This is a genomic window from Martinezella sp. CNPSo 3890 (assembly GCF_057784455.1).
This window is the reverse complement of sequence record NZ_JBXSOR010000007.1, coordinates 225,137-276,113: the sequence shown is the minus strand read 5'-3', so window position 1 is coordinate 276,113 and position 50,977 is coordinate 225,137. Positions and strand designations below refer to the sequence as shown.

Here is a 50,977-nt window from a genome sequence, read left to right as displayed (position 1 = left end):
ACCCACAACGCCCGCTTCCCGCGGGCTTTTTGCGTTCCAGCAACGCCTCATGCCTCCAAACCAACAGCAAACCCTCGCAACAAGCCAAACAATGCAACACGGAACCAAGGCCTGAAGTCCTCGCAGTACCACCTTCCAATGGCCACAATATCAATGGCGCAGAGGCTACCCGCCGATGGCGATTGCAACCATAGCTCACAAAAAGAGATCGAAGCCTGAATTCTATTGCTCCGGCTGAAGAATGCAGCATTGCTCAGGCACAGGTACAAGCACGACGGCATCTCCGGCAGCCATCGGCTCCGACAAGGCGCCATTGGCGACGATAGCACCGGCCGCTGTTTCGCATTGGTATTGATAGGCACGGCCGAGATAGGTACGTGTTCCCAGAATCGCCGGCAGGCCGCTGCCTTCGCGTCGAACCGAAAGCCCGTCCGCGCGGCAGCCGAGGACAAAACTGTTCGGGATCGGCCCGAAATCGTCTTGCGACAGAGTGATCCTTGCGCCGCCCGCAGCCTCGGCTGTCACCACTGCGCCCGCCCGCCCGACGACTTGCAGCGGCAGCAGGTTTTCGAAGCCGACGAAGCGGGCGACGAAGCTGTTGGCGGGCTTGCGGTAGAGGGTTTCGGGTGTATCGAGCTGCATGATACGGCCGGCATTCATGATGGCGACGCGATCCGAGATTGAGAAGGCTTCCTCCTGATCGTGGGTCACGTAAAGCGAGGTCGTGCCATTGGCGCGCTGCAACTGGCGTATCTCGACGCGCATATCGACCCTGAGTTTAGCATCAAGATTGGATAGCGGTTCATCGAACATCAGAAGCGGCGGCTCGATGACGAGAGCGCGGGCGAGCGCGACGCGCTGCTTTTGGCCGCCGGAGAGTGCGCCGGGCAGGCGATCGCCGAGGCCGGAAAGGCCGACACGCTCCAGCATGGCGGCTGCCTTTTGCCGGCGTTCCTGAGTCGGCGTGCGGCGCTGCTTCAAGCCGAAGGCGACGTTTTCGAGTACCGTCAGATGCGGAAACAGCGCGTAGTTCTGGAACACCAAGCCAATATCTCTGGCATGCGCCGGCAGTGTTGTCAGGTCGCGGTCGCCGAGTTTGATCGTGCCGCTGGTCGGCTGCAGGAAGCCGGCGACCAGCCGCAAGGTTGTCGTCTTGCCGCAGCCGCTGGAGCCGAGCAGCGAGACAAGTTCGCCGGCGGCGACGGACAGCGAAAGATCCTGCAGGACCGCCGTCTTGCCGTAATGGGCGCTGATGGAATTAATGGAGAGCGATACGGTCACGGGCGGCTACTTTGTCAGGAAGGTGAGGCCCAGGGTAGCTTCGACGATCGCCATGACGGCGACGGTGACGAGCATCAGCAGCACGGAAACCGACGCGATGGTCGGATCGAAGAACTGCTCCATATGGGCGAGGATCTGGATCGGAAGGGTGGAGATGCCCGGGCCTGTCAGGAAGACCGAGACCGAGACATCGTTGATCGAGGTGATGAAGGCGAGGATGAAGGCGGCAATGACGCCGGCGCGGATATTCGGCAGCACCACTGTCAGGAAGGTCTTCAGGGGTGGGCAGCCGAGGCTGATCGCCGCTTCCTCGATCGAGAAATCGAAGCTCGCGAGACTGGCGCTGACGACGCGCACCGAATAGGGCAGCACCAGCAGCGCATGACCGATCAAGAGGCTCGGGAAGATCGGCAGCCCAAGCCCGATCGTGATCGATTTCATCAGCGAGAAGCCGAAGACGATTTCTGGAACGAGGATCGGCAGCACGAAAAGTGTCGAAAGCCAGCGCGGCAGTTCGATCCTGTAGCGACTGATGGCGTAGGCGGCGGGAATGCCGATCAGCAGCGACAGTGCAGTTCCGAGGAAGGCGAGCTCCAGGCTGGTGATCGCCGTCGTGCGGAAGGCCTCGATCTGAAAGATATTCGAGAACCAGTGCAACGTCAGGCCCTGCGGCGGGAAGGTGAGATAGGTTGTGTCGCTGAAGGCGGCACCGATGATGATGACGAGCGGCGCCAGCAGGAAGAGGAAGACGAGGGCGGTGAAAGCGATGAGCGCGGGATGGACCGTTCTTGTCATGATCACACCGCCATCGGGTTCAGCCGTCGCGCGAGCCGGCTCATGATCGCGACAATGCCGATCGTGACCACCACCATGATGGCGGCGATCGTCGAGGCGCCGACCCAGTCGAAGGTGACCATGGCGCGCTGATAGAGGAAGGTGCCCATCATCATCTGCTTTTCGCCGCCAAGCAGCTGCGGCGTCGCGTAGGAGGTGAAGCTGCCGGTGAACACTAGCACCGCGCCGACGATCAGGCCTGGCGTGGCAAGCGGCAGGATGACCTGTCGGAAGGTTGCGGCCGGCGTGGCACCGAGCGATGTCGCCGCCTGGATGAGATCCTGCGGTATGCCCTCAAGCACGCCGACGAGCGTCAGGATCATCAAGGGCACGAAGAGATAGACCATCGCGACAATGACAGAGCCCTCCGTGTAGAGCATCGAGAGCGGCTCGCTGATGACGCCGATCGACATGAGGATGGTGTTGAGAATGCCGTTCTTGCCGAGAATGATCAGCCAGGCGAAGGAGCGCACCACCACGCCGGTCAGCAGCGGAAAGACAGCGGCGATGATCATCACGCTTTTGGCGCGGCCTGGCATCTGCGCGATTACATAGGCGGCGATGAAGCCGATAAACAGCGAGATCGCCGTCGTGATCAGCGCCACTTCGATCGTCCTGAAGAGTACCGTGCGGCGAAAGCCGCTGGAAAAGAAAGTGACATAGGGGGAGAAAATCCCCTTGAGGTCGCCGAAGGTCGCCGCAATCGTAATGACGACGGGAACGAGCAGGAAGAGCGCTACGGCCAGAATGGCCGGCGTCGCCAATCCCCATTTCATCAAATGCTTCATCAACTACATTCCGTGAGAACGCCGCAGACTATGCGGCATGCCCTGTTACATGCCGAAAATCTCGTTCCAGCGATCGACCCAGTCCGGTTGCGCCTCGATCAGCTTCTGATAGTCGATGCGGCTGAGCTTGGCGATCATCTCGGCGCCATAGGTCCAGAGCTTGGCTTTCTCAGGTGGCAGCACGACTTTGGTCGAGACCGGCGCATCGACGCCCTGTTCGGCTTCCGCCTGCTGCACGTCCTTCGACAGGATGAAGTTGATGAATTGATGCGCGAGCTCGACGTTTTCCGAGCCCTTCGGAATATTGACCGTGTTGAGGACGGCGATATCGCCCTCCTTCAGATCGGCCCAGGCCATCGTCGGAACGGCCGATCGCAGGGATGACAGAACAAAATCTTGCGTTATCGCCACCTTGGCCTCACCCGTCGAAATCAGGTTCACCAGTTCGGAGCCGGTATTATAGTTCTTGACGACATTCGGCTTCAGCGCCTCGATAGCTTCGAAGGCCTTGTCAGCATCGGCATAGGGATCGGCGCCGGCATGCTTGCCGGCTTGGAGCACCGTCAGCGGCCCCCCCGTTGTGGTGATGCCGGGAAGCGAAACGGCGTCCTTCAGGTCGTCGCGCCAGAGATCGTTCCAGGAGGTGAGCGGCGGGTTCACTTTCGCGGTATCGTAGACGATACCGATGCGGCCGATCGTGTAAGCCGGGCCGTAATTGCCCTGCGGCCCCTTGGCGATATCGTAGAGATCGGCAAGGTTGGGGAGCTTGCTGCGATCGACTTCCTGGAAGAGACCCTGCTGTATGCCGAGCTGCGAATAGCTGTCTGTGAGATAGATCACGTCGACGCCCTTACCGCTGCGCAGCTTCAGCTTGTTGAGACGGTCGGCATTGTTGCCGGTTTCGAAGACGACGTCGCAGCCGCAGATCTTCTTGAAGGGCTCGATGATGTTGGCCTGCATCTTCTCGCCATTATAGCCCCACCAGGAGATAGTCAGCGTCTTTGCCTGGGCGAAGCCCGGCATCGCAGTTGCCGCGGCAAGGAGAACAAATCCCGCGACACGGGCAAGGGTGAGGCCGTTCATTCTCGAAATCCTTTTGGTCAATGAAATCGGGCATATGTTTCAAGCTTGCAGGATACTATTTTTCGAGCACCGGCTTTACAAGCCCAACAAATGGGCAGGGGGGTGGTTTTTGCCTTTGATGGGATGAATATGTTGCGTCACGCTGCGACGTCCGGCCATTGCACATCGTTGAGATCCGCGAACTCCTTTCCCTCGTCGGGAGAAGGAGAGGCTCAGCAATGTCTTCATTTAACATGCGATTATTCTGCCGGTGGGCCGGGCAGCTTTACACGCGGATCGGTCATCTCTACCCTCAATTGACCGAATATCCTGCAGGCATGCTTCTCATGACATCCCCGAACACAAATCTTCCGGACGATCTGCTCATCAATGCGGCGGACGAAGTGCTGATCCGTCAGGATCTGACGCTGACCGCGCTCGGCCGCCGTCCGGCGGATCGCCTGCTGCGTGTCGGCAGGCTTTTGGATGTGCATAGCCGCAGCTGGCTGGACGACCAGGAAATCGTCATCAAAGGCCGGCGGATCGCCTATGTCGGCCCGGCCGGCAGTTATCAGGGTGAGGTGAGCGAGCGTGTGCACGAGCCGCATCTCGCAGCCGTTCCCGGTTTCGGGGAAGCGCATAAGCATATCGAAAGCTCGCATCTGACGCCGGAATGGGAAGCGGCTTTGGTCATGCCGCATGGTGTCACCTGGACTTGCGAGGCGAGCCATGAGTTTTCCAATGTGAACGGCGCCCGCAATCTGGAATTCTGGCTGGAAGCGCGCCGCCGCGGCTCGCCGATGAAGATATTTCCTCTGCCGGGATCGGCCGTGCCGCCGACGGCTTACGAATGGGGCGGCGGTCACTTCGGCTATGACGAGCAGCAGTCGTTTCTGCGTGAAAGCCTGATGGTGGCCGGCCTTGACGAAGTCATGGACTGGCCGTCGGTGAGCAACCCGGAGAATCCGGCTTACGATCGCCTTTGGGGCATGATCCGGGCCACCTTCGAACAGCGCGGCGTGGTCGAGGGTCATGGCGCGGGCCTGCGCGATCTGCCGTCGATCAATGCTTTTGCCGGCGCCGGACTCGCTTCCGATCACGAGGGCTGGTTTCTCGACGAGATCTGGGAGAAGCTGACGCATGGCCTCTTCATCGAGCTCAGGCCGCATTCCCTGCCCGAGGTGATCAAGGGGTTGATCGAGAAAGGATTGTCCGACTGGTCGCAGATCGCCTTCGTCACTGACGATCGTAGCGCCAGCGACACGCTGAAGATCGGCGCGACAGACTATAATGTCCGGCTGGCAATTGAGAATGGGCTGTCGCCGGAAATTGCCATTCAATGCGTGACGATCAATCCCGCCCGGCACATGCGGCTGACGCCATGGGTCGGCTCGATCGCGCCCGGCCGTTTTGCCGATATCGTGCTGCTGGACGATGTGAAGACGCTGTCGATCGCCAGGGTCTGGGCCGATGGCAAGCCGGCAGCCGAAGGCAAGGCCTTCGTCGGCGTTCGTCCGGAGATCGGCTGGCCGGCATGGGCAACGCAGACGGTCCGCATCGACCGGACCGTCATGGCGGAAGATTTTCGCATTGCCGCTCCATCAGCGTCCGACACGGCCACGGCCGCACTGCTGCGGCCGTTTCACTGGGCCGATGATTTCATCACCATGGATCTGCCGGTTCGCGATGGCGCCGTGCAGCGCGATCATGATCGTAACGTCACGAAATTCGCCATTGTCGATCGCTTTTCCGGCGAGGCCAAGGTCGCCCGCATGTTCTGGCTGGGCACGGGGCCGCGCACGCCGGACACTGCGCTCGGCGCCACACTCGGCCATGATAAGCACAATATCTGGGTCGTCGGCTCCTCCGATGAAGCCATGGCCATGGTCGCCAATGCCCTTAAGGATCAGCAGGGTGGCTGGGTGCTGGTTTCGGGCGGAAAAGTCGTCGCCCGTGTCCGCTACGAAGTCGGCGGCCTGATGACGGCGCGCTCGGCCGAGGAGCTGGATGCGGAGATGCAGGCGCTGTATAAGGCCGGGGCCGAGATCGATTGGATGTATGAGCCGACCTTCTCGCCGCGCTGGTGGCCGGGCTTTCCCGAGCGGCTTTCCTTTGCGACGCTCACCTGCGCGCCATGGCGCTGGGTTCTGGTCGCGCCCTCCGAAAGGGCGCCGGAAGGTTTGGTCAATGTCGCGACCGGTGAAACGCATCCGATCGTCTGGTGATGGATATCCGGCTTGCTTATTGTGAATATCCCTCGCCGCGCCTTTGATCGTTGATGAGCTGCCCCACGGGGTGGATTGCGATCGGTGCTTGACGGCCGAAGCCAGCTCCTTAATTATCCGTTTGGTTACTTATGTCGAGCCGCAAACCGCGGATGGGTGGGGCGCACCCATCCGCGCGTTGAGTGGGTGCCAATCGGGCGGAGGAGGCTCTGGTGATCACAGCTGATAGTGACAGGTCGCGGATGGTGTCGGCATTTTCCACACTGGGATGTGCGGAATTCGAATTGAGCGAAGCCCTCGGATTGGCAGCGAACCATGGCATCGACGCCATCGAAATCCGCGCCCTTGGCGGCGCTGTCGATCTGGTTGCCTATTTCACCGAAAGGTTCGGTTCTCCGGCCGGCTTGGCCAAAGTGCTACAGGCCTCTCCCGTTAGCGTCTGTGCCTTCAATACTTCACTGCGTCTTGTCGGCGCGACAGCGCAGGCGAAGGAGGAGTTCCTGCGCTATCTTCCATGGGCGGAGGCCGTCGGCGTTCGTTCGCTCCGGGTTTTCGACGGCGGCGAAACCGCCGACAAGGGCGAGCTGGCCGAGGCGCTGGCGACGCTGCAATGGTGGCGTGAGACTGCGGAGCGTGAAGGCTTTCATGCCGCTATGGTCGTCGAGACACACGATTTTCTTGCGTTGCCGGACGCTATTCCACGCTTCCTTGAAATAGCGCCCGATTGCGCTCTTATCTGGGATACGCATCATACTTGGCGCAAGGGCGGACAAGATCCCGTCGAAACCTGGAAGCAGGTTCGGCGCAACACGCACCATCTCCACATCAAGGACAGCGTTTCCGTGCCGGGGCCGAGACTGCCCTATAGGTACGTGCTCCCCGGTACCGGCGAGTTCCCGATGGCGGCACTGCGGTCAGCGCTCGATGCCGATGGTTATGCCGGCATCATGAGTCTGGAGTGGGAAAGATTGTGGCACCAGGATCTGCCGCCTCTGGATTTAGCCCTGCAGGCGGCGCGGCAAAGTGGCTGGTGGTCCCAGACGGCAAGTGCTGAATAATTGTTGAAGAGCATTAATATTTTGGTTTAGTTGTGCGGGAGAAGCTGCGCGGAGATTGACTTTTGCAGCGCTAGTTAATTAGTGTATTAGCATTTATTAAATAACTATCTCGTAGGCATATCCGTGCTGGGTTGACTATGGTCTTCGGCGCAATATTTCCAGCTCGATGAAGGGGCCTCAATGATTGAGGTTTGAGGGTGTCTGGAAGATGGAAGAGGCGGATTATAGACACCGGAATCCGATGTTTCGGAGCGAGACGCGCCGTTCATCATCCGCTGTTTCCTGTTCCTGGATGTTCCTCGATCGCCGCGTCGCCCCGAAAGGGAAATCCGATGAACGGTAGTGCAAGCCGTGAGGAGGAGGGGCATGGAGCCCTGATCTTGAAGGCGATCGCTGAAGGTGGCCTGGGTTTTGCGGCGCAATGGATTCATGATGCCGGAAATGTCGGCAAGGTATTCTACGCGGAAAGCCTGGCGCGCGTAACGGACTCGGACGGCACCGTGCACACGGCCGGCACCTTCGTCTCGCTGCTCGAGCGGCAGGATCGCTGGTTCGATCTCGATCTGCGCATTCTGGATATGGTGCTGTCCGATCTGACTGCGGATGAGGCGCTGGTTCTCGGTTTCAATCTTTCCGCCACCAGCCTGTCGCGCCGCGATCGGTTCGCCGATGTATTCGGCCGAATCAGCCGCCGCCCGGAGCTTGCTTCGCGCCTCATCATCGAGGTCACCGAAAGCTATCCAGTGGTTGGCGCATCCATCGAGCGCATGAAGATGATCCGTGACCTCGGCTGTCGTATCGCCATTGACGATTTCGGGTCGGGTTTCGCCACGCCGGCATCGCTGTTGCAGGTGCCCGCCGATATCGTCAAGATCGATGCAGCCTTCGTGTGGGATAACAGGCAAGGGCGCGACGGAAGCGACAGCCTCTCCCATCTCGTCGGTTTTGCCGCCTGCTTTGCTCCCTTTGTCGTCGTCGAGGGTATCGAAACCAGCTCCCAACTCGATGTGGCGCGGGAAGCGGGCGCAACGCATGTACAGGGCTTCCTGCTGTCGAAGCCGGTTTCCTTGGCCCAGCTCCGGCGCTACAAGCGGAAAGCCGTCTTGCGGGGGGTGGAATGATTTTCCCGCCGAATATGACCGCAATCTCCAAACCTTATGCATGGCGTATGTCCGCCGGTCTTTCGCCGAAGCCTGCCATCAGGGCCTTGCAGGTGAGGTCATGATGAAGCAGCCGGCTTTCATATCCGCCTATCAGATCTCGGCGGCCCGGGCTGCGAGCGAGCTCAAGACGAAGACATTGCTGCGCGCTTTTGTGAGCCGGCTTCGCATCGTCTTTTCCGGGAGAGGCGAGCTGGTCGCCACATTCGTCGGCGGAACCGAGCCGCATGTCCTTATCTGCGATCAGGCGGCAGAAGCGATTGGCCGCGTCAGCATAGATGCCGAGACCGGGCTCTACGTCCTGTGCGAGCTCGGCGGTCATGCTGATGATGTCGTTATCGTGACCGCAAGCGAAAATCGATTGATCGAGGAGATCACCCTCCATCTTGGCGATGGCCGTTTGCTGCAGGGAGCGGTCGATACCGCCGTCAGCAGCCTCGTTGGCCAGACGATGGAGGATGTCGAGCGCAAGCTTATTCTCCAGACGCTGCAGCATTGCGGCGGAGATCCCACTCATACGGCGTTCATGCTCGGCATGCCGCTCGTCACTCTTTGCAACAAGCTGGCGGTCTACTTCTCGGACTCCGCCGGCGAACTGCCGCAGACCGCTGCGGATATGGGATACGGAGCGAAAAGCTACCGGCTGTGATTGCGCACGCATTTCATGCGGTCGCATTGTACCCCGGTTACCAAACCGGGATCGCGCTCCTGGAACAGGGCGCAAATCGAAACGGCGCGCTGCCCGGCTGCGGGTATCGCGCATGATGCAATTCGAGCGGGGCGGCGCACGAGGAACCAAATGAGATCCGGGAAAAGATCATGGATTCTTTCAGCGAGAGAAAAGACCCCGTACCCCAGAAGACGCCTGCTTTGTTCGATGGCTGCGTGAAGATCGTTTCAGCCTATGTCAGCCATAATGCCATCCCTGTTCACAGCCTCCCCAGGCTTATCAAGGATATTCACGAGGCGCTGCAAACGTTGGATGGGTCGGCTTCGATCGTCGATCGAAGCAACTTGGTGCCGGCGGTGGATTTGAAGAAATCGGTGACAAACGACTACATCGTCTGCCTCGAAGACGGCAAACGCTTCAAGACCCTGAAGCGCCATTTGCGCGTGCATTATGGCATGACGCCCGAGGAATACAGACAGAAATGGGGACTTGCTCCCAACTATCCGATGGTTGCGCAGAATTACGCCAACCGTCGCTCGGAACTTGCCAAGATTTCCGGCCTCGGTGCGAACGGCAACAAGAGGGAAGGCGTCGGCTGAAGCAATCCGCAAACAGGCGCCTCATGCGCTCCTGACGGCTCGGCTTCGATGCTCCGTGGGAATGCAGGCGGATCTCGCGAACGCTTTCGATGCGTTTTGCGATGCCGGCCGCAGTGCCGCGTCTGCCGGCGGAATGCTGCAAATGAAATGACGCCCCGTCAGGGGCGCCATAGTCTTATCGAAAATGTTCGACGCCTTTATCGCGACGATTAGAAGACCTGGCGCAGCACGACGAACAGCACGAAGGCAAGCGCGATCGAAGCTGGCAGCGTCAGGATCCAGGCCATCAGCATGTTGCGAACGGTCGACCATTGCAGGCCGGAACCGTTGGCGGCCATGGTGCCGGCGACGCCGGAGGACAGGACGTGCGTGGTCGAGACCGGCAGGCCGAGATGGTCGGCAGCACCGATCGTCAGCATGGCGACGACTTCGGCGGCAGCACCCTGGCCGTAAGTCAGATGCGTCTTGCCGATCTTTTCGCCGACGGTGACGACGATGCGCTTCCAGCCAACCATCGTGCCGAGGCCGAGTGCCAGTGCCACGGCGACCTTCACCCAGAGCGGAATGAACTTGGTCGCGTGATCGACGGCGGCGTGATAGTTCGTAACGGCCTTCAGGTCGTCGGCGCTCATCGGCAGCAGCTTTTGCTTGTCGATCAGCTTCAGCGATTCACCGATCAGGTAGATGTCGTTACGAACGTTGCTGACGAGGCCGTTCGGCAGCTTCTCGACGCTCGGATAAGCGGCGATCTCGGCGCTGGTGGCGTGAATGTAGGCCTGAAGTGCCGGCGTGGTCGCATCCGACCAGATCTTGCTCTTGACAGCATCGCTGACCGCAGCCTTCGGATCGGCCGGAGCGGCAACGCCGGGCTTCACATACTTGCCAAGCACGGTCTCGACCTGCGTTGAGGCAGCCTTGTAAGCCTCGAGATAGTTGACATCGGGTGTGCGGTTCAGCGCAAAAGCCGTCGGCACCAGGCCGATGAGGATAAGCATGATGAGGCCCATGCCCTTCTGCCCGTCGTTCGAGCCGTGAGCGAAGCTGACGCCGGTGCAGGTGAAGATCAGCAGGCCGCGGATCCAGATAGGCGGCGGCGTATTGCCCTTCGGCGCTTCATAAAGCTCCTTATTGCGGATCAGCACCTTGGCGACCAGCAGCAATATTGCAGCTGCGGCAAAGCCGATGATCGGCGACAGGAGCAGCGACATGCCGACGCTGCTTGCCTGCGACCAGTCGACACCGCTGGTGGCGGAGCCGGCGGGTGCCAGGAACTGGTTGGCGAGGCCGACCCCGATGATCGAGCCGACGAGCGTATGCGAGCTCGAGGCCGGCAGGCCGAGATACCAGGTGCCGAGGTTCCAGATGATGGCGGCGGTCAATAGGGCGAAGACCATGGCGAGACCGGAGCCGGAGCCGACTTGCAGGATGAGTTCGACCGGCAGCAGCGCCAGGATGCCGAAGGCGACGGCGCCCGACGAAGTGAGAACACCGAGGAAGTTGAAGAAGCCCGACCAGATGACGGCGAATTCCGCCGGCAGCGAGCGCGTATAGATGACAGTGGCGACGGCGTTGGCAGTATCGTGGAAGCCGTTGACGAATTCGAAGCCGAGCGCGATCAGCAGCGCCAGGCCGAGTAGGATCCACGGAACGGCGGCAGCTTCGGCGAGGTCGCTGCCAAGGGCATAGCCGACATAGGCAAGGCCGGCCAGCACGACGACACCGAAGATCGGCAGAAACCATTTTGCCGAACTACCGGCGCCGTGAATTGGATGGTTGGCATTGCCACCCTCCGAAGTGTTTGAAGCGAGGTCGACCATCCCAAACTCCTTTATGGCAATTGATATCGTTGGTGTAAGCCTCCTTCATGAAACTCTCGTGACGCGCGAGTAGGTTGCGGCTGGCCGCAAATACCGGCAACAGGACGCTTTTTGGGGCTGCGGTCAGGCGTTTGGTCTGATCTTGATTTCGCCGTCAAATGGCCTTTTTCGGTTCAGCCGGCGTTCATACCTCAAGGGGTTAAATCCCGCATGTAAGGGACTTGGATAGAGGGCCATCAAAATGAGATCGTCCGTGATTGCCATCGCTGCCTTGTTTGGCAGCCTGGTTGTATCTTCGGCAGAGGCAATGCCTATCCCAGCCGTTGGGACAGCGGCCTCAGCGCCGATCGTGAAAGTTGACTATGCCTGCGGTCGTGGCTGGCACCTGACGCGCTGGGGCGAATGCCGCCCCAATCGCTGGGGTCCGCCGCCCCGGCGCTGGGGTTACTACAGGCCGCCACCGCCGCCGCCATGGGGTTGGCACGGCCATCGCCATCATCGCGATGGCTGGCGCGATGACCGTTGGCGCGATCGCCCGCGTTACTGGTAAGATCAGAAACACCGCCGCACTTCGCGGCGGTGTTTTGTTAAGGCCAGCTCGAGGAACAGTGCGCGGCGGTTCCTAAGATTGAGCTTGCGGCCGTAATGCGCGCGCGCCTAGCCATAGCCCTGCAAGTACGAACAGGCTGGCCGATAAGATCGCAGCAAGGCTTTTCGCATGAAGCGCGATATCGGCAAGCTTCGGCCGGATGAGATCGGCCGTATTGAAATTCTCGCCGCTGAATTTGCACAGGATGAGCGAGAGGTTGTTGCGCACGAGTGCCAGATCGATATCGGAGACGAGGTCGTCGACCGGTTCCTTTTCCACTTTCATGGCACGCATCTGCAGCAGCACTGCTTTTGCAGCCGCAAGATAGGCGTGCGAACATTCGTTGAAAGGGCTTTCCTCGTCGCTGACGCTGCCTGGCATCACGCCCCATAGGCAATAGGCACGCTGGATCTGCGCGAAGTTCAGGAGACGGCGGAAGGTTTCGTCGGTATCCGATATGCTCTCGGCAAGCGAAATGATCCGCCCGTAATAGGGAGAGATCACAGCCATCTCGCCATGGGTGAGACTGGGAATCGGAATGCCGGCCTGGCTGCCGGAGGAGCCGCTGCCATGTGCGGCAACCGAAACTGGCCAACCTGCAACGATGAGACAGAAGATTGCAAACAGGACGCCACTTGGATACAGGCGTCTCCCGCGCATGTTGCCATGCGCGGGATGCGATCTATTTACCACACTAAACCCGGCGTAGGGCCGCATTGCCGTAACGTGTCTGCGGCAACTGACGTTCCGCCCAGGCTCCGAAGGCAAGGCCGAGCGTCGTCCAGAGAATGGCGTGCATGCCGAGCGAGGTGACGCGGAAGCGCCAGAGCACGACGGCGGAAAATTGCTCGGGCACTTCGTTGATGGGGGGAAGCAGATATTGGATCAGCGCGATGAAGACGATGTAGCCAATGCCGGCAATGATCGCACCGTTCCAGGAACCATATCGCGCTGCCAGCCTGCGACCGAAGCCCACCGCGACGACCATGCCGACGACGGAGGCAACGATCATGATGAAGAACAGTTCCGTTCTCGCGCCGATCGTATCGGGATTGCCGACGGCCGGTGGGTTTGCCGGATACTTGAGATCGGGCACGAGCGAAATCGTCACGAAAGCGGCGAGCGCGAGCAGCGCTGCCGTGCCGCGCGCACCCAAGGGGCTGATGCGGCCGTAGATGAAGGAGAAAACCAGCGCGAACAATCCGCCGATTGCGGTGGAAAAGATCACGCTGCCGGTGAAGAGGCCGATGCCCGCCTGCGTAGCGCGGCTGACAATCTCTGGTTCAGGAGCTTCGCCGGCCGCCTGCGCGGCCTTTTCTTCAAACCCGATGGCCCAGTCGACCAGCGGTTCGCCGAAGATGTGGGCAAAAGCAAAAACGAAAATACCGGTCAAGGCCCCGACGATCATGCCGCGGAGCAAAAGACGTCCAACCATGTGCTTGACCCCTTAGTGGCAGGGGAAGCCGAGCAGGTGGCGGGCATCATGCACGAATTCGTGCACATACATGCCCGAGAAGAGCGAGGTCGCGCCTTCTTCTGCGCCGATGAAATAGATCGCAAGCAGCATCAGCAGGCCGGCAAAAATAGCCCAGGGCAGGATTTGGCCGAGCGGAATCGGCTGTGGAACTGCGGTTGGGGCGAAAGTGGTGTCGGACATTGTATTTCCCTCTTTAAGAAAAGCGCGTTCCATTTGCGGAAGGGTTCTTGCGGGAAGGGTCTGGCTCTCGGAGGGCGGAACTCGTCCGTCTTTGATTACAGTGGCGCGACCGCGCCGGGATTCCACCGGCTTCCACACCCGCAAGTGCAAGTTTATAGCTATCTGCAAATATAATTGTCAATCAAGCGCCACTGCGATGCTAAATCGCGACAAGAGCGCACCGGGGGATGGAATAGAGGAAGTTTCATGAAAACGCGTTTGAGCTGGATTTGCCATGGGGCAACGCAAGCCAATCGGAATGGCTGCTTTCCGGATGACGAACCCTTGGAGGCGAAGGCGGCTCAGCAGGCTCAATCCTTATCCTTCAGGCTGGGGGCGATCGATCGGGTCTGGGCGAGCCCGGCTCTGCGCGCGCGCCAGACCGCCGCGGTCCTCGGTCTCGACGCTATCCCGGATGTCGCCTTGCGCGAATGCGATTATGGCGACTGGCGGGGGCAATCACTAGCCGAACTGCATGAAAGGGATGCGGAGTCCCTCGCGCTCTGGATGACGGACACGTCGGTCGCGCCGCATGGCGGCGAAGCCCTCTTGTCGGTCATGAAACGTGTCAGCGAATGGATGGGAAATCATATCGAGGATGCCGGCCATATCGTCATCATCACCCATGCGAGCGTCATTCGCTCTGCCGTTCTGCAGGCCTTGCAGGCGCCGCCTGCGGCATTCTGGGCTGTTGATGTCGAGCCGTTCGGGATTGTCGAAATGACGAGCGACGGCCGGCGCTGGCAGCTTCGCTTCCCGAAGATATCGATCTAAGGTCTGTGGGATTCACATTGGCTTGATGTGATTCAAGCCTTTGATGGACCGCTTATTCTGACTGACACCCAATGGGCGAAGATGGCGTCGTATTGTCTGCAACCAACCGATCCGGTACGTAGCGGCAGTGACAAGCTGTGTTCGGCAGGCGCTTACGATTCGCTGGTTTCGTTATTTCTTCTTTCCTTGATCATGATGCCATTTGATGGCGAAGAACATGCCCGTGCCCAACACGAGAACTTTGAACGTAATGAAGACTATAGGGAACCAATCCATTATTTTGAATATTTCCAGGCTATTACTTGACACTATCTATCGTGAGGAGCGCTAACTCAAGACTGCTGCTTCAGCACCTTCATCTTTTGTTCAAACCATCGCCGAATCCAACTTCGATCATAACATTCCCATCCACACGGCATTAATGGTGCTATCACCCATCTCGCCGCAGCCGCCCTTAATTCACGATGAATCTCCACAGACCTTAGAGTAGTTTCAGCAAAAGCGCGGTTTCGCGTCGGAAATTACGTGAAAGCAAAGGGTGGCGATCAACGAGCCACTTTTGCCCGCTGCCGCTCGAAATAGACGAGATAGACTGCCAGCCCTAATGTCATGGCGGCCAGTCCGTACCAGGTGATGGCATAGACGAGATGGCTGTTGTGGAAGGTGATCTGCGTCAGCCCGCCCACGGGCAATCCGCCGGGATTTTTCGCATCGTCGGCATCGATGAAGTAGGGCGCCACGTTCTGCAGCCCCCGGGCCTCGGCGATGGCTGCCACGTCGCGCGAATACCAGCGCTCCTCCGCCGGCACGTTTGAACGCAGCAGCGTGCCTTTGGGCTCGCTGATACGCAATAGGCCGGTAACGGTGGTCTCACCGGAAATCTCGCCTTCGGCGCGCGTCGCCGGATTGCGCTTCTCGGTTGGCACGAAGCCACGGTTGACGATGATGATCGTGCCATCTGCAAGCTTTAGCGGCGTCAGCACCCAATAGCCTGCGCCGAGAGCGGTCGAGGCATAGACCTGCACTTGCTTGTCATTGAGGAAAGTGCCGCTTGCCTGGACATGCTTGTATTCGGAGTTTTCGGCCGTGACGTCCGCCCACTCTGCGGTGCTGGGAGCCGGAACCGCCGGAGCATGCACGCGTGCATCGACCCGGGCGATCAGATCCAGCTTCCAATGCAGCCGCTTCACTTGCCAGGTGCCGAGACCGATGAGGAGGGCCGTCAGAAGCAGAAGCAGCGACACCCAGATGACCAGGGTCAGCGTCGTGCGCGGCTTGCCCTGAGAGGTGTTCGAGGAAATATCGGTCATGGCGCTGATCTCCGGGGAGGCGCTGCCGCATGATTTCGGGAGGTTCAATTCTCTTCGCTGAAGATCATGCGCGGTCGGGAAGATTTGGCTGCGGCTTTCGGCATTTCAAGCATGCAACGCGCAGCACCCGGCGGATTTCACGCCGGAAGAGGGCGGGCCTTCGCCTGAAGGCCCGCCGTTCGAATTTACGGCATGTTGCGCATCATCTCGGGCGACATGGGCATCATGTTCGCGTTGAGGTGATGCATGACCCAGAGCGAGCCGGACAGCGCGATGATGACGATCACGATCGTAAAGATCAGCGCCATCATGTTCCAGCCGCCTTCTGAGCGGGTGTTCATGTGCAGGAAGTAGATCATGTGCACGACGATCTGGATCGCACCGAGGATCATGACGATCGCTCCGGTGACGGCCGGATCGGGGATGACCTTGGCCATGACCAGCCAGAAGGGAATGGCGGTCAGGATGACGGAGAGGATAAACCCCGTCATGTAGCTCTTGAAGGTGCCGTGCGCCGCCTCGTGGCCGCCATGGTGATCGTGGCCGTGGGCGTCGCCGGAATGATGCGAATGGTTAGCGTTCGAGCTCATCCGAGAACTCCCATGAGGTAGACGAGAGAAAACACGCCGATCCAGACGACGTCCAGGAAGTGCCAGAACATCGAAAGGCACATCAGGCGGCGCTTGTTTTCCGGGATCAATCCATAGCGGCCGACCTGCACCATCAGCGTGATCAGCCAGACGATACCGGTGGTGACGTGCAGACCGTGCGTGCCGACCAGCGTGAAGAAGGCGGACAGGAAGGCACTGCGCTGCGGGCCGGCACCGTCGAGGATCAGGTGATAGAACTCATAGAGTTCGAAGAAGATGAAGAGGGCGCCGAAGATGCCCGTAATCGTCAGCCACATCAGCGTGCCCGACTTGTTATCCTTCTCCATTGCCAGCATGGCGAAGCCATAGGTGATGGAGGAGAAGAGCAGCATCGCCGTGTTGAGGGCGACGAGCGGCAGCTCGAAGAGGTCGGCCGGCGACGGGCCGGCCGCATAGCTGTGGCCGAGCACGGCGAAGGTGGCGAAGAGGACTGCGAAGATCAGGCAGTCGCTCATGATGTAGATCCAGAAGCCCAGCATGGTGCTGCCTTCCGGATGATGCTCTTCCGTCATGTAGAAGGCGGGTGTTTCGCCATCCTTGGGAGCGTGTGCGGTTGGGGTCGTCATAAGTCTTACACCTGTCCTGCGAGCTGTTTCGTACGCTCGTTCTCGGTCTTAACGACCTCGTCGGCGGGGATGTGGTAGTCGCGCTTGTAGTTGAAGGTATGGCCGATCGTGATGACGATCATCGCGACGAAGGTGATGGCGGCAAGCCACCACATGTACCAGATCATCCCGAATGCGAAGCCGATGGAGAGAACGCCGAGGATGATGCCCGTGCCGGTGTTCTTCGGCATGTGGATCGGAATGAAGCCTTCGGTCGGCCTGACATAGCCGCGGTTCTTCATGTCCCACCACGCGTCGTGATCGTAGACGATCGGCGTGAAGGCGAAGTTGTAGGCCGGCGGCGGCGACGAGGTGGACCATTCCAGCGTGCGGCCGCCCCAGGGATCGCCGGTATGATCGCGAAGCTCTTCGCGCTTCATGAAGCTGACGGCCAGCTGGATGAGGAAGCAGGCGATGCCGATGGCAATGAGACCGGCGCCGAAAGCGGCGATGATGAACCAGATCTGCAGCGACGGATCGTCGAACTGGCTGACACGGCGGGTGACGCCCATCAGGCCGAGGATATAGAGCGGCATGAAGGCGAACCAGAAGCCGATCTGCCAGAACCAGAAGCTCATCTTGCCCCAGAACGGATCCAGCTTGAAGCCGAAGGCCTTCGGGAACCAGTAGTTGACGCCCGCGAACATGCCGAAGAGCACGCCGCCGATGATCACATTATGGAAGTGGGCGATCAGGAACAGCGAGTTGTGCAGCACGAAGTCGGCCGGCGGAACGGCGAGCATGACGCCGGTCATGCCGCCGATGGTGAAGGTCACCATGAACCCGACGGTCCACAGCATCGGCGGCTCGTAGCGGATGCGGCCGTGATACATCGTGAACAGCCAGTTGAAGAGCTTCGCACCCGTCGGGATCGAGATGATCATCGTCGTGATGCCGAAGAAGGAGTTGACGCTGGCGCCCGAGCCCATCGTGAAGAAGTGGTGCAGCCAGACGAGGTAGGAGAGGATCATGATCACGCAGGTGGCGTAAACCATCGAGGCGTAGCCGAAGAGGCGCTTGCCGCAGAAGGTGGCGACGACTTCCGAGAAGACGCCGAAGGCCGGCAGGATCAGGATGTAGACTTCCGGGTGGCCCCAGATCCAGATGAGGTTGACATACATCATCGGATTGCCGCCGAGGTCGTTCGTGAAGAAGTTCGTGCCGGCGTAGCGGTCGAGGGTCAGCAGAGCGAGCGTGGCGGTCAGGATCGGGAAGGACGCAACGATCAGGATGTTGGTGCAGAGCGACGTCCAGGTGAAGACGGGCATTTTCATGAAGGTCATGCCCGGCGCGCGCATCTTGACGATGGTGGCGATCAGGTTGATGCCCGAAAGCGTCGTTCCGATACCCGCGACCTGCAGGCCCCAGATGTAATAATCGACGCCGACGTCGGGACTATAGGCGATGCCGGAAAGCGGCGGATAAGCCAGCCAGCCGGTTTTCGCGAATTCGCCGATGAAGAGCGAAATCATGATGACAATCGCGCCCGCCGTCGTCATCCAGAACGAGAAGTTGTTGAGGAACGGGAAGGAAACGTCGCGGGCGCCGATCTGCAGCGGCACCACGAGGTTCATCAGGCCGGTGACGAAGGGCATCGCCACGAAGAAGATCATGATGACGCCATGCGCCGTGAAGATCTGGTCGTAGTGATGCGGCGGCAGATAACCTTCGGATCCGTTGAAGGCGATCGCCTGCTGCAGGCGCATCAGCAGCGCGTCGGAGAAACCGCGCAGCAGCATGATCAGCGCCAGCACGACATACATGATGCCGATCTTCTTGTGGTCGATGCTGGTGAACCATTCCTTCCAGAGGTAGCCCCAGAGGCGGAAATAGGTCAGCAGGCCGAGGACGGCGATGCCGCCGATGGCGACGCCGATGAAGGTCACGACGAGGATCGGCTCGTGATACGGGATCGAGTCGAGCGTCAGCCGACCGAAGATGAATTTATAGAGGTCCGGGTTGGAAAACATGGATTGCCTCTGTCCCTTATGAATGTCTTGTTATTGAGCGCACCGGATCAATGACCCTGATGCTGCGCCGAACCGGTCGACGAATCGGAAGAAGAGCCGTTGCCCATATCCATGCCCTGCATGGAGTTGTCGCCATGCTGCATGGTGTGGCTGGCGCTGCCGTCGGCCTTGACCGGCGTAACTTCGGCCGAGGCACCGTCGCGATTGTCATAGATCAGGCGCTCGCGATTTTCGTGGCTTTCCTTGCCGCCGCCGCCCTTGGCGTCGATATGCATCATCTCGCTCATGCACATCTTGCTCGGATCGGCGCACATGTTGAGGATGGCGTTGTAGAGACCATCGTCGACGGCGTTGAAGTAGCGCACCGGCTCGCGTTCGCTGGGCTTGGCAAGCGCCAGGTACTCCTGGCGGCCGAGCGCCGTGCCCTGGCTCTTTGCCTTCTGGACCCACTGGTCGAAACCGGCCTGATCCAAACCGTGGAACTTGAAGCGCATGTTCGAGAAGCCGGCGCCGCTATAGTTGGCCGACAGGCCCTGGAATTCGCCGGGATGATTGATGACGGCGTGGAGCTTCGTCTCCATGCCCGGCATGGCGTAGATCTGGCCTGCCAGCGCCGGGATGAAGAAGGAGTTCATCACCGAGGAGGCTGTGATCTTGAAGTTGATCGGGCGGTCGACGGGAGCCGCCATCTCGTTGACGGTGGCGATGCCGTATTCCGGATAGAAGAAGAGCCATTTCCAGTCGAGCGCGACCACTTCCACCGTCAGCGGCTTGACGTCGGCGCTAAGCGGCTTGTCGGCGGCGATGCGATCGAGCGGGCGGTAGGGGTCGAGCTGATGGGTGCTGATCCAGGTCACCGCGCCGAGCGCGATGATGATGGCAAGCGGAGCGGACCAGATGACCAGCTCCAGACGTGTCGAATGATGCCACTCCGGCTCGTAGGTCGCCTCGTTGTTCGACTGGCGGTATCTCCAAGCGAAGAGCAGCGTCAGGAAGATCACCGGGATGATGATGATCAGCATCAGCACGACCGAGACGATGATGAGGTCTCGCTGCTGCATAGCGATATCGCCGGAGGGAGCCATCACCACCAGATTGCAACCTGAGAGCAGCAAAAACAAAGGGATGACGGATAAACGGCTGAAAATCTTCGATAGTCTTGGCACGTCTTAAAGCTCTTTTTGTTTCGACCCTACCGCGACTAAAGGACGGCGGTCATGAACGATATGAGGTGTTTCGTCGCACCGCAGCAAGCTTGAGTGCATTGCGGTATGGAATGCTGTCCCACGTATCGGGAAAACCCTCAGAAATCCAGAAGGTTTTCTATCAGGCAGTTCGCTTTTGCCGGCGCTAATATACCTGGATCGGAACAAATGGCCATCACCGGCGGTTTTTCTTCGTCCGGAACGCGGCGCCAAAGGCAGATAATGGCTCGACCGATTGCTAATTTGCGAATTATTTCATGCTGGATACTTGATATGTTCGCACGTTTGATCGACATTTTCATTACGCGCGAATTCGTGGAGGAATTCGTGCTCGGAGAGGGAGGCTCCCGCGCATGGTCAGCGTAACGCATGAATCACTGAACCCCACATCTTCAACTCTGGAGAGCGATGCCCGCAGCATGCATGCGGGGGGCTCGGTCGCACCCGGCAATATCGCCATCGGCGTGATCATTGGTCGCACGTCGGAATTCTTCGATTTCTTCGTCTATGCCATTGCATCCGTACTGGTCTTCCCGAAGCTCATCTTCCCCTTCGCCGACCCGCTGCATGGCACGATGCTTTCCTTCCTGGTTTTCGCGCTGGCCTTCATCGCCCGCCCGATCGGTTCGTTCATCTTCATGGCGATCGACCGGCGCTACGGGCGCGGGGTAAAACTCACGATCGCGCTGTTCCTGCTTGGCGGCTCGACGGCTGCGATGAGCTTCCTCCCCGGCTATTCGGAAGTCGGTGTCTACGCAATCATCCTGCTTGCCATTTTCCGCATCGGTCAGGGCCTTGCACTTGGTGGTGCATGGGACGGCTTGGCTTCGCTCCTGGCGCTTAACGCACCGACAAACCATCGTGGCTGGTATGCGATGATCCCTCAGCTCGGCGCCCCGATCGGTTTCATGCTGGCAAGCGCTCTGTTTGCCTATTTCGTCACGAGTCTCACGACGGCGGACTTCCTGGATTGGGGCTGGCGCTATCCCTTCTTCTGCGCCTTCGCCGTCAACGTCGTCGCGCTCTTTGCCCGTCTGCGCCTGGTCGCCACCGAGGAGTTCGGCACGCTCTTGGAGCGTCATGAGCTTGAGCCCGTGAAGATGACGGAGCTGCTGCGCGTGCATGGCCGCGATGTCCTGATCGGCGCCTTCGTGCCGCTGGCAAGCTTTGCGACCTTCCACCTCGTGACCGTCTTCCCGCTCGGCTGGGTGACGCTTTACAGCGAGCAGACTCCCGGTTCGTTCCTGCTGGTAGAGTTCCTCGGCGCGATCTGCGGCATTCTCGCCATCATCTGTTCCGGTATGCTCGCCGACCGGATTGGCCGCCGCAATCAGCTCGCCATCGGCGCGGTGCTGATCGCCTGCTTCGCCTTCGTGGCACCCTGGCTGCTCGATGGCGGCGCGACTGGCCGCCACATCTACGTGGTTCTCGGCTTCACGCTGCTTGGCCTCTCCTTCGGTCAGGCGGCGGGCGCCAGCGCTTCCCGCTTCAGCCAGAACTATCGTTACAGCGGCTCGGCCCTGGTGTCGGATCTCTCCTGGCTGATCGGTGCCGGCTTCGCGCCATTCGTGGCGCTTGCCCTCTCCAGCCAGTTCGGCCTCGTCTACACCAGCCTCTATCTGCTCTCCGGCGTCGTCTGCACGCTGGTCGCCATCTTCTTCAGCAAAACGCTGGAGACGCGCGACAACTAAGTCAGATTCGCGAAATGAAACAAGGCTGCGGCATGAAAGTGCCGCAGCCTTTTTCGTTCAGGCTGAATGCAGGAGCCACGCGATCAGCGGCGCCGCTAGCACGTTCGTCAATCCCACCAGCACCATGACGAGACCGGCGATCGATCCTTCCTCGCGGCCGATCTCATGCGCCTTGGCGACGCCGATGCCATGGGCCCCCATGCCGTAAAGCGCACCACGGGCCATGCCCGACTTCAGTGGCAGCAGCCGTAGCAGTGCCTGGCCGACCATGGCGCCGAACAGGCCGGTGATGACGACGAAGACGGCTGTCAGATTGGGGACGCCGCCGATATCGCCTGAAACCACCATGGCGAACGGCGTGCTGACCGAGCGTGGCATCAGGCTGAGCCGCAGGCTCTCGTCGAGGCCGAGAAGGCTTGCAAGCTCCCAGGCCGAAACCATGGCCGTGGCGCTGCCGACGATTACGCCGAACAGCAGGACCGGCCAATACCGCTTGATGAGGCCCCGCTGCTCGTAGATCGGCACTGCAAAAGCCACTGTCGCCGGTCCGAGCAGCGCGAGCAGCCAGCGGCTGTCATGCATATAATCCTGGTAATTTGCGTGCAGTGCCAGTGCGAGCACGATCAAGATAGCAGGTGCAGCCACCAGCGGTGACAGCCAGAGCGAAGGCCGATGCCGATAGAGCGTCTTGGAAAGATAATAAAGTCCGATCGTCGCCAACGGCCAGAACAGGCCGGCTGCGAGACTTTCAATGCTGGACATGGCTTGAGGCCCCCTGGCGCATCATCAGCCGGTAGCCGAAATCGATCGCTATCGCGGTGACACCCATGACGATGATGGTGCCGGCGAAGATCACCGTAAGCACTTTCAACCCGATGATGCCGATGAATTCGCCATGATCGAGCAAAGCCAGCACCGCCGGCACGAAGAACAAGAGCATTTCGGCGAGAAACCACTCCGCGCCACGCTTCATGCTCGCCAGCTTCACTTTACCGCTCGTAAACAGTACCAGCACCAGCAGCATGCCGGCGATGGCGCCGGGTATTGGCAGATGTGCCAGGCGGACAATGGCTTCGCCCGCTTGCCAGAAGGCAAGCAGCAGCAGGATCTGAGCGAGGCAGCTCAATTTCGGATGATTCTTTGGATTGATACGCATGGAAGGCTCGGGAAAATCTCTTGACCTGACAATAGGCGCTTCCTCTCCATGAAGAAAATGAATTGATTTCATAAAATCAAGTCCTGTAAGGAATACTTATGGAGCTTCGGACACTGAAAGCCTTCGTCGAAGTGGTGCGCCAGGGCGGCTTTTCGGAAGCCGCTAAGATGGTGTTCACCACGCAATCGGCCGTCAGCAAAGCCGTGCGCCAGCTGGAGGACGAGCTTGGCCTGCCGCTGCTCAACCGCATTGGCCATCGCGTGACCCTGACCGATGCTGGTGAGGTGGTCTATCGTCGGGCAATTGCGATCCTTGCCGGGCGCGACGATCTGCTGGCTGAATTGTCGGAGCTTCGTGGGCTCGCGCGCGGCGCCCTGCGGCTTGGCTTGCCGCCGATCGGCAATGATGCCCTCTTCGCTCCGGTGTTCGCCGTCTTCCGCAATCGTTATCCGGGCATAGAGATCAGACTGGTGGAGCAGGGCGCCAAGCGGCTCGAGGAAATGGTACTGGCCGATGAGGTCGATCTCGGCGCCTCGCTGTTGCCGATGCCCGATGTCTTCGAGTGGCAGACCGTGCGCTGCGAGCCGATGCATGTCCTCCTACCGTCGGCGCATCCTCTCGCCGGGCAGCAAACGGTGCCGCTGGCGGCACTCAAGGACAATCCCTTTCTCCTCTTCGAAACCGGCTTCGCGCTGAACGGCATCATTCTCGACGCCTGCCGCGCGGCTGGCTTTGCGCCTGACATTGCCGCGCGCTCGAGCCAGATCAATTTCATTGTCGAACTGGTCGCTGCGGGCCTCGGTGTAGGTTTCCTGCCGCGGCTGATCGCCGAACAGCGCCAGCGTTCGGGCATCGCCCATGCGCTTGTCGTCGAACCGGGCATGGAGTGGAACATGGCCTGGATCTGGCGGCGCGGCGGATATCTGTCACATGCCGGTCGCGCCTGGCTCGACCTCGCTGCTGAGATAGCGGCGAAATCTTGACTCTATTCTCAAACTTTTGTGATAAGCGGGAACGACCGTAAACTTGAAATAAACGGTCAGGAAAAATATAGGCTATTCCATTGCCGCTGCAGGCGGTGGTTTCCAAGCGAGAGGACTTAATGACTTTTTCCTTTTCACATCTCACCAGTGCGCTGGCGCTCGCCGCGGGCCTTGCGGTTGCTCCGATGATGGCGAATGCCGCCGATTCCGAAGGCATCGTCGTCTACAACGCTCAACATGAAGCGCTGACGCAGGCCTGGGCGGATGGCTTCACCAAGGAAACCGGCATCAAGGTCACGATCCGCAACGGTAGCGATATGCAGTTTGCCAACCAGATCGTCCAGGAAGGTGCTGCCTCTCCCGCTGACGTCTATCTGACGGAAAATTCCCCTGGCATGACGCTGGTCGATGCCAACAAGCTCTTCGCTCCCGTCGATGCCGCCACGCTCGCCCAGGTGCCGGAAACCTTCAAGGCTGCCGATGGCAACTGGGTCGGTGTCGCCGCGCGTTCCACCGTTTTCGCCTATGACAAGACCAAGCTGAAGGAAGCCGATCTGCCGAAATCTCTACTCGATCTCGCAGATCCCAAGTGGAAGGGCCGCTGGGGCGCTTCGCCGGCCGGCGCCGATTTCCAGGCGATCGTCAGCGCGCTGCTGGAACTGAAGGGCGAAGACGCGACCCGTGCCTGGCTGAAGGCGATGAAGGAAAATGCGAGCTTCTACAAGGGCAACAGTGTCGCGATGAAGGCTGTCAATGCCGGCGAGATCGAAGGCGCTGTCATCTATCACTATTACTGGTTCGGCGATCAGGCCAAGACCGGCGAAAACAGCAAGAATGTCTCGCTGCACTATTTCAAGAACCAGGATCCGGGTGCATTCGTCAGCATCTCCGGCGGCGGCGTCCTGGCATCCAGCCAGCATCAGAAGGAAGCGCAGGCTTTCCTGAAGTGGATCACCGGCAAGGGCGGTCAGGCCGTTCTGCGCGATGGCGATTCCTATGAATATGCCGTCGGCAACGGCGAAGCTTCCAATCCGAAGCTGGTGCCGATTCCCGACCTGCAGGCTCCAAAGATCGAGCCTTCGAAGCTGAATAGCAAGAAGGTCACCGATCTGATGACGGAAGCTGGTCTCATCTAAGGCGAAAGCCCGTCCCGCAGCGCCTTTCGCGCGCGTTCGGCCGGGCTTTGCTCTTGCATCGCAGTCGCATGCCCTGCTAGGGGCATGGGATGGCCTTTAAGGCCGACCGATCGGGCAATCGCCGTCAACGGCGGTTGCCTTCCTATTTCAGGGCGTGAAAGGCAGCTCGGATTTGCTGCAGAAAAACACATATGCCGGCGAGCCTGCCGCCATGCGAATGCCCCCGTTGACGGCTGCCCCCCGCAGCCGCGTCCGGCATGCCTCCGTTGTCGCCCTTGCTTCCGTCGTCGCGCTTTTGAGCCTCGTGCCCCTCGGCTTCATCGTCTGGATCACGATCGACACAGGCTGGGCCGAAGTCATAGCGCTCATCTTCCGCAATCGCGTCGGCGAGCTGCTCGTCAATACCGTCCTGCTCGAAGTCTGCACCATCCCTCTTTCCATCCTGCTGGCGGTCACGCTCGCCTGGCTGACGGAGCGCACCGATATTCCGGGCGCGCGCCTCTGGTCCTGGCTTGCGGCGGCACCGCTTGCCGTGCCCGCTTTCGTGCACAGCTATGCCTGGGTCAGCCTCGTGCCGAGCATGCGCGGGCTCTGGAGTGGCGTGCTGGTCTCGGTGCTCGCCTATTTTCCCTTCCTCTACCTGCCGGTCGCGGCCGCCCTGCGCCGGCTCGATCCGGCGATCGAGGACGCCGCCGCCTCGCTCGGCCTCGGCCCCTGGCGCGTTTTCTTCCGCGCAATCCTGCCGCAGCTTCGCCTCGCCATCTGCGGCGGCTCGCTGCTGATCGGCCTGCATCTCCTGGCGGAATACGGCCTCTACGTGATGATCCGCTTCGATACCTTCTCGACGGCGATCGTCGACCAGTTTCAGTCCGCCTATAACAGCCCAGCGGCAAACATGCTCGGCGGCGTGCTGGTCTTCTGCTGCCTGCTGCTGCTCGGCATCGAGGTGCTGGTGCGTGGCAACGAGCGCTATGCCCGTATCGGCTCGGGTGCCGCCCGCCCCGCCGATCGCCGTCGTCTCGGCTGGTTCGTCGTTCCCGCGGTCGCGCTGCCCATCGTCACGGCTGCGCTGACCCTCGGCATTCCCTTCGTCACCTTGGCGCGCTGGCTTTATCTTGGCGGTGCCGACGTCTGGCGGATCGATACGGTCGGCTCGGCCTTGCTGCAGACCATTCTTCTCGCGATCGCCGGAGGCCTTCTTGCCACCATTGCAGCAGCCCCCATGGCATGGCTGTCGGTGCGTGCGCCCGGCCGGCTGCAGCGCATTCTCGAAGCATGCCACTATTATGTCGGCTCGCTGCCCGGCGTCGTCGTCGCCCTGGCCCTGGTGTCGATCACCGTCCGGCTGATCCTGCCGCTCTACCAGACCTTTGCGACGCTGCTGCTCGCCTATGTGCTTCTGTTCCTGCCGCGTGCCATGGTCGGCCTGCGCGCCAGCATCGCCCAGGCGCCCGTCGAGCTTGAGCGTGCAGCCATGGCGCTCGGCCGCACGCCAGCGCAGGCGGTGCGGCAGATCACCATGCGGCTTGCCGCGCCCGGCTTTGCCGCGAGCGTCGCGTTGGTCGCGCTTGGCATCACCAACGAGCTGACGGCGACGCTGATGCTCTCTCCCAACGGTACGGAAACGCTGGCGACGAAATTCTGGTCGCTGACCAGCGAGATCGATTATGTTTCCGCAGCACCCTACGCCTTCATGATGGTCGTCCTGTCGCTGCCGCTCACCCTTCTCCTTTACGTGCAATCCAAGCGAACGGCCGGACAATGACCTTTCTGGCAATCAAGAACATCAGCAAACGCTACGGCCCCGTGCATGCGCTCGATAATATCGATCTCACGGTGGCTGCTGGCAGCCGCACCGCGATCGTCGGCCCGTCCGGTTCGGGCAAGACGACGCTGCTGCGGATCATCGCCGGCTTCGAGGTTCCCGATGCGGGCCAAGTGGTGCTGCAGGGCGAGACCCTGGCCGATGGCGAAGCCATCGTGCCGGCGCACCGCCGTGGCATCGGCATCGTCTCGCAGGACGGTGCCCTGTTCCCGCATCTGAGCGTATCGGAGAATATCGGTTTCGGCATGGAGCGCGGCGCGCGCGACCGCGATCAGCGCATCAATGCTCTCATCGATATGGTCGAACTCGACCGCGGCATGCTCGATCGCCGCCCGCATCAGCTCTCCGGCGGCCAGCAGCAGCGCGTCGCGCTTGCCCGTGCGCTCGGCCGCAAGCCGCGATTGATGCTGCTCGACGAGCCTTTTTCCGCTCTCGATACCGGCTTGCGCGAAAACATGCGCAAGGCCGTCGCCCGTGTCCTGCAGATCGCCGGCATCACCGCGGTCCTGGTGACGCATGATCAGGCGGAGGCGCTGTCCTTTGCCGATCAGGTTGCTGTCCTGCGCGAGGGCAGGCTCATACAGGCCGGCACGCCGCAGGCGCTCTATCTCAGCCCCAGGGATCGCGAGACTGCGCTCTTTCTCGGCGATGCCATCGTACTTTCGGCTGATCTCGACAAAGGGTCTGCCAAATGCGTCCTCGGGCAGATTGCGGTCGATGCCGATAATCGCCAGGGACGCACCGACATCATGTTGCGGCCCGAGCAATTGCGCCTCGAGGCCATTGATGAGGCCGGAGCGGGAGCTGCCTGCATCGGCAAGGTCACGGAAATCGAATTCGGCGGTGCCGTCTGCGCCGTTACGGTTGTACTCTCCAATGCCAACGGCTCCGAGACCTTGAATATCAAGAGCTCCGGCGTCGGCCTGCCCGAGGTCGGCAGCATGGTTTCAGTGAGCGTCATCGGAAAGGCACATGTCTTCAACAAGCTCACGGCCTGAGCGTCATTTGGGTTGAAGCAGGCGATGCTTTCGGGAAGATAAAGCATGTCGCGCAAAAGTGTGCAGCGGTTTTGCGACAACGACCTGCGTCAAATCAAGATCCTAAAGCGCAAGAAGCGAATCTGAAAGATCTCGGTGCGCTTTAGGCACGCCATCATCATGCGCCATGCCGAAGGAACCTTACCATGTCTTTTCCCGACGAGATCGAGCCGGATCTTCCTTTCCTCACCTCGCTTCGCCGCAATCTTCATGCCCATCCCGAACTCGGCTTCGAGGAGGAGCGCACCAGCGGCATCGTCGCCACTTTGCTGGAAGAGGCAGGGCTGACGGTGCATCGCGGCCTCGGCAAGACCGGTGTCGTCGGCACGCTGCAGGTCGGCAATGGCACGCGTCGCATCGGCCTTCGCGCCGATATGGATGCACTCGCCATGCCGGAAAAGGCCAATCGCCCGTATAAATCCACCATTCCGGGCAAGATGCATGCCTGCGGGCATGATGGCCATACAACCATGCTGCTCGGTGCCGCTCGTCATCTGGCGGCCACGCGCAGCTTTTCCGGCACGGTGCATTTCATCTTCCAGCCCGCCGAAGAAGGTCGAGGTGGTGCCAAGCGCATGGTGGACGAAGGCCTTTTCGATCTCTTTCCCTGCGATGCCGTTTACGGGTTGCACAATATGCCCGGTCTCGCGGTCGACGAGATGGCCGTTGTCGAAGGGCCGCAGCTTGCCTCGTCGGACAGCTGGCGCATCACCTTCCGCGGTACCGGAACCCACGGCGCCAAGCCGCATCTCGGCAAGGACCCGATCACGGCGGCAGCAACCTTCATTTCCGCGCTGCAAACCATCGTCGGCCGCGTCGTCGATCCGCTGCAGCCAGCCGTCGTCAGCGCTTGCTCGCTACAGGCGGGCGATCCCAAGGCGCTGAATGTGATACCAGATACGGTCGAGATCGGCGGCACGGCGCGCGCCTATACGCCTGAGGTCCGCGATCAGCTGGAAGAGGAGATCGGTCGTCTGGCGCATGGGACTGCAGCCATGTTCAACATTGCCGTCGACTATCAATTCGAGCGCCGCATCCCGCCCGTCGTCAACGATGCCGATGCCACGGCGCGGGCGCTGCAAGCTGCGACGACTGTTTTCGGCGAGAATGTGCTGACCCGCTTTCCGCCATCGACAGCCGGCGACGATTTCGCCTTTTTCGGCCAGAACGCCCCCGGCTGCTATGTCTGGCTCGGCAATGGCCCCGCCGTTGACGGTGCCCTGCATCACAATACCGCCTATGATTTCAACGACGAGGCGATCGCCTCCGGCGTGGCCTTCTGGACGACACTGGTCGAGCAGGAATTGAGAGAGCAGTGAGACGATTCTCAACGTGCCTCACTGCAGTACATCCTGTATCACCGCAGCTTGAGAGTTTGAGATACGATATTTCTCCGTCACTTCTCAGCGGCCGGCTTCCCGCATCAGCGCATCGAAGACGATCCGGCGCGCCCTTTCCGCGTCTATCTCCGCGGCGAAATGTGCATTGAATTGCCCATGCGAGGCCCGCGTTTCGACGACGGTGCGCCCGCGCGTATGCTGCCCCTGCAGTTCCGCGTCGATCCGAGCATGCCGAAGGGTGGCGATGTCAGGTTCGACGAAAATGGCGGCCGCTGTTGGATCGTAGATCGCCATGGCCGGTCTGCCGCGGCTGACGGCGATGTTGATGTAGCCTTCCAGCAGGTCTGCAAGCAGTTGCGCCTTTTCTCCGGCTATCTTCCGGATATGGGTGACATCTTCCGGCCAAGCCAGCACCTTGCGGCAGATATCGAGATCGACCATACGCAATGGCAGGCCATGCGCAAGGGCGATCCCAAGCGCCTCCGGATCGGCAAAGGCATTGAATTCCGCCGACGCCGTGTGGTTGCCCGAGGTGACGCCGCCACCCATCCAGGTCAACTCGTCGATGCGGGCGGCGAGATCCGGCCGTGCCAGCGCCAGCGCCGCGATGTTCGTAAGCGGTCCGAGCGCCAGGATGCGCTTCGGGCCGTTTCCGTCGGAAAGCCAATTGCTGAGGGCGTCAAAGGCATCGCTCGCCGGAAGCGGGTTGGCCGGCGGCAGGCTTCTGCCCGCAGTGGGAATGCCGGTCTGGCCGAGAATGCCCTGTGCCGTCTCCAGCTTGCAAAGCACGGGCAGCTCACGTCCGGTATGGATCGGAAACGTCCAGTTGAAAACCGCAGCCGCGCTCGCGGCATTAACCTGGACATGAGACAGTGGCGCATTGCCGCTGACAAGCGAAACACCGTCGATGACAAGATCCGAATGCGCCACCACCAGGATGGCGGCGATGTCATCGAATCCCATATCGGTATCGATCCAGATTCCCATGCCTTATCTCATCGACGGTATGAATTGACGCGACGGCCGTCTCGGCCCGTCGCTTCGGATGACGGCATCCCTTGCCATCCGGCGAGATGGACGCGGGGCGCGCAAGGACGCGCACCCGCAGATGGCTTAGCTGGCGAGGGCGTCGAGGATGCGGATCCAGGAGCGGATGCCCTTGTGATAGGAGCGCAGCTCGTATTTCTCGTTCGGCGAATGGATACGGTCGTCGGAGAGGCCGAAACCGACGAGCAGCGATTCCATGCCGAGCATCCTTTGGAAGTCGCCGACGATCGGGATCGAGCCGCCTTCGCCGACAACGATAGCGGGCTTTGGCCACTCGTTGGAAAGTGCCGTCTTTGCCTTGCTCAGCACCGGCGAGTCGTAGGAAAGCTGGATAGCCGGCGAGCCGCCATGCTCATGGAATTCCACCGAGCAATCCCCAGGGATCTTCGAGCGTACATAGGCGCGGAAGCTCTCGCGGATCGCCGCCGGGTTCTGCTGGCCGACCAGGCGGAAGGAGACCTTCGCCGATGCTTTGGCGGCGATCACGGTCTTGAAACCGGCGCCGGTATAGCCGCCGGTGATGCCGTTGACTTCCGCGGTCGGCCGCGCCCAGATCAGCTCCATTACAGAACGGCCCTTCTCTCCCGAGGGAATGGACAGGCCGACTTCGCCGAGGAATTTTTCCGTCGTCATCCCGAGCGTTTCCCAGGAGGCCTTGATATTAGCCGGCGTTTCCTCGACGCCGTCATAGAAGCCGTCGAGCGTTACGCGCCCGGTCTCGTCATGCAGGCCGGCGAGAATATCGGAGAGGATGTGGATCGGATTGGCGGCGGCACCGCCGAACATGCCCGAATGCAGGTCGCGGTCGGCGGCGTTGATAATGATCTCCTCGCCGACAAGGCCGCGCAGGCTGGCCGAGATGGACGGCGTTTCACCATCCCACATGCCGGTATCGCAGACGAGGGCGAAATCCGCCTTCAGCTCGGCGGCATTGGCTTCGAGGAAGGGCTTGAGCGAGGGCGAGCCGGATTCCTCTTCGCCTTCGAAGAGGATGGTGATGCGCACCGGCAGTGCGCCCCTCGTTTCCTTATAGGCGCGCACCGCTTCGACGAAGGTCATCAGCTGCCCCTTGTCGTCGGACGTGCCGCGGCCGGTTAGGACCTTGCGGCCATCGCCCAGGTCCTTGATTTCCGGAGCGAATGGGTCGCTTTCCCAAAGCTCGAGCGGATCGACGGGCTGCACGTCATAGTGGCCGTAGAACAGCACATGCGGTGCATCTGCGCTGCCGGCATCGTGATGGGCGACCACCATCGGATGGCCGGGTGTATGGCGCAGGGAGGCCTTGAAGCCGATCGAGTTCAGGTAGGTGGCGAGCCATTCCGCCGCCTTGCGGCATTCCGCCTTGTAGTCCGGATCGGTCGAGATGGACTTGATGCGCAGCAGTTCGAAGAGATTGTCGAGGCTGGAAGGGAGGTTCTGATCGGCGCGGTCGAGAACGGGCGATAGATCGGTCATATCCGACTCCTTACATGAGATTTGGATGGACGATAGACCAAAGCCCGCCGGGTTTCGAGGCGTTAAAACTGAAAATTTACCGTAGCTTGCGTCTTTCGATCGAGGCACGCTCTTATGTGATTAGTTGCGCATGTAGTTTACAAGTTTTTTAGATTATTAGAAATAACGTCAATCCAGAAGCGTATTCTGGAGACGCGTAATGTTTTCAGTGATTGCATGTATTCGTGACGATCATGACTTCAGGCTTATTATTGTAGCGGCGATCATCTGCCTTATCGGCAGTCTTGCCACCATGCTCCTTTTTTCGCGTGCGCAGGAATGCCAGTCGCATCAGCGCCGCTATTGGATTGTTGCTGCGGCTTTTGCCAGCGGTGTCGGCATCTGGGCAACGCATTTCATCGCCATGCTCGCCTATCAGAGCAGTCTTCCGATCTCCTATGGCGTTTCACTGACGGTGCTTTCGGTGGTCTTTGCCATCGTCGGCTCATGGCTCGCGATTGCCGTTGCCTTCGAATGGGATAATCGCGTTTCCTTTGCGGTCGGCGGCATGCTGATGGCGTTTGGAATAGCCGCCATGCATTTCACGGGAATGCAGGCCGTCGAGGCCTCGGCAGAGCTCTCCTTCGATATACCGCGCGTCGTCGCTTCCATCGCCATTGGTGGCGTCTTCTCCTCACTGGCTTTCCTAGTGTTTCGCAGCTTTCCTGGCTTCAGGCGTATCATGGCTGGCGCTCTTCTTCTGCTGCTTGCGATTTGCTCCCTGCATTTCACCGCGATGAGCGGCGTCACGCTGACGCCCGAAGTGACCCTGCCGGGTGCTGCCCTCGCCATGGATCGAAGCATCCTTGCCGGCATCGTCATGGCTGCCGCGATGGGGCTGATCCTCATCGCTCTCGGCGCCATCTTCATCGATCGTCATTTGACCGACCTCCGGGGTTTCGCCAATGCTTCGCTGGAAGGGCTGCTCATCGTCCGCGACGGTCGGGTGATCGACGCGAACGAGCGGTTCTTCGCCATTTCCGGCTGGTCGGCGCAGCAGGTGATCGGTGTCGCGCCAGATGTCTTTCTGAGCATCGACATGGATATCCATACCGAAGCCGCCATTCCGCTGGAAACAACGCTGTCGGGGTGCGATGGCAAGGCGATCCCCGTCGAGACCGTGCGGCGCTCCATCACCTATCGAGGCCACGAATGCAGCGTGCTTGTCGTGCGCGACCTGACTGAGCGTCGCCAGGCGCAACAGATGATCGAGCACCTGGCCCATCACGATATATTGACCGATCTGCCCAATCGCTCGCTGTTCGATCAGCGCATGCGCCAGGCACTGCAGATGGTAAACCGCAGGGGCGGCGAAGTCGCGATCTTCTGCCTGGACCTCGACCGCTTCAAGGCGATCAATGATGTCTTCGGTCACGCCGAAGGAGACCGTATCCTCTGCAAGGTCGCCGGCATCCTGCAGCGCGCAATCGAGGATGGCGATACGGTGGCAAGGCTCGGGGGCGATGAGTTCGCCATCATCCAGCCGAAGCGCCGGCAGCCCGAAGGAGCAACCCGCCTTGCCGAGCGCATTCTCGCCGAATTCGGCATGGAGATGGATACGGCGCGCGATCCGACGGCTGTCGGCGTCAGCATCGGCATTGCCATCTATCCGCGTGACGGCACGAGCGCAGAGCAGCTTTACGCCAATGCGGATATGGCGCTTTATCGCGCCAAGCATGCGGGCCGTGGCCATGCCTGCTTCTTCGATGCGGAAATGGACAAGGCCGTGCGCACGCGCCGTCAGCTAGAGAACGATCTGCGCCAGGCCATTCTCCGCCGGCAGCTCTTTCTGGAATATCAGCCGATCTACGACGTCGGCAGCGACAGCGTCAGCGGCTATGAGGCGCTATTGCGCTGGGCGCATCCGGATCGCGGCGTGATCGACCCGGAGACGTTTATTCCCATTGCCGAGGAAAGCGGATCGATTGTGGCGATCGGCGAATGGGTGCTGCAGCAGGCATGCCAGGAGGCGACGCGCTGGAGCGAGCCCGCGAATGTCGCGGTCAATCTCTCACCGCTGCAATTCATGGTCCCGACCCTTTACGACCAGATCGAACGGATCCTGCGCAAAACCGGCCTCGATCCGCAGCGCCTCGAACTGGAGATCACAGAGGCTGCCCTGATGCGCGAGCGCACGGCTGTCATCGCGACCCTGCAGCGGCTGCATCGCCTCGGTGTGCGCGTGGTCATGGATGATTTCGGCACCGGCTTTTCCTCGCTCAGCAATCTGCGCGCCTTCCCCTTCGACAAGATCAAGGTCGACCGCAGCTTCACCGGCGCCCTCGAACACGATCCGGCAGCACGCTCGATCGTCCGCGCCATCATCGGCCTCGGCCACAGCCTGAACATGCCTGTCGTTACGGAAGGTGTGGAAACGGAAACCCAGCGTCGCATCGTCATCGAGGAAGGCTGCGCTCAGCTTCAGGGAATATTCTTCGGCAGGCCGGATGTCGGACCCAGCCAACATCAAGCTGCGCTGGATAAGGTGGTCGGACGGGGCTAGGGCTTTTTGCCGCTTTGACGCGTGCAGCCATTTCATGCAATCCTAGGCGGAAAACCGTTAAGTCCTTCCATGGAATGCCCTAGAGCTGCTTGGCATTCTCTAGCACACGCCGGATATATTCCAGCAGCAGTTCGCGCTCGAATTGACGAAAGTCTTTGAGGAGATCCGTGTCCGCGGCCATGGCGGCTTCGATCGCTTCCGCCTGCATGGCTGCGGCCTTGTTCGTCAGGAAGACCAGTTGCGCCCGCTTGTCCGAAGGATGCGGGCGGCGCTCCACCAATCCGTCCCGTTCCATGCGCGACAGCGTATTGGCCATTGTCGCCTGTTCGATGTCGACCCTATCGAGCAGCTGTTTCTGCGTGAGCCCATCCTCGGACCACAGTTCCAGCAGGATTGGAAACTGACCGGGGGAAAAGCCGAGCTTCGCCGCGCGTTGTTGTAGCGAGCGAGCGAATCCCTTTGCCATCTGACTGGCAAGGTAGGCGGCGGAGTCCATCCGATTAAATCCCATGATTGCAAATATGCCGACAATTCAAGGTCAAGACAATCGGCAATTATTCAGGTAGAGACCCCTGAAATCAGCAACTTCAGTCGATTTTTTCACGTTCACTGGTTGTATTTTTTGCATGAAAAAGCCGCCATGGCCTGGAGGGGACGCCATGGCGGCTTTCGAAAGGGGGACAAAGGCCCGGAGAGGGGATAGGCCTTTGTCCAAGTCTGACATGGCGGGGGACAGGCCGGTTGCCAGACCCGCGGCGTATCAATCGCCGGTGAGTATGATTTGAGGTTTCGAATGTGGTTTTTCAAGGGAATGCGCAGATTAGATTGATTAAAAGTTAGTAACGTTTCGGTGAGAGATTTGGCCTTCCCACCAAAGTAATTCCAGGAAAAGTGTATCGCGGTTTTCCGTCCGGAATTGCGTAAAAACAAAAGATAAAGCGTTTGCGCGATTTGAAGAAAAGCGGAAGCGCTCTAGCCTGCAAAACTGAAGTTTATATGGACGTTGGAGGTACGTCACGCTATCCATGCTTCCATGAAAAAAGGTGATCATCTCTTCCTCGTCGACGGCTCCGGTTTCATATTCCGGGCCTTTCACGCCCTGCCGCCGCTGACGCGCAAGTCGGACGGATTGCCCGTCGGCGCCGTCTCGGGTTTCTGCAACATGCTGTGGAAGCTTTTGACTTCGGCGCGCGATACCTCCGTCGGGGTGACGCCGACCCATTTCGCCGTCATCTTCGACTATTCGTCGAAGACCTTCCGCAAGGACATCTTCCCGGAATACAAGGCCAATCGCTCGGCGCCGCCGGAAGAGCTGATCCCGCAATTCGGCCTCATCCGTGAGGCGACCCGCGCCTTCAATCTGCCCTGCATCGAGACTGACGGCTTCGAGGCCGACGACATCATCGCCACCTATGCCCGTCAGGCGGAGGCAGCCGGCGCCGACGTGACGATCATCTCGTCCGACAAGGATCTGATGCAGCTCGTCACACCCATGGTCCACATGTATGACAGCATGAAGGACAAGCAGATCGGCATTCCCGATGTCATCGAAAAATGGGGCGTGCCACCCGACAAGATGATCGACCTGCAGGCCATGACCGGCGACTCCGTCGACAATGTCCCCGGCATCCCCGGCATCGGCCCGAAGACGGCGGCGCAGCTTCTGGAAGAATTCGGCGATCTCGATTCCCTGCTCGCCCGCGCCGGCGAGATCAAGCAGCAGAAGCGCCGCGAAAACATCATCGCCAATGCTGAACTCGCGCGCATTTCGCGGCAGCTGGTGACGCTGAGGACCGACGTGCCGCTGGAACTTGCGCTCGATGCGCTGGTGCTCGATCCGCAGGACGGCCCGAAGCTGATCGGTTTCCTGAAGGCAATGGAATTCACGACCCTGACGCGGCGCGTGGCGGAGGCCTGCGACTGCGATGCGGCGGCAATCGAGCCCTCCATCGTCAAGATCGAATGGGGCGAGGGCGCTCATGGGCCCGATCTCGATGTCGGCGAGAATGTCGATCTCGTCGCCGGCAGCGTTGTCGAAGCCGAAGGGGCATCGGTCCCGGCGCCATCGGCCAAGGCGCGTCTGGCTTTGGATGGCACCACTGCGCCGGAGGATCTCGCCAAGGCGCGCGCCGCAAGTTTCGCGAGCGCGCCGATCGATCATTCGAAATATGTGACCATCCGCGATCTCGCCACGCTCGACCGATGGATCGCGGATGCGCGCGAAACCGGCATCGTCGCCTTCGATACGGAAACGATGTCGCTCGATGCGATGCAGGCCGAAATCGTCGGCTTCTCGCTGGCGATCGCCGATAATCGCGATGATCCGACTGGCGCTTCCATCCGCGCCGCCTATGTTCCGCTCGGTCACAAGACCGGTGTCGGCGATCTGCTCGGCGGCGGCCTGGCGGAAAACCAGATTCCGCTTCGCGATGCACTGCCGCGCCTGAAGGATCTGCTGGAGGATGCCTCCATCCTGAAGATCGCGCAGAACCTGAAATACGACTATCTTCTGATGAAGCGTTACGGCATCGAGATGAAATCGTTCGATGACACGATGCTGCTCTCCTATGTGCTCGACGGCGGCGCCAACGCCACGCATGGCATGGACAGCCTTTCCGAGCGCTGGCTCGGCCACAAGCCGATTGCCTACAAGGATGTGGCCGGCAGCGGCAAGTCCAATGTCACCTTCGACCTCGTCGATATCGACCGCGCCACAGCCTATGCCGCTGAGGATGCCGATGTGACGCTGCGTCTCTGGCTGGTCTTGAAACCACGACTGGCGGCAGAAAAACTCTCAGTCGTCTACGAGCGGTTGGAGCGGCCTCTGGTGCCGGTGCTTGCCCACATGGAAGAGCGCGGCATCACCATCGACCGGCAGATACTCTCGCGCCTTTCCGGCGAGCTGGCGCAGGGTGCTGCCGCTCTCGAGGACGAGATCTACAATCTTGCTGGCGAGCGCTTCAATATCGGCTCCCCGAAGCAGCTCGGCGATATCCTTTTCGGCAAGATGGGATTGGCTGGCGGCAGCAAGACCAAGACCGGGCAATGGTCCACCTCGGCGCAGGTGCTGGAAGATCTGGCCGCGGCCGGTTTCGAGCTGCCGCGCAAGATCGTCGACTGGCGTCAGCTCACCAAGCTCAAGTCCACCTATACGGATGCGCTGCCGAGCTACGTCCATCCCGAGACGAAGCGCGTTCACACCTCCTATTCGCTGGCCTCCACCACGACAGGGCGCCTGTCGTCCTCCGAGCCGAACCTGCAGAATATTCCGGTGCGCACGGCAGAAGGCCGCAAGATCCGCACAGCCTTCATTTCGACGCCGGGCCATAAGCTCGTCTCCGCCGACTACAGCCAGATCGAACTGCGCGTCCTGGCGCATGTCGCCAACATCCCGCAGCTCAAGCAGGCCTTTGAGGACGGCATCGATATTCACGCCATGACGGCCTCTGAAATGTTCGGCGTGCCTGTGGATGGCATGCCGAGCGAGGTGCGCCGCCGCGCCAAGGCGATCAACTTCGGCATCATCTACGGCATCTCCGCCTTCGGTCTCGCCAACCAGCTGTCGATCGAGCGCTCGGAAGCCGGTGACTACATCAAGAGGTATTTCGAGCGCTTCCCCGGCATCCGCGATTACATGGAAGGCACCAAGCAGGCCGCTCGCGACAAGGGCTATGTCGAGACGATTTTCGGCCGCCGCATCCATTTCCCGGAAATTCGCTCCTCCAACCCCTCCGTCCGCGCCTTTAACGAACGCGCCTCGATCAACGCGCCGATCCAGGGTTCGGCGGCTGATGTCATCCGCCGCGCCATGATCAAGATGGAGCCGGCGCTAGCTTCGGCCGGCTTGGGCGATCGCGTCCGCATGCTCTTGCAGGTGCACGACGAACTGATCTTCGAAGTCGAGGATGCCGATGTCGAGCGCACCACGCCGATCATTGTCTCGGTCATGGAAAACGCTGCCATGCCGGCGGTTGATATGGCCGTGCCGCTGAAGGTCGATGCGCGCGCCGCCCACAATTGGGATGAGGCGCACTGAGCGGAAGCGATCTGGAACCGGTCAAACCGGAATCCGAGCCGGAAGACATGGTGGCCGTCGCCTTATCGACGATAGGCCGCATGCCGATTATGGCGTGCGGCAGGCCATGCCGAAGGGCGGAACCGTCAGCTGGTTCTTCTATTGCGGTGAATATTCCGACGCCGAAGACTTTTACCAGCCTGTTCACACAGCCCACCTAAGCGAGCTGTTGCCTGGCGTAGTCAAATACCTCCGGCTTCCGGTCGGAACGCGGTTCATCATCGACGATCAGGGTTATGAGGATGTGTGGCGGGTCGAATGATCTTCGATTGTCGCCATCAGACTATTTGCGGACCAGCGTTTCCAGGACGGAAATAATGGCGCGTTCGGCCTCTTCGAGCGTGCCGCTATTGTCGATATCGGCGACGTCGTAGCTGCCCTGAACGGTCAGTGCGCTTCTCTCCAGACGCTTCAGCACATCTTCGCGGCTCTCGCGTCCGCGCGCCATCAGTCGTTCGGCCAGCACTTCGCGGGACGCCGTGATGTTGATGACCTTCAGCCGCGGAAATGCGGCCTGGAAGCGGTGAAGCGCCGAGCGCGAGCCATTGGCGATGACCAGATTGCCGCGAGCGAGTTCATCGGTGACTTCAGCCGGAATGCCGTATTTCAGCCCATGCGCCTCCCAGGAAACGGCAAAGGCGCCGGCTTGCTCCATTCCATCGAAGTCAGCTTCGGAAACGCTTCTGTGGTCTTCATTGCCGGCATCGCCGTCCCGCGTGATGACGCGGCGGACGAAATGCACGTCAGACCGGCCGGCAAAATGCCGGGCGGCCAGATTCATCAGTGTATCCTTGCCGGCGCCGCTCGGCCCGACAACGACGGCCAGCGTGCCTGCTGTCGCATCCGTCAGGCCGAGGTTAGCCGGCTTGATCTTGGTTTCCGGGCTCATGCGACCCGCCGCCCTTCTCGCCAGACGGAGCGCGTGACCGGCACGCCGTGATCGCGGCGAACGCGCACGAGATCCGCCCGCAGCCCTTCGGCAATGCGGCCGCGGTCATTGAGACTGACCGTCTTTGCCGGCGTCGCCGTCACCATGGCAATCGCCTGCGGCAGCGAAATGCCCTCAACCTCATCAGCCAAGATGAAGGGTGCATGCAGCAGGCTGAGTGGCACATAGTCGGAAGACAGCACGTCAAGGACGCCGAGTTCGGCCAGATCGCGGGCGGCGATATTGCCCGAATGCGACTTGCCGCGGACGATGTTCGGCGCGCCCATCAGCACGCTCATGCCGGCGCCGTGCGAAGCCTTGGCGGCATCGATACTGGTCGGGAATTCGGCGAGGCGAACGCCGTAGTTGATGGCTTCGTCGACATGGGCAAGCGTCGCGTCGTCATGGCTGGCAACGGTGATGCCGCGATCGGCGCAGACCTTGGAGATCGCGTCGCGATGCGGCGTAGCATACTTGGCCGATTCCTCCTGGCGCTTGGCGACGAACTTGGCAAAGGCCTCGTCGCTGAGCCCGCGCTTCTTCTGATAGTAGAAGATATACTGATCCATGGTCTGGAACTGGCGCTGACCCGGTGCATGGTCCATCAGCGAGACCAGACGCACGTAAGGGTCCTTCTCGAAATCCTGGAAGTGGTCGAGCACGTTGTCGGAGGAGACTTCGCAGCGCAGATGGATCAGGTGATCGGCGCGCAGGCGATCTTCGCTTTGGGCGGCCTGGATGGCATCGGCCATATCACGCATCTCGCCCTTTTCGAAACCGCCGTCCTCGTCCGAGCCCATGCGTAGGCAGTCGAACACGGTCGTGATGCCCGAGGTGACGATCTGGGCATCATGCGCCTGGATCGCCGCCGTCTTATTCCACCGCACGCCCGGGCGCGGAGAATAGTGCGCCTCGAGATGGTCGGTATGCAGCTCGACCAGACCAGGGATCAGAAAATCGCCCTCGAAATCTTCGCCGATATCGGACTTGCCCTCGGAAATGGCGGCAATGCGACCGTCGCGAATCAGCACGGAACCTTCGACGATCTTGTCTTCGAGGACGATGCGGGCGTTGGAAAGGACGGTTTCTTTGGTCATATCGGCTCTTTCATATTAGGCGCCGGCAAGCGGCAGCCAGGAACGGACGGTAAAGGGAGCACTACGCTCTTCTTCGACGAAGACGGCGAGGCCGGAGATATCGAGCGGCTTGCCGGTATGTTCGGCGAAGCGCTCGGCGAGGATTGCCTGCAATTCGGGCTGACGCTCGGAAGGTACGCGTCCCGTCAGCGTCATGTGGAAGCGGAATTCGTCGTTGACGTAAGGATAGCCCCAGCGCAGCAGATTGGCGCGCTGCGGCTCGGTCAGGCCTTCCGGCTTGCGTCGCGCGATATCGTGATCCGACAGCGGCGCGCGGAATGGCTCGAAGGTCTTGACGACGCGCGAGGCGAAATCCTGCAGCGGCTGGTAAACGGAACCGGGAACGAGCGCAAAGAAATGGCCGAGCTGGCCAAGCACCAGCTCCGGAATGGTGAAAGCCTTGGTTTGCGAGGCGAATTCGGCGGCGACTTCGAGGAGATCGCGCTCGGTCACAGAAGCGGCTAGCTCGAACGGCGCCTTCAGCGTGGCATGGAAGCCGTAGCGGCGCGGATCGGCCGTCAGCTCGGCATGACCTTCCGGCAGCGGCGCCATGGCCTTGTCTGAAAAAATCTCATTCGAAAATGCATCGCGGCCCAGCCAGCGGGCAGCGAGAGATGTCAACGGATCGTCTTTGGGCGGCGTGAAATAGAGAGCATAGCGCAAGGCTGCATTCCTTGGAAAAATCGGCTGCGCGAGACACTGTTGGGTGATTTGCGACAAACCGCAAGAGCAGCAAGGCAGCAACGGTTCGAATCCGGCTAAAGCCAGCTTGGCCGCTGCGGTCTTGCCGGCCTGCGCTATCGGATTCCCGTGACAGAATGATGATGCGGAACGATTTTTTCCCGTTCTTTTTTATTTCGTTCGCGTGCCCATCAGCCGAGAGCGCAGGGCGTTGGATGCGGCGTCGAACAGGAAGACAACGATGAGGATCAGCAGCACCATATAGGCGACGTTTTCCCAGTTGGCATTGGTGCGCATTGCTTCCCAAAGTTTGAGGCCGATGCCGCCCGCGCCGACGGCGCCGATGATGGTCGCGCCGCGCACGTTCGATTCCCACTGGTAGAGCGTCTGGCTGACGATGACGGGCACGATCTGCGGCATGATCCCGTAGCGATGCACGAGAATGGTCGGCGAACCGGTGGATTTCACGCCTTCGCGCGGCTTGTTGTCGATGTTCTCGAGGCCCTCGGAATAGAGCTTGCCAAGCGTGCCCGTCTCGGTGAGGAAGATCGCGCCGCTGCCCGCGAGCGGGCCGGGGCCGAAGGCGCGCGTCAGGAACAGCGCCCAGATCAGCATGTCGACCGAACGCAGGAAATCGAAGAAGCGCTTGAGGATCTGGTTGACGAGTCGGCTCGGCGTGATGTTGCGAGCCGCCAGGAAGGCGAGTGGGAAGGCCGCGAGCGAGCCCAGCAGCGTGCCGAGGAAGGCCATGACGATGGTCTGGAACAGCTTGGTCCAGACGTCGCCATGCTGCCATGCGCCATTGTTCCAGATATTGTCGAAGGCCAGCGAGAGATTGGACTGAGCAGGATCGAGCCGCGGCCCCGAAACGATCAGGCTGATGACTTCGCTCGCCGGCTTGTCGAAGAAGGGCGAATGCGTATCGAAGACGAAGTTGGCCCAGCCGATGAACCGTTTGCGGATCTTCACGCGGTCGGTGGAAATGCTGGCGTCGCCTGCAAAGCCGAGATTGACGAGAATATTGTCGTCATAGACAGTCATCCAGCTTGGAACGGGCTCGGAACCGACGATTTTCGGCACATCGCCGGCAATATCGATCGGAATCGTGATGCCATGCGCGGTCACGATGGCCTGCGTCTTGGTAACGGTTACCGTGCGGCTTGTGCCGCTGACAGAAACGGTCATGCTGCCATCGGGGTTGGTCTTCACCCAGTCCGGGTTCGGATTATCGCCCAGGGGCGAAAAGCGCGGATATTTGATGCTGATCTTGTCGCCGGAGATGCGGAATTCCGGCTGCACGTCATAGCTCACCCATTCGCTGAGATAGATGCCGACCCGCTCCCAATGCGCTTCCGAAATGACCTTCGGCAGGTCGAAGAACCATACGGCATAGATGCCGTAGAGGATGACGCCGATGAAGATCATCAGCGCGCCGAAGCGCTGGCGGAAGGACCGGTGAAGAACTTCCGGGTAACGCGCTTCGATTTCCTGCATGCGGCCGGCGTCGATGACAGACATGGATAACCTCAATGCTGCAAAAGGAAGGCATGCTCGCCGACGAGGCGGCGGCGGAGCCATGCGGAAAACTGGTCGACGGCGATGATCGTCAGGAAGAGAAGCAGCACCAGCGCCAATGTCTTGGCGCCGAAACCGCGTGAAATCGCAAGTTTGAGCTCTTCGCCGATGCCGCCGCCGCCGACGGCGCCGATGATGGTTGAGGCGCGAACGTTGATCTCCAGACGCAGCAGCGCGTAGGACATGAAGTTCGGCAGCACTTGCGGCAGGGCGGCAAAGCGCACGCGCTCGCTCCAGCTCGCGCCGACGGCACGCATGCCCTCGTCAGGCTTCATGTCGATATTCTCGACCACTTCGTAGAAGAGCTTGCCAAGCGCGCCGATCGTATGCAGGCCGACGGCGATGATCGCGGCGATCGGGCCGATCGACAGGATCGCCGAAAACAGGCCGGCGATGACGATTTCCGGAAAGGCGCGCAGAAGTTCCATGATGCGCTTCGTCACCAGCCGGATCGGATGGGACGGCGACATGTTGCGTGCGGCAAAGAAGCTCAAGGGCACGGCAAAGACGAAGCCGATGATGGTCGATACCAATGCCACGTTGATCGTAATGATCATCAGCTCGAAATATTCGGGGATGTAGAAATCGCCCCAGACATAGACGCGGCCGAGCGGGAAATTGAATTCCTCGCCGCCGGCGCCATTGGCCCCGTTCGGGCTCGGCAGGTCGAAGAGCGCGCGGTAGACGTCGGCCCAGTCCTTCGGAATGAGCCAGCTCAGGAAATCGAAGAGATGCGGCAGGCGGTCAAAGAAATGCCCGGCGTTGTTTTCGTCGGCGAAGCGCACCGAGCTGACGAAGGCGACGAGCAGGATCACGAGACCGATGCCGGTGTAGAAGCGGCGCTTGGCCACCATCTTGCTCCAGGCGTCGCCGATCTCCTTGGCGCTCTGTGGCGCGCTCTGCATGTTCGGGTGCGTATCGGCGATCGTCATGAAATCCTGCCCTTGTGAATCGCAAAGGGGTGTGAATAGCAAAAGGGCGGCCGTTGCCGGCCGCCCAATTATAGGAATGCGGATCAGCCGCCGATGGCAGCCTTACGAACGTCGATGACGGCGTTGTAGAAGTCCGGAGTAACCTTGACGTAGCCCTTGAAGTCGCCGCCTTCGATGGCGTTGAAGCACTTGGCGTCAGCCGTCGGAAGCTTCATGAAGAAGTCCGTCAGCTTCGTCTGCCATTCGGTGCCGAGAGCGTTGCGAACGACGAGCGGGCCGTTCGGGATCAGCGGCGAACGCCAGACTTCGACGAGCTTGTTCGGATCTACGGCGCCCTTGTCGACTTCCTTGCGGAAGGTACCGGAGGTGAAGCCGTCCTTGAAATCGCCAACGCCCGAGGAGTCGTCGACAGCAACATCGACCTTGCCGTCGTAGGCGGCGAGCAGGTTGTTCTCATGGCCGCCGTTAAACTGGGTCGAGCCGAAGAACTTGTCGTTCGGCATGCCGGTGGTCTTCGGAATCTGCGTCAGCGGAACGAGGTAGCCCGAGGTGGAGTCCGGGTCGGCGTAGCCGAGCTTCTTACCCTTGGCGTCCATAATCGTCTTGATGCCGGAGGACTTGAGAGCGAGGCCGATCGAGTAGTAGCCGGTCGAACCGTCGGTCTGTTGCGTCGTCAGGATCGGGGTAACGGCCTTCGGGTCCTTGATGGCGACGGCTGCGTAGCCGGAAGCGCCGAGTTCGGCGAAGTCGAGCGTGCCGCCGAGCAGGCCCTGGATAACGCCGTTATAATCGGCGGCCGGGAACAGCGAAACCTTCTCGAAACCGAATTCCTTCTTCAGGTGGTCGGAAAGGCAGGCATAGTTGCGCAGGCGGTCGGCTTCGTTTTCGCCGCCGAGAATACCGATGCGCAATTCCTTGAGGTCTGCTGCGTTGGCAGCAGCGCCGACTGCGAGCGCAACAAGCGCCGTAGCGGCAAAGAGTGCTTTCTTCAACATGGGTTCGTCTCCTGATTAACCGGTGTCCCCGGATGTCTTCGGTCTGATAGAAGAAATGCGCCCTTGACGCGGGCCTTCGATCCCGGCCGTCCCTCTCAGAGACCGGCCAGTGCCAGCGGTTGCGGGCCGGCAGATTCAGTCGCCGCGGCTTGCACGGCCGGATCGGCAATGTTGATCGATGTCGACGTCATGGTCTCGTCGATGCCGGCGCCGTCCTTGTCGGTGCCGTAGATTTCCTTGACGGCCGCTGCCGTCAGATCGGTCGGCTTGCCGTCGAACACCACCTTGCCGGCCGCCATGCCGACGATGCGTTCGCAATAGTTGCGCGCCGTATCCAGCGTATGCAGATTGGTGATGACGGTGATGCCTTCACGCTCATTGATATCGCGCAGCGCATCCATGACGATCTTGGCGTTCAGCGGATCGAGCGAGGCGATCGGCTCGTCGGCCAGCATCATCTTCGGCTGCTGCATCAGGGCACGGGCGATGGCAACACGTTGCTGCTGGCCGCCGGAAAGCGTGCCCGCCATCTGCAGTGCCGTCTGCTCGATGCCGAGGCGCTCCAGCGCCGCAATCGCCTCGATGCGCTCCTCGCGGGTGAAGACCGAAAGGAGACTCAGCATCGTCGAACGATGGTTGAGGCGGCCGAGCATGACGTTGGTGAGCACGTCGAGGCGCGGCACCAGATTGAACTGCTGGAAGATCATGGCGCAATCGCGCTGCCAGCTGCGCAGTGCACGACCGGTCAGCTTGGAGACTTCGGTGCCGGCGAAATGGATGGAACCGGAGCTCGGATCGGCCAGGCGGTTGATCATGCGCAGCAAGGTGGACTTGCCGGCGCCCGAACGGCCGATGACGCCGACCATCTGTCCCTGCGGTATGTCCAAAGTCACGGAATCGACGGCGAGCTTGTTACCAAACCGGCGTGAGACATTCCTGAGTTCGAACATAGTGCTTCCCTTTCGCGGCTCCCGGGCTGCAGAAATTTCAGCGGTACCGGTGCTAAGAACGGGCGCGTGCCCCTGTCTCGAAAGGAGTTTCGAGGGGGCTGGCGCCAACCACAAGGCAACCGATTAGTCCCGCTTCATGAAGCTCCAATGTCAGTTTTGTGTAACTGCTGTTACAATTCCCGGCGATTTTGCAAGATTAGCCGGCTGAGAGCTTTCCTTTAAGTTTAGCCGTCAAACATGCCGGTCGGCAGACCGTCTATGCTGAAGCTGTTCTTCTCGCGCCGGTATTCCTCGATGCCGTCGGGACCCTTGGCTTTCGCCCATTGGTCCAGGCTCGGCCGTTCGCCTTCATAGCTGAAGAGCGGTACGCCGAAACCACAGGACGTTTGTACGAGATCGAAGTCCAGCCATACGATCTGCCGTGCGCCGAGCGGTTCTTCGCCCTCATAGTGATCGTGCAGCAATTCGCGATATTCGGGTGTCGATCGATGGATGATCCGGCCGCGGCCATAGAGGCGCAAGATCATCGGCGGCCCTTCGACGGCGCAGAACATGATCGTCAGCCGTCCGTCGGCCTTCATATGCGCAGCGGTCTCGTTGCCACTGCCGGTGCGGTCGAGATAGATGGCGGTGTTCGGAGAGATGATGCGCAGGCACTGTGTCTCGCGGGGCGAAACATTGACACGGGAATCCGATGTTGCGGATGCCGTGAAGAAGATGTGTTGCCGCGCGATGAAATCGCGCAGCCGATCGTCGATGCTGGAAAACTGCTTTGCCATGAAAACTCCTCTCGATCCCGCATTGAAAGGACCGGCTAAGCTGGATCGCTTGTCAGCGCCTTGCAAGTCCGATGAGGGTGGAAACCGTTCTCAGGCTTCGTAGCGATCCAGAAATTCCTCCGCCGAAAGGGCGCGGAAATCCGCAAGCGCTGTGCGCAGGCGATCGTGATCCCAATCCCACCATGAAAGCTTGTCCATGCGCGCGCCGACCTCGGACGTGAAACGCTCGCGGATCAGCTTGGCCGGCACACCGCCGACGATGGTGTAGGGAGCAACGTCCTTGGAAACGACGGCGCCGGCTCCGATGACGGCACCATTGCCGACTGTCACGCCGGGCAGCACGGTCGCACCATGCCCGATCCAGACGTCATGGCCGATCACAACCCGGTGGTCGCGCCGCCAGGTGAAGAAATCCGTCTCCATATCGGCATCCGGCCAGTAGTCGGCGGCGCGATAGGTGAAGTGGTGCAGGGTCGCGCGCCATGTCGGATGGTTGGTGGCATTGATGCGCACGGCGGCGGCAATGTTCACGAACTTGCCGATCGTCGCGCACCAGACCGCACCGTCCTGCATGATATAGGAATAGTCGCCGATCTCGACTTCATCGATGCGGCAGCGGTCGGAGACTTCGGTATAGCGGCCGAGCGTCGAATTGTTGACGCTGGCCGAGGGGCTGATGAAGGGTGGTTCGCCCAATTTGCGGCTCATGCGGCGGCCTTCCGCGGCGAGAACTGCGAGACATCGAGAATGCGGCTGCCGACGGCTTCGCGCACTTCCTCGTCATGGAAGATGCCGAGAAGGGCGACGCCGGCCTCCTTCTTCTGCTCGATCATGTCGACGACGACGGCCCGGTTACGGGCGTCGAGCGACGCTGTGGGCTCGTCCAGCAGCAGGATGGCGTGATCGGTGATGAAGCCGCGGGCGATGTTGACGCGCTGCTGCTCGCCGCCGGAAAAGGTGGCGGGCGGCAGCTGCCAGAGTTCCCTGGGCAGGTTCAGCCGTGCGAGCAGTTCCGCTGCCCTGTCGCGGGCATCGGTCACGCTCACACCGCGAGCGAGCAGCGGCTCGGCGACGACGTCGATGGCAGCAACACGCGGCACGGTGCGCAGGAACTGGCTGACATAGCCCATGGTCTGGCGGCGGACGTCGAGCACGGTACGCGGATCGGCTGTCGCAAGATCGACGATCCTGCCCTTGTGCGTGACAAGGATCTGGCCGCTGTCGACGGCATAATTGCCATAGATCATTTTCAAGAGCGAGCTCTTGCCGATACCCGACGGGCCGCCGAGCACGACGCATTCGCCCGAAGCGACGGAAAAGGAGACATCGGCGACAACAGGCAGGCGAATGCCGTCGCGCAGATGCATGGTGAAGCTTTTGAAGACTTCGGAAACGACGAGTGGGGTTGCCATGTTTCTTCCTCAGACCTGCAGGATCGAAGAGACCAGCAGTTGCGTATAGGGTTCGCGCGGATCGTCGAGCACGCGGTCGGTGAGACCGTGCTCGATCACCTGGCCGTCCTTCATCACCATGATGCGATGCGACAGGAGACGGGCGACCGCGAGATCGTGGGTTACGATGATGGCGGAGAGGCCGAGATCGTTGACGAGGCCGCGGACCAGATCGAGCAGGCGGGCCTGCACCGAGACGTCAAGACCGCCGGTCGGCTCATCCATGAAGACGAGGCGAGGTCCGGTCACCAGGTTGCGGGCGATCTGCAGGCGCTGGCGCATGCCGCCGGAGAAGGCGCGGGGCTGGTCGTCGATACGGTCGGCATCGATCTCGACCCGCTCCAGCCAGTCGATGGCGGTGTTGCGGATGTTGCCATAGTGGCGGTTGCCGATCGCCATCAGCCGCTCGCCGACATTGGCGCCGGCCGAGACCGTCATGCGCAGGCCATCGGCCGGGTTCTGATGCACGAAGCCCCAGTCGGTGCGCATCAGAAAGCGGCGCTCGGCCTCGTTCATACGGAAAAGATCGCGATAGGTCTCGTCGCGCATGTGGTATTCGACACTGCCCGTCGTCGGCAGCAGCCGGGTGGAGATGCAGTTGAGCAGCGTCGTCTTGCCGGAGCCGGATTCGCCGACGATGGCGAGCACTTCGCCGGGCCAGAGCTCGAAGGACACATCGCGGCAACCGATGCGGCTGCCGTAGAATTTCGAGACGTCCTTGACCTTGAGAAGGGGTGAGTCACTCATTCGGCAGCCTCCTTGGATGCGAGCCCATTTGACGCCAGCATAGGCCCGGCATGGCCGTGGGCGCGGCGATCCTCGCAGAAATCGGTATCGGAGCAGACGAACATGCGGCCGCCCTTGTCGTCGAGGATCACCTCGTCAAGATAGACCTGCTCGGCGCCGCAGAGAGCGCAAGGCTTGTCGAAGCGCTGCACTTCGAAGGGATGATCCTCGAAATCCAGGCTGACCACTTCGGTATAGGGCGGCACGGCATAGATGCGCTTCTCGCGGCCGGCGCCGAAGAGCTGCAGCGCATCCGAGAGGTGCATTTTCGGATTGTCGAACTTCGGCGTCGGCGATGGGTCCATCACGTAGCGGCCGGCGACCTTGACCGGATAGGCGTAGGTGGTGGCAATGCGTCCGTTGCGGGCGATATCCTCATAGAGCTTCACATGCATGAGGCCATATTCCTCAAGCGCATGCATCTTGCGCGTCTCGGTCTCGCGAGGCTCCAGGAAGCGCAACGGCTCCGGGATCGGCACCTGATAGACGAGCACCTGGTTCGGCCCGAGTTTGGCTTCCGGAATGCGGTGGCGCGTCTGGATGATGGTCGCCTCTTCCGTGCGGGTGGTGACAGCGACATTGGCGACCTTCTGGAAGAAGGCGCGGATGGAGACGGCGTTCGTCGTGTCGTCGGCCCCCTGGTCGATGACCTTCAGCACATCCTGCGGGCCGATGATCGCCGCCGTCAGCTGTACGCCGCCAGTGCCCCAGCCGTAAGGCATCGGCATTTCGCGGGAGGCGAAAGGCACCTGATAGCCGGGAATGGCGATCGCCTTCAGGATGGCACGGCGGATCATCCGCTTGGTTTGCTCGTCGAGATAGGCGAAGTTGTAGGTGGCGAGTTCGGTCATTCGGCTGCCTCCGTCATGGGTTCCATGCCGCGATCGCGAGCGGCCTCGAAGTCGCGGCGCATGCGCCGCACCAGGTCGAGCTCGGCCTGGAAGTCGACATAATGCGGCAGCTTCAGATGTTCGACGAAGCCAGTCGCCTGCACATTGTCGGAGTGGGAAATGACGAATTCCTCGTCCTGAGCTGGCGCAACGATGTCTTCGCCGAGTTCCTCTGCCCGCAGCGCCCGGTCCACCAGCGACATCGCCATCGCCTTGCGCTCGCTTTGGCCAAAGACGAGGCCGTAGCCGCGGGTGAACTGCGGCGGTGCCTTGGCCGAACCTTTAAACTGGTTGACCATCTGGCATTCCGTTACCTGGATGCGGCCGAGCGAAACGGCAAAGCCGAGTTCCGGCACCTCAAATTCGACCTCTACTTCGCCGATGCGGATTTCGCCGGTGAAGGGGTGGGTGCGGCCATAGCCGCGCTGGGTCGAATAGCCGAGTGCCAGCAGGAAGCCTTCGTCGCCGCGGGCGAGCGCCTGCAGGCGAAGGTCCCGGGTCATCGGGAATTCCAGCGGCTCGCGCGTCAGGTCGCCGATCTCATGATCGACAGGCATGGTGCCATCGTCTTCGATCAGTCCTTCCTGGCCGAGAATTTCCGAGACGCGTATCACGCGGCCGTCCTCGGCCGGCCGCTGCATCGGCTCATCCACCGGCTCATCTGTCAAAAGGCTGGGGTCGAGCAGGCGGTGCGTGTAGTCGAAGGTTGGGCCGAGAAGCTGACCGCCCGGCAAATCCTTGTAGGTCGCGGAAATGCGGCGCTCGATCTTCATCGCTGAAGTGTCAAGCGGCTGGGAATAACCGAAGCGCGGCAGCGTGGTGCGGTAGGCTCTGAGCAGGAAGATCGCTTCGATCATGTCGCCGCGCGCCTGGCGAACGGCAAGTGCGGCCAGCGTACGGTCATAAAGCGAGGCCTCGGCCATGACGCGATCGACCGCGAGTGCGAGCTGCGCCACGATCTGGTCGATGCCGACGGCCGGCAGCGAACGGTCGCCGCGGCGACGGTCGGCCAGCAGCCGGTGAGCATTGGCGATGGCGGCTTCGCCGCCCTTAACGGCAACATACATATGTCACAACTCCGTCGCGGTGATCTTGGTGGTGCGCGGCAGGCAGAGGAATTGCCGGCCCGCCGTCAGGATGAGATCGACGCCGCGCGGGAAGAGCGCGCGATTGTCGTTCCAGATACGCAGCAGCGTATCCGGCAGCCCGACCGGGGCGATCATGGTCACATCCTTGATGCCGGGGCCTGAAAGCGCCAGTTGCTTTCCGCCCTCCAGGCTCTGGATCTCCAGCA

The 50,977-nt window shown here is 60.8% G+C and carries 49 protein-coding genes (1 of these 49 only partly in view); 17 read left to right on the top strand and 32 right to left on the bottom strand.

The features are described 5' to 3' along the window. A partial coding sequence (locus tag AC13RC_RS18995) for a hypothetical protein (RefSeq protein ID WP_488558086.1) occupies positions 1-219 on the top strand: 219 nt, incomplete at its 5' end. A 3-nt stretch (positions 220-222) separates the two neighbouring features. Here AC13RC_RS18995 and AC13RC_RS18990 read toward each other — a convergent pair. From AC13RC_RS18990 to AC13RC_RS18975, 4 genes are read right to left on the bottom strand one after another with little or no spacing between them, the layout of a single operon-like run. Next, entirely contained in the window at positions 223-1,281 is a 1,059-nt protein-coding gene (locus AC13RC_RS18990) for an ABC transporter ATP-binding protein (protein ID WP_113390773.1), read from the bottom strand. A 6-nt stretch (positions 1,282-1,287) separates the two neighbouring features. Beyond that, on the bottom strand, positions 1,288-2,079 hold the full coding sequence (locus tag AC13RC_RS18985; RefSeq protein ID WP_113390804.1) for an ABC transporter permease: 792 nt from the start codon (positions 2,077-2,079) through the stop codon (positions 1,288-1,290). Beyond that, positions 2,079-2,903, bottom strand: a complete 825-nt coding sequence (locus AC13RC_RS18980; protein WP_113390774.1) for an ABC transporter permease — start codon at positions 2,901-2,903, stop codon at positions 2,079-2,081. Before AC13RC_RS18980 ends, AC13RC_RS18985 begins: the two co-directional genes overlap by 1 nt. Before the next feature lie 45 nt (positions 2,904-2,948). Beyond that, the gene (locus tag AC13RC_RS18975; RefSeq protein ID WP_488558092.1) at positions 2,949-3,926 is read right to left on the bottom strand and encodes an ABC transporter substrate-binding protein; all 978 of its coding nucleotides are present in this window, start codon (positions 3,924-3,926) and stop codon (positions 2,949-2,951) included. A gap of 386 nt (positions 3,927-4,312) precedes the next feature. On the opposite strand from AC13RC_RS18975, the gene AC13RC_RS18970 reads away from it, so the two are divergent. From AC13RC_RS18970 to AC13RC_RS18950, 5 genes are all read left to right on the top strand, one after another. Further along, on the top strand, positions 4,313-6,190 hold the full coding sequence (locus tag AC13RC_RS18970; RefSeq protein WP_488558085.1) for an adenine deaminase: 1,878 nt from the start codon (positions 4,313-4,315) through the stop codon (positions 6,188-6,190). A 212-nt stretch (positions 6,191-6,402) separates the two neighbouring features. Further along, positions 6,403-7,248, top strand: a complete 846-nt coding sequence (locus AC13RC_RS18965) for a sugar phosphate isomerase/epimerase family protein (protein ID WP_488558084.1) — start codon at positions 6,403-6,405, stop codon at positions 7,246-7,248. Positions 7,249-7,580: 332 nt separating this feature from the next. After that, on the top strand, positions 7,581-8,369 hold the full coding sequence (locus tag AC13RC_RS18960; protein ID WP_113333559.1) for an EAL domain-containing protein: 789 nt from the start codon (positions 7,581-7,583) through the stop codon (positions 8,367-8,369). A 100-nt stretch (positions 8,370-8,469) separates the two neighbouring features. Beyond that, positions 8,470-9,057, top strand: a complete 588-nt coding sequence (locus tag AC13RC_RS18955; RefSeq protein WP_173004669.1) for a helix-turn-helix domain-containing protein — start codon at positions 8,470-8,472, stop codon at positions 9,055-9,057. A gap of 170 nt (positions 9,058-9,227) precedes the next feature. Then, on the top strand, positions 9,228-9,677 hold the full coding sequence (locus AC13RC_RS18950; protein ID WP_113352079.1) for a Ros/MucR family transcriptional regulator: 450 nt from the start codon (positions 9,228-9,230) through the stop codon (positions 9,675-9,677). A 209-nt stretch (positions 9,678-9,886) separates the two neighbouring features. On the opposite strand, the gene AC13RC_RS18945 is transcribed toward AC13RC_RS18950, so the two are convergent. After that, positions 9,887-11,494, bottom strand: coding sequence for an inorganic phosphate transporter (locus AC13RC_RS18945; RefSeq protein WP_113352078.1), 1,608 nt, complete (start codon positions 11,492-11,494; stop codon positions 9,887-9,889). A 241-nt stretch (positions 11,495-11,735) separates the two neighbouring features. Between AC13RC_RS18945 and AC13RC_RS18940 the strand changes: the two genes are divergently transcribed. Continuing rightward, a complete protein-coding gene (locus AC13RC_RS18940; RefSeq protein ID WP_095433542.1) occupies positions 11,736-12,044 on the top strand; it encodes a GCG_CRPN prefix-to-repeats domain-containing protein in 309 nt (102 codons plus the stop codon). Positions 12,045-12,116: 72 nt separating this feature from the next. On the opposite strand, the gene AC13RC_RS18935 is transcribed toward AC13RC_RS18940, so the two are convergent. From AC13RC_RS18935 to AC13RC_RS18925, 3 genes are read right to left on the bottom strand one after another with little or no spacing between them, the layout of a single operon-like run. Continuing rightward, positions 12,117-12,743 carry a hypothetical protein gene (locus tag AC13RC_RS18935; protein ID WP_488558083.1) on the bottom strand — a complete coding sequence of 209 codons (627 nt, stop codon included), beginning with the start codon at positions 12,741-12,743 and terminating at the stop codon, positions 12,117-12,119. A 34-nt stretch (positions 12,744-12,777) separates the two neighbouring features. After that, on the bottom strand, positions 12,778-13,518 hold the full coding sequence (locus AC13RC_RS18930) for a CbtA family protein (protein WP_488558082.1): 741 nt from the start codon (positions 13,516-13,518) through the stop codon (positions 12,778-12,780). Between the two features lie 12 nt (positions 13,519-13,530). Beyond that, positions 13,531-13,740, bottom strand: coding sequence for a CbtB domain-containing protein (locus AC13RC_RS18925; protein ID WP_113352075.1), 210 nt, complete (start codon positions 13,738-13,740; stop codon positions 13,531-13,533). A gap of 246 nt (positions 13,741-13,986) precedes the next feature. On the opposite strand from AC13RC_RS18925, the gene AC13RC_RS18920 reads away from it, so the two are divergent. Then, positions 13,987-14,553 carry a histidine phosphatase family protein gene (locus AC13RC_RS18920; RefSeq protein WP_113352074.1) on the top strand — a complete coding sequence of 189 codons (567 nt, stop codon included), beginning with the start codon at positions 13,987-13,989 and terminating at the stop codon, positions 14,551-14,553. Positions 14,554-15,098: 545 nt separating this feature from the next. Here the strand turns inward: AC13RC_RS18920 and AC13RC_RS18915 are convergent. The 5 genes from AC13RC_RS18915 to cyoA all read right to left on the bottom strand — a co-directional run bounded on the left by AC13RC_RS18915 (position 15,099) and on the right by cyoA (position 20,254). Further along, on the bottom strand, positions 15,099-15,863 hold the full coding sequence (locus AC13RC_RS18915; protein ID WP_113352073.1) for an SURF1 family protein: 765 nt from the start codon (positions 15,861-15,863) through the stop codon (positions 15,099-15,101). A gap of 185 nt (positions 15,864-16,048) precedes the next feature. After that, positions 16,049-16,453: a cytochrome o ubiquinol oxidase subunit IV gene (gene cyoD / locus AC13RC_RS18910; protein ID WP_092714481.1), complete on the bottom strand. Its 405-nt coding sequence runs from the start codon at positions 16,451-16,453 to the stop codon at positions 16,049-16,051. Then, positions 16,450-17,079, bottom strand: a complete 630-nt coding sequence (gene cyoC / locus AC13RC_RS18905; protein WP_095433549.1) for a cytochrome o ubiquinol oxidase subunit III — start codon at positions 17,077-17,079, stop codon at positions 16,450-16,452. Before cyoC ends, cyoD begins: the two co-directional genes overlap by 4 nt. Before the next feature lie 5 nt (positions 17,080-17,084). After that, positions 17,085-19,088 (bottom strand): cytochrome o ubiquinol oxidase subunit I, encoded by a 2,004-nt coding sequence (gene cyoB / locus AC13RC_RS18900; protein WP_069610896.1) that lies wholly within the window; start codon positions 19,086-19,088, stop codon positions 17,085-17,087. 47 nt (positions 19,089-19,135) lie between these two features. Beyond that, positions 19,136-20,254, bottom strand: coding sequence for a ubiquinol oxidase subunit II (gene cyoA, locus AC13RC_RS18895; protein WP_113352072.1), 1,119 nt, complete (start codon positions 20,252-20,254; stop codon positions 19,136-19,138). A gap of 392 nt (positions 20,255-20,646) precedes the next feature. On the opposite strand from cyoA, the gene AC13RC_RS18890 reads away from it, so the two are divergent. Next, entirely contained in the window at positions 20,647-21,984 is a 1,338-nt protein-coding gene (locus tag AC13RC_RS18890; protein ID WP_095433551.1) for an MFS transporter, read from the top strand. 57 nt (positions 21,985-22,041) lie between these two features. On the opposite strand, the gene AC13RC_RS18885 is transcribed toward AC13RC_RS18890, so the two are convergent. Together AC13RC_RS18885 and AC13RC_RS18880 are read right to left on the bottom strand one after the other, a co-directional pair. Then, positions 22,042-22,746: an LrgB family protein gene (locus AC13RC_RS18885; RefSeq protein ID WP_113390783.1), complete on the bottom strand. Its 705-nt coding sequence runs from the start codon at positions 22,744-22,746 to the stop codon at positions 22,042-22,044. Beyond that, the gene (locus AC13RC_RS18880) at positions 22,733-23,140 is read right to left on the bottom strand and encodes a CidA/LrgA family protein (RefSeq protein ID WP_113390784.1); all 408 of its coding nucleotides are present in this window, start codon (positions 23,138-23,140) and stop codon (positions 22,733-22,735) included. Before AC13RC_RS18880 ends, AC13RC_RS18885 begins: the two co-directional genes overlap by 14 nt. Positions 23,141-23,238: 98 nt before the next feature. Here AC13RC_RS18880 and AC13RC_RS18875 point away from each other — a divergent pair, with 98 nt between their 5' ends. The 5 genes from AC13RC_RS18875 (at position 23,239) to AC13RC_RS18855 (ending at position 29,440) form a co-directional block, all read left to right on the top strand. Continuing rightward, positions 23,239-24,123: a LysR family transcriptional regulator gene (locus tag AC13RC_RS18875; RefSeq protein WP_173002579.1), complete on the top strand. Its 885-nt coding sequence runs from the start codon at positions 23,239-23,241 to the stop codon at positions 24,121-24,123. Between the two features lie 119 nt (positions 24,124-24,242). Next, positions 24,243-25,259 (top strand): iron ABC transporter substrate-binding protein, encoded by a 1,017-nt coding sequence (locus AC13RC_RS18870; RefSeq protein ID WP_113333572.1) that lies wholly within the window; start codon positions 24,243-24,245, stop codon positions 25,257-25,259. 217 nt (positions 25,260-25,476) lie between these two features. Next, positions 25,477-27,024: an ABC transporter permease gene (locus tag AC13RC_RS18865; RefSeq protein ID WP_233790154.1), complete on the top strand. Its 1,548-nt coding sequence runs from the start codon at positions 25,477-25,479 to the stop codon at positions 27,022-27,024. After that, positions 27,021-28,082, top strand: coding sequence for an ABC transporter ATP-binding protein (locus AC13RC_RS18860; protein WP_113352067.1), 1,062 nt, complete (start codon positions 27,021-27,023; stop codon positions 28,080-28,082). The genes AC13RC_RS18865 and AC13RC_RS18860 overlap by 4 nt, the downstream gene beginning before the upstream one ends. A gap of 185 nt (positions 28,083-28,267) precedes the next feature. After that, positions 28,268-29,440: a M20 aminoacylase family protein gene (locus AC13RC_RS18855; protein WP_113352066.1), complete on the top strand. Its 1,173-nt coding sequence runs from the start codon at positions 28,268-28,270 to the stop codon at positions 29,438-29,440. 84 nt (positions 29,441-29,524) lie between these two features. On the opposite strand, the gene AC13RC_RS18850 is transcribed toward AC13RC_RS18855, so the two are convergent. Both AC13RC_RS18850 and AC13RC_RS18845 read right to left on the bottom strand, forming a co-directional pair. Beyond that, positions 29,525-30,448: a nucleoside hydrolase gene (locus tag AC13RC_RS18850; RefSeq protein ID WP_113390786.1), complete on the bottom strand. Its 924-nt coding sequence runs from the start codon at positions 30,446-30,448 to the stop codon at positions 29,525-29,527. A gap of 126 nt (positions 30,449-30,574) precedes the next feature. Beyond that, positions 30,575-31,963, bottom strand: a complete 1,389-nt coding sequence (locus AC13RC_RS18845; protein WP_488558081.1) for a M20/M25/M40 family metallo-hydrolase — start codon at positions 31,961-31,963, stop codon at positions 30,575-30,577. 199 nt (positions 31,964-32,162) lie between these two features. On the opposite strand from AC13RC_RS18845, the gene AC13RC_RS18840 reads away from it, so the two are divergent. Continuing rightward, positions 32,163-34,505 carry a bifunctional diguanylate cyclase/phosphodiesterase gene (locus AC13RC_RS18840; RefSeq protein WP_113352063.1) on the top strand — a complete coding sequence of 781 codons (2,343 nt, stop codon included), beginning with the start codon at positions 32,163-32,165 and terminating at the stop codon, positions 34,503-34,505. A gap of 79 nt (positions 34,506-34,584) precedes the next feature. On the opposite strand, the gene AC13RC_RS18835 is transcribed toward AC13RC_RS18840, so the two are convergent. Beyond that, on the bottom strand, positions 34,585-35,001 hold the full coding sequence (locus AC13RC_RS18835; RefSeq protein WP_113333869.1) for a MarR family winged helix-turn-helix transcriptional regulator: 417 nt from the start codon (positions 34,999-35,001) through the stop codon (positions 34,585-34,587). A 537-nt stretch (positions 35,002-35,538) separates the two neighbouring features. Between AC13RC_RS18835 and polA the strand changes: the two genes are divergently transcribed. Then, a complete protein-coding gene (gene polA / locus AC13RC_RS18830; RefSeq protein WP_113395912.1) occupies positions 35,539-38,541 on the top strand; it encodes a DNA polymerase I in 3,003 nt (1,000 codons plus the stop codon). After that, on the top strand, positions 38,504-38,842 hold the full coding sequence (locus AC13RC_RS18825) for an immunity protein Imm33 domain-containing protein (protein ID WP_442966481.1): 339 nt from the start codon (positions 38,504-38,506) through the stop codon (positions 38,840-38,842). Before polA ends, AC13RC_RS18825 begins: the two co-directional genes overlap by 38 nt. Before the next feature lie 21 nt (positions 38,843-38,863). On the opposite strand, the gene phnN is transcribed toward AC13RC_RS18825, so the two are convergent. From phnN to phnH, 14 genes are all read right to left on the bottom strand, one after another. Then, positions 38,864-39,469 (bottom strand): phosphonate metabolism protein/1,5-bisphosphokinase (PRPP-forming) PhnN, encoded by a 606-nt coding sequence (gene phnN / locus AC13RC_RS18820; RefSeq protein ID WP_113351510.1) that lies wholly within the window; start codon positions 39,467-39,469, stop codon positions 38,864-38,866. Further along, positions 39,466-40,605, bottom strand: a complete 1,140-nt coding sequence (locus tag AC13RC_RS18815; RefSeq protein WP_113351509.1) for an alpha-D-ribose 1-methylphosphonate 5-triphosphate diphosphatase — start codon at positions 40,603-40,605, stop codon at positions 39,466-39,468. Before AC13RC_RS18815 ends, phnN begins: the two co-directional genes overlap by 4 nt. 15 nt (positions 40,606-40,620) lie before the next feature. Next, positions 40,621-41,307: a DUF1045 domain-containing protein gene (locus tag AC13RC_RS18810; protein ID WP_113351508.1), complete on the bottom strand. Its 687-nt coding sequence runs from the start codon at positions 41,305-41,307 to the stop codon at positions 40,621-40,623. Between the two features lie 189 nt (positions 41,308-41,496). After that, positions 41,497-42,843 (bottom strand): phosphonate ABC transporter, permease protein PhnE, encoded by a 1,347-nt coding sequence (gene phnE / locus AC13RC_RS18805; RefSeq protein WP_113333864.1) that lies wholly within the window; start codon positions 42,841-42,843, stop codon positions 41,497-41,499. Positions 42,844-42,851: 8 nt separating this feature from the next. After that, positions 42,852-43,832, bottom strand: coding sequence for a phosphonate ABC transporter, permease protein PhnE (gene phnE, locus AC13RC_RS18800; protein WP_113351507.1), 981 nt, complete (start codon positions 43,830-43,832; stop codon positions 42,852-42,854). Positions 43,833-43,915: 83 nt separating this feature from the next. Next, complete coding sequence (gene phnD / locus AC13RC_RS18795; protein WP_113351506.1) at positions 43,916-44,827, bottom strand: phosphonate ABC transporter substrate-binding protein; 912 nt, start codon at positions 44,825-44,827, stop codon at positions 43,916-43,918. Between the two features lie 95 nt (positions 44,828-44,922). Then, positions 44,923-45,777, bottom strand: a complete 855-nt coding sequence (gene phnC / locus AC13RC_RS18790) for a phosphonate ABC transporter ATP-binding protein (protein WP_113351505.1) — start codon at positions 45,775-45,777, stop codon at positions 44,923-44,925. Between the two features lie 224 nt (positions 45,778-46,001). Further along, complete coding sequence (locus tag AC13RC_RS18785) at positions 46,002-46,556, bottom strand: pyridoxamine 5'-phosphate oxidase family protein (protein ID WP_113351504.1); 555 nt, start codon at positions 46,554-46,556, stop codon at positions 46,002-46,004. 90 nt (positions 46,557-46,646) lie between these two features. Further along, positions 46,647-47,264 (bottom strand): DapH/DapD/GlmU-related protein, encoded by a 618-nt coding sequence (locus AC13RC_RS18780; protein ID WP_113351503.1) that lies wholly within the window; start codon positions 47,262-47,264, stop codon positions 46,647-46,649. Beyond that, the gene (phnL, locus tag AC13RC_RS18775; RefSeq protein ID WP_113333859.1) at positions 47,261-47,968 is read right to left on the bottom strand and encodes a phosphonate C-P lyase system protein PhnL; all 708 of its coding nucleotides are present in this window, start codon (positions 47,966-47,968) and stop codon (positions 47,261-47,263) included. The genes AC13RC_RS18780 and phnL overlap by 4 nt, the downstream gene beginning before the upstream one ends. 9 nt (positions 47,969-47,977) lie before the next feature. Continuing rightward, complete coding sequence (gene phnK, locus AC13RC_RS18770) at positions 47,978-48,754, bottom strand: phosphonate C-P lyase system protein PhnK (RefSeq protein WP_113351502.1); 777 nt, start codon at positions 48,752-48,754, stop codon at positions 47,978-47,980. Further along, positions 48,751-49,644: an alpha-D-ribose 1-methylphosphonate 5-phosphate C-P-lyase PhnJ gene (locus AC13RC_RS18765; protein ID WP_459457057.1), complete on the bottom strand. Its 894-nt coding sequence runs from the start codon at positions 49,642-49,644 to the stop codon at positions 48,751-48,753. Before AC13RC_RS18765 ends, phnK begins: the two co-directional genes overlap by 4 nt. Further along, positions 49,641-50,750: a carbon-phosphorus lyase complex subunit gene (locus AC13RC_RS18760; RefSeq protein WP_488558080.1), complete on the bottom strand. Its 1,110-nt coding sequence runs from the start codon at positions 50,748-50,750 to the stop codon at positions 49,641-49,643. Before AC13RC_RS18760 ends, AC13RC_RS18765 begins: the two co-directional genes overlap by 4 nt. Before the next feature lie 3 nt (positions 50,751-50,753). Next, positions 50,754-50,977: the end of a phosphonate C-P lyase system protein PhnH gene (gene phnH, locus AC13RC_RS18755; RefSeq protein WP_488558079.1), read on the bottom strand. 403 nt of this gene lie beyond the right edge of the window; only the last 224 of its 627 coding nucleotides appear in the window; its start codon lies off the right edge, out of view — the gene reads right to left on this strand; the stop codon is at positions 50,754-50,756.

Bases quoted from the DNA above. Each gene is read 5' to 3' on its own strand.
- cyoC (WP_095433549.1), bottom strand. From the start codon at position 17,079: ATGACGACCCCAACCGCACACGCTCCCAAGGATGGCGAAACACCCGCC.
- AC13RC_RS18955 (WP_173004669.1), top strand. From the start codon at position 8,470: ATGATGAAGCAGCCGGCTTTCATATCCGCCTATCAGATCTCGGCGGCC.
- AC13RC_RS18880 (WP_113390784.1), bottom strand. From the start codon at position 23,140: ATGCGTATCAATCCAAAGAATCATCCGAAATTGAGCTGCCTCGCTCAG.
- polA (WP_113395912.1), top strand. From the start codon at position 35,539: ATGAAAAAAGGTGATCATCTCTTCCTCGTCGACGGCTCCGGTTTCATA.
- AC13RC_RS18885 (WP_113390783.1), bottom strand. From the start codon at position 22,746: ATGTCCAGCATTGAAAGTCTCGCAGCCGGCCTGTTCTGGCCGTTGGCG.
- AC13RC_RS18815 (WP_113351509.1), bottom strand. From the start codon at position 40,605: ATGACCAAAGAAACCGTCCTTTCCAACGCCCGCATCGTCCTCGAAGAC.
- AC13RC_RS18825 (WP_442966481.1), top strand. From the start codon at position 38,504: ATGCGCGCGCCGCCCACAATTGGGATGAGGCGCACTGAGCGGAAGCGA.
- phnE (WP_113333864.1), bottom strand. From the start codon at position 42,843: ATGTCTGTCATCGACGCCGGCCGCATGCAGGAAATCGAAGCGCGTTAC.
- AC13RC_RS18960 (WP_113333559.1), top strand. From the start codon at position 7,581: ATGAACGGTAGTGCAAGCCGTGAGGAGGAGGGGCATGGAGCCCTGATC.
- cyoD (WP_092714481.1), bottom strand. From the start codon at position 16,453: ATGAGCTCGAACGCTAACCATTCGCATCATTCCGGCGACGCCCACGGC.
- AC13RC_RS18970 (WP_488558085.1), top strand. From the start codon at position 4,313: ATGACATCCCCGAACACAAATCTTCCGGACGATCTGCTCATCAATGCG.
- AC13RC_RS18760 (WP_488558080.1), bottom strand. From the start codon at position 50,750: ATGTATGTTGCCGTTAAGGGCGGCGAAGCCGCCATCGCCAATGCTCAC.
- phnK (WP_113351502.1), bottom strand. From the start codon at position 48,754: ATGAGTGACTCACCCCTTCTCAAGGTCAAGGACGTCTCGAAATTCTAC.
- AC13RC_RS18980 (WP_113390774.1), bottom strand. From the start codon at position 2,903: ATGAAGCATTTGATGAAATGGGGATTGGCGACGCCGGCCATTCTGGCC.
- AC13RC_RS18950 (WP_113352079.1), top strand. From the start codon at position 9,228: ATGGATTCTTTCAGCGAGAGAAAAGACCCCGTACCCCAGAAGACGCCT.
- AC13RC_RS18860 (WP_113352067.1), top strand. From the start codon at position 27,021: ATGACCTTTCTGGCAATCAAGAACATCAGCAAACGCTACGGCCCCGTG.
- AC13RC_RS18855 (WP_113352066.1), top strand. From the start codon at position 28,268: ATGTCTTTTCCCGACGAGATCGAGCCGGATCTTCCTTTCCTCACCTCG.
- AC13RC_RS18780 (WP_113351503.1), bottom strand. From the start codon at position 47,264: ATGAGCCGCAAATTGGGCGAACCACCCTTCATCAGCCCCTCGGCCAGC.
- AC13RC_RS18845 (WP_488558081.1), bottom strand. From the start codon at position 31,963: ATGACCGATCTATCGCCCGTTCTCGACCGCGCCGATCAGAACCTCCCT.
- cyoB (WP_069610896.1), bottom strand. From the start codon at position 19,088: ATGTTTTCCAACCCGGACCTCTATAAATTCATCTTCGGTCGGCTGACG.
- phnD (WP_113351506.1), bottom strand. From the start codon at position 44,827: ATGTTGAAGAAAGCACTCTTTGCCGCTACGGCGCTTGTTGCGCTCGCA.
- AC13RC_RS18890 (WP_095433551.1), top strand. From the start codon at position 20,647: ATGGTCAGCGTAACGCATGAATCACTGAACCCCACATCTTCAACTCTG.
- AC13RC_RS18940 (WP_095433542.1), top strand. From the start codon at position 11,736: ATGAGATCGTCCGTGATTGCCATCGCTGCCTTGTTTGGCAGCCTGGTT.
- AC13RC_RS18875 (WP_173002579.1), top strand. From the start codon at position 23,239: ATGGAGCTTCGGACACTGAAAGCCTTCGTCGAAGTGGTGCGCCAGGGC.
- phnN (WP_113351510.1), bottom strand. From the start codon at position 39,469: ATGAGCCCGGAAACCAAGATCAAGCCGGCTAACCTCGGCCTGACGGAT.
- phnE (WP_113351507.1), bottom strand. From the start codon at position 43,832: ATGACGATCGCCGATACGCACCCGAACATGCAGAGCGCGCCACAGAGC.
- AC13RC_RS18840 (WP_113352063.1), top strand. From the start codon at position 32,163: ATGTTTTCAGTGATTGCATGTATTCGTGACGATCATGACTTCAGGCTT.
- AC13RC_RS18975 (WP_488558092.1), bottom strand. From the start codon at position 3,926: ATGCCGGGCTTCGCCCAGGCAAAGACGCTGACTATCTCCTGGTGGGGC.
- AC13RC_RS18870 (WP_113333572.1), top strand. From the start codon at position 24,243: ATGACTTTTTCCTTTTCACATCTCACCAGTGCGCTGGCGCTCGCCGCG.
- phnL (WP_113333859.1), bottom strand. From the start codon at position 47,968: ATGGCAACCCCACTCGTCGTTTCCGAAGTCTTCAAAAGCTTCACCATG.
- AC13RC_RS18935 (WP_488558083.1), bottom strand. From the start codon at position 12,743: ATGCGCGGGAGACGCCTGTATCCAAGTGGCGTCCTGTTTGCAATCTTC.
- phnC (WP_113351505.1), bottom strand. From the start codon at position 45,777: ATGTTCGAACTCAGGAATGTCTCACGCCGGTTTGGTAACAAGCTCGCC.
- AC13RC_RS18785 (WP_113351504.1), bottom strand. From the start codon at position 46,556: ATGGCAAAGCAGTTTTCCAGCATCGACGATCGGCTGCGCGATTTCATC.
- AC13RC_RS18920 (WP_113352074.1), top strand. From the start codon at position 13,987: ATGAAAACGCGTTTGAGCTGGATTTGCCATGGGGCAACGCAAGCCAAT.
- AC13RC_RS18765 (WP_459457057.1), bottom strand. From the start codon at position 49,644: ATGACCGAACTCGCCACCTACAACTTCGCCTATCTCGACGAGCAAACC.
- AC13RC_RS18835 (WP_113333869.1), bottom strand. From the start codon at position 35,001: ATGGACTCCGCCGCCTACCTTGCCAGTCAGATGGCAAAGGGATTCGCT.
- AC13RC_RS18945 (WP_113352078.1), bottom strand. From the start codon at position 11,494: ATGGTCGACCTCGCTTCAAACACTTCGGAGGGTGGCAATGCCAACCAT.
- AC13RC_RS18850 (WP_113390786.1), bottom strand. From the start codon at position 30,448: ATGGGAATCTGGATCGATACCGATATGGGATTCGATGACATCGCCGCC.
- AC13RC_RS18865 (WP_233790154.1), top strand. From the start codon at position 25,477: ATGCCCCCGTTGACGGCTGCCCCCCGCAGCCGCGTCCGGCATGCCTCC.
- AC13RC_RS18925 (WP_113352075.1), bottom strand. From the start codon at position 13,740: ATGTCCGACACCACTTTCGCCCCAACCGCAGTTCCACAGCCGATTCCG.
- AC13RC_RS18930 (WP_488558082.1), bottom strand. From the start codon at position 13,518: ATGGTTGGACGTCTTTTGCTCCGCGGCATGATCGTCGGGGCCTTGACC.
- AC13RC_RS18915 (WP_113352073.1), bottom strand. From the start codon at position 15,863: ATGACCGATATTTCCTCGAACACCTCTCAGGGCAAGCCGCGCACGACG.